Origin of the sequence: Microcoleus sp. CZ3-B2 (genome assembly GCF_036705055.1) — a bacterium.
Lineage (GTDB): Bacteria > Cyanobacteriota > Cyanobacteriia > Cyanobacteriales > Microcoleaceae > Microcoleus.
This window is the reverse complement of record NZ_JAUBTN010000008.1, coordinates 24,325-65,134: the sequence shown is the minus strand read 5'-3', so window position 1 is coordinate 65,134 and position 40,810 is coordinate 24,325. Positions and strand designations below refer to the sequence as shown.

Annotated in this window: 36 protein-coding genes; 13 read left to right on the top strand and 23 right to left on the bottom strand. The window is 46.8% G+C overall.

Features of this window, described 5'->3' with window-relative positions:
• Positions 1-56 precede the first annotated feature (56 nt).
• The 14 genes from QUA97_RS05355 to QUA97_RS05290 form a co-directional block, all read right to left on the bottom strand.
• Positions 57-5,375, bottom strand: a complete 5,319-nt coding sequence (locus tag QUA97_RS05355) for a PAS domain S-box protein (protein WP_333193689.1) — start codon at positions 5,373-5,375, stop codon at positions 57-59.
• Positions 5,376-5,933: 558 nt separating this feature from the next.
• Positions 5,934-7,913: an ABC transporter ATP-binding protein gene (locus tag QUA97_RS05350; protein ID WP_194066698.1), complete on the bottom strand. Its 1,980-nt coding sequence runs from the start codon at positions 7,911-7,913 to the stop codon at positions 5,934-5,936.
• Between the two features lie 266 nt (positions 7,914-8,179).
• Positions 8,180-8,689, bottom strand: a complete 510-nt coding sequence (locus QUA97_RS05345; protein WP_194066699.1) for a hypothetical protein — start codon at positions 8,687-8,689, stop codon at positions 8,180-8,182.
• 436 nt (positions 8,690-9,125) lie between these two features.
• Positions 9,126-9,341: a hypothetical protein gene (locus QUA97_RS05340; protein WP_194066700.1), complete on the bottom strand. Its 216-nt coding sequence runs from the start codon at positions 9,339-9,341 to the stop codon at positions 9,126-9,128.
• Between the two features lie 163 nt (positions 9,342-9,504).
• Entirely contained in the window at positions 9,505-9,729 is a 225-nt protein-coding gene (locus QUA97_RS05335; protein WP_333193796.1) for a DUF3574 domain-containing protein, read from the bottom strand.
• A 59-nt stretch (positions 9,730-9,788) separates the two neighbouring features.
• On the bottom strand, positions 9,789-9,938 hold the full coding sequence (locus tag QUA97_RS05330) for a hypothetical protein (RefSeq protein WP_333193682.1): 150 nt from the start codon (positions 9,936-9,938) through the stop codon (positions 9,789-9,791).
• A 210-nt stretch (positions 9,939-10,148) separates the two neighbouring features.
• Positions 10,149-10,496 (bottom strand): hypothetical protein, encoded by a 348-nt coding sequence (locus tag QUA97_RS05325; protein ID WP_194066701.1) that lies wholly within the window; start codon positions 10,494-10,496, stop codon positions 10,149-10,151.
• 379 nt (positions 10,497-10,875) lie between these two features.
• Positions 10,876-11,958, bottom strand: a complete 1,083-nt coding sequence (locus QUA97_RS05320) for an ABC transporter ATP-binding protein (protein ID WP_194066702.1) — start codon at positions 11,956-11,958, stop codon at positions 10,876-10,878.
• 262 nt (positions 11,959-12,220) lie between these two features.
• Entirely contained in the window at positions 12,221-13,084 is an 864-nt protein-coding gene (locus tag QUA97_RS05315) for a carbohydrate ABC transporter permease (RefSeq protein ID WP_333193794.1), read from the bottom strand.
• Between the two features lie 73 nt (positions 13,085-13,157).
• Positions 13,158-14,066 carry a carbohydrate ABC transporter permease gene (locus tag QUA97_RS05310; RefSeq protein ID WP_333193677.1) on the bottom strand — a complete coding sequence of 303 codons (909 nt, stop codon included), beginning with the start codon at positions 14,064-14,066 and terminating at the stop codon, positions 13,158-13,160.
• 311 nt (positions 14,067-14,377) lie between these two features.
• Positions 14,378-15,694: an ABC transporter substrate-binding protein gene (locus QUA97_RS05305; RefSeq protein WP_333193674.1), complete on the bottom strand. Its 1,317-nt coding sequence runs from the start codon at positions 15,692-15,694 to the stop codon at positions 14,378-14,380.
• Between the two features lie 659 nt (positions 15,695-16,353).
• Entirely contained in the window at positions 16,354-16,500 is a 147-nt protein-coding gene (locus tag QUA97_RS05300) for a hypothetical protein (protein ID WP_194066705.1), read from the bottom strand.
• Positions 16,475-17,872, bottom strand: coding sequence for a DUF4912 domain-containing protein (locus QUA97_RS05295; RefSeq protein WP_333193672.1), 1,398 nt, complete (start codon positions 17,870-17,872; stop codon positions 16,475-16,477). Before QUA97_RS05295 ends, QUA97_RS05300 begins: the two co-directional genes overlap by 26 nt.
• Positions 17,873-18,022: 150 nt before the next feature.
• Complete coding sequence (locus QUA97_RS05290; protein ID WP_194066707.1) at positions 18,023-18,241, bottom strand: hypothetical protein; 219 nt, start codon at positions 18,239-18,241, stop codon at positions 18,023-18,025.
• A gap of 427 nt (positions 18,242-18,668) precedes the next feature.
• Here QUA97_RS05290 and cysS point away from each other — a divergent pair, with 427 nt between their 5' ends.
• Entirely contained in the window at positions 18,669-20,198 is a 1,530-nt protein-coding gene (cysS, locus tag QUA97_RS05285; protein ID WP_333193669.1) for a cysteine--tRNA ligase, read from the top strand.
• A 71-nt stretch (positions 20,199-20,269) separates the two neighbouring features.
• Here cysS and QUA97_RS05280 read toward each other — a convergent pair whose 3' ends face one another.
• Together QUA97_RS05280 and QUA97_RS05275 are read right to left on the bottom strand one after the other, a co-directional pair.
• On the bottom strand, positions 20,270-21,223 hold the full coding sequence (locus QUA97_RS05280; protein ID WP_194071255.1) for an alpha/beta fold hydrolase: 954 nt from the start codon (positions 21,221-21,223) through the stop codon (positions 20,270-20,272).
• Between the two features lie 24 nt (positions 21,224-21,247).
• A complete protein-coding gene (locus QUA97_RS05275) occupies positions 21,248-21,559 on the bottom strand; it encodes a helix-turn-helix domain-containing protein (protein ID WP_228042329.1) in 312 nt (103 codons plus the stop codon).
• An 80-nt stretch (positions 21,560-21,639) separates the two neighbouring features.
• Between QUA97_RS05275 and QUA97_RS05270 the strand changes: the two genes are divergently transcribed.
• The gene (locus QUA97_RS05270; protein ID WP_194071256.1) at positions 21,640-22,752 is read left to right on the top strand and encodes an AI-2E family transporter; all 1,113 of its coding nucleotides are present in this window, start codon (positions 21,640-21,642) and stop codon (positions 22,750-22,752) included.
• 467 nt (positions 22,753-23,219) lie between these two features.
• Here QUA97_RS05270 and QUA97_RS05265 read toward each other — a convergent pair whose 3' ends face one another.
• Entirely contained in the window at positions 23,220-24,131 is a 912-nt protein-coding gene (locus QUA97_RS05265; RefSeq protein ID WP_333193661.1) for an OmpA family protein, read from the bottom strand.
• Positions 24,132-24,501: 370 nt separating this feature from the next.
• Between QUA97_RS05265 and QUA97_RS05260 the strand changes: the two genes are divergently transcribed.
• Positions 24,502-25,173, top strand: coding sequence for a hypothetical protein (locus QUA97_RS05260; RefSeq protein ID WP_194070402.1), 672 nt, complete (start codon positions 24,502-24,504; stop codon positions 25,171-25,173).
• 5 nt (positions 25,174-25,178) lie between these two features.
• Positions 25,179-27,248 carry an abortive infection protein gene (locus QUA97_RS05255; RefSeq protein WP_194070401.1) on the top strand — a complete coding sequence of 690 codons (2,070 nt, stop codon included), beginning with the start codon at positions 25,179-25,181 and terminating at the stop codon, positions 27,246-27,248.
• Positions 27,249-27,443: 195 nt separating this feature from the next.
• Here the strand turns inward: QUA97_RS05255 and QUA97_RS05250 are convergent, their stop codons facing one another.
• The 5 genes from QUA97_RS05250 to QUA97_RS05230 form a co-directional block, all read right to left on the bottom strand.
• Positions 27,444-28,673 carry a DUF4335 domain-containing protein gene (locus QUA97_RS05250; protein ID WP_333193659.1) on the bottom strand — a complete coding sequence of 410 codons (1,230 nt, stop codon included), beginning with the start codon at positions 28,671-28,673 and terminating at the stop codon, positions 27,444-27,446.
• A 2-nt stretch (positions 28,674-28,675) separates the two neighbouring features.
• On the bottom strand, positions 28,676-29,302 hold the full coding sequence (locus tag QUA97_RS05245; protein ID WP_194070399.1) for a DUF3038 domain-containing protein: 627 nt from the start codon (positions 29,300-29,302) through the stop codon (positions 28,676-28,678).
• 109 nt (positions 29,303-29,411) lie between these two features.
• A complete protein-coding gene (locus QUA97_RS05240) occupies positions 29,412-29,576 on the bottom strand; it encodes a hypothetical protein (RefSeq protein ID WP_194070398.1) in 165 nt (54 codons plus the stop codon).
• Between the two features lie 9 nt (positions 29,577-29,585).
• On the bottom strand, positions 29,586-30,089 hold the full coding sequence (locus QUA97_RS05235) for a hypothetical protein (protein WP_194070397.1): 504 nt from the start codon (positions 30,087-30,089) through the stop codon (positions 29,586-29,588).
• 268 nt (positions 30,090-30,357) lie between these two features.
• Positions 30,358-32,562, bottom strand: a complete 2,205-nt coding sequence (locus tag QUA97_RS05230; RefSeq protein WP_194070396.1) for a cation:proton antiporter — start codon at positions 32,560-32,562, stop codon at positions 30,358-30,360.
• Here QUA97_RS05230 and QUA97_RS05225 point away from each other — a divergent pair.
• From QUA97_RS05225 to QUA97_RS05185, 9 genes are all read left to right on the top strand, one after another.
• Complete coding sequence (locus tag QUA97_RS05225; RefSeq protein ID WP_194070395.1) at positions 32,561-32,770, top strand: hypothetical protein; 210 nt, start codon at positions 32,561-32,563, stop codon at positions 32,768-32,770. The genes QUA97_RS05230 and QUA97_RS05225 overlap by 2 nt on opposite strands.
• A gap of 242 nt (positions 32,771-33,012) precedes the next feature.
• Positions 33,013-33,843 (top strand): 30S ribosomal protein S2, encoded by an 831-nt coding sequence (gene rpsB / locus QUA97_RS05220; protein WP_194011783.1) that lies wholly within the window; start codon positions 33,013-33,015, stop codon positions 33,841-33,843.
• Positions 33,844-34,227: 384 nt separating this feature from the next.
• On the top strand, positions 34,228-34,887 hold the full coding sequence (gene tsf / locus QUA97_RS05215; RefSeq protein WP_194011782.1) for a translation elongation factor Ts: 660 nt from the start codon (positions 34,228-34,230) through the stop codon (positions 34,885-34,887).
• Positions 34,888-35,213: 326 nt separating this feature from the next.
• Entirely contained in the window at positions 35,214-36,164 is a 951-nt protein-coding gene (locus QUA97_RS05210) for a hypothetical protein (protein WP_333193651.1), read from the top strand.
• 8 nt (positions 36,165-36,172) lie between these two features.
• Positions 36,173-36,325 carry a hypothetical protein gene (locus QUA97_RS05205; protein WP_333193648.1) on the top strand — a complete coding sequence of 51 codons (153 nt, stop codon included), beginning with the start codon at positions 36,173-36,175 and terminating at the stop codon, positions 36,323-36,325.
• A gap of 101 nt (positions 36,326-36,426) precedes the next feature.
• Positions 36,427-38,922 (top strand): ATP-dependent DNA helicase RecG, encoded by a 2,496-nt coding sequence (recG, locus tag QUA97_RS05200; RefSeq protein WP_333193645.1) that lies wholly within the window; start codon positions 36,427-36,429, stop codon positions 38,920-38,922.
• An 18-nt stretch (positions 38,923-38,940) separates the two neighbouring features.
• Positions 38,941-39,066 carry a hypothetical protein gene (locus QUA97_RS05195; RefSeq protein WP_333193643.1) on the top strand — a complete coding sequence of 42 codons (126 nt, stop codon included), beginning with the start codon at positions 38,941-38,943 and terminating at the stop codon, positions 39,064-39,066.
• Positions 39,067-39,149: 83 nt separating this feature from the next.
• Positions 39,150-39,425 carry a hypothetical protein gene (locus QUA97_RS05190; protein ID WP_194070391.1) on the top strand — a complete coding sequence of 92 codons (276 nt, stop codon included), beginning with the start codon at positions 39,150-39,152 and terminating at the stop codon, positions 39,423-39,425.
• A gap of 2 nt (positions 39,426-39,427) precedes the next feature.
• On the top strand, positions 39,428-39,709 hold the full coding sequence (locus QUA97_RS05185; protein ID WP_228050275.1) for a hypothetical protein: 282 nt from the start codon (positions 39,428-39,430) through the stop codon (positions 39,707-39,709).
• A 283-nt stretch (positions 39,710-39,992) separates the two neighbouring features.
• Here QUA97_RS05185 and QUA97_RS05180 read toward each other — a convergent pair.
• The coding region (locus tag QUA97_RS05180) for a WD40 repeat domain-containing protein (RefSeq protein WP_333193639.1) at positions 39,993-40,810 on the bottom strand (818 nt) is incomplete at its 5' end.

Sequence of the window (40,810 nt, the reverse complement as noted above, 5' to 3'; positions counted from 1 at the left end):
AACTACTAAATTTGCCTACTGGCGCTGTACCACTTAAGTGGTCAGCGTCTGGTAGTTCACTGTTCTATTCTTTTAATCGGAATCTCGATCGCAAATTCAGTACCTTTCCCGTTCGCCGAAAAACAGTTGATTTTACCTTTGTGTTTTTCGACAATAATTGAATGGGAAATTGCTAAACCCATTCCCGTACCCGAACCGATCGGTTTTGTAGTATAGAAAGGGTCGAATATCCGCTGCTTGACTTTATCGGTGATACCTGCACCGTTATCAGCAATTACGATCCTAGCGAAATTACCTTCTACCTCTGTACGAATGCGGATAATTCCCGGATTTTCGGGCGGATATTGTAAAGCGTCGATCGCGTTAGCGATAATATTCATAAACACCTGATTCAACAGTCCGGCGTAGCATTCCACCAGCGGCAATTCTCCGTATTCTTTAATGACTTGAATTGCAGCGCGGTCTGGCTGAGGTTTCAGACGGTGTTCTAAAATCATTAATGTGCTGTCGATGCCTTCGTGAATATTAACATCTTTCATCTCCGCTTCATCGAGACGAGAGAAATTCCGCAAACTCCGCACAATATCCCGGATGCGAGTTGCTCCCACCTGCATCGAAGATAGCATTTTTGGCAAGTCGTCGAGCAAGAAATCCAGTTCTAACCGCTCTATTTCTTCCTGAAGATTTGGAGAAGGTTCTGGGTGTTCTTCTCGATACATTTGCAGCAGTTTTATTAGGTTTCCGGTGTATTCTTCAGTGTAGGTTAGATTGCCGAAAATAAAGCTGACTGGGTTATTAATTTCGTGGGCAATTCCTGCTACCATCTGACCGAGACTGGACATTTTTTCGGCTTGGACGAGTTGAGTTTGAGCAAGCTTAAGTTCGCACAGAGTTGTTTCGAGTTGGGCAGTTTGTTCTTGCGCGCTCCGGGCTGAATCGACGCTTTGAGTGTAGAGTTCCGCTTGATTAATGGCGATCGCCAATTGATTGCCCACCGCCAGTAACAGTTCCACTTCCTCATCGCTCCAACACCGCACTCCGCTAGATGAACTGCAGCCAATCATTCCAATTTTACCCGCAGATGTTTGAACCGGAATGTTAAGCAGAGAGTGGAATCCTATATAACTGAAAAACTCCCGCTCGACTGGATCGGTAACAGTCTCAAAATCATCGATCCGAATTATTTCCAAATTAGCAATTTGCTCCGCCTGAGAACCTGTTGCAGTAACAGGAAATACACCTAAAAGCGAAGAAGAAGAATCAGCATTTCTTGCTTCGTACTGCACGTCCCAAACTGGCGGCGATGCGTCGGGCGAATACCAAACAAACACGCAGCTATCGAGTCGTAGCAAGTCGCGAATCTGCTGCACTGTTGTTGCCAAAATAGTATCTAAATCCAACGATTTGCGGATATTGCTAGCTAGTTGGTTCAGCAATATTTCCTGCTCTGCTAATTTGCGAAATCTTGCTTCCGACTCTTGCAACTGTCTTTGAGATTCTTTTTGTTGTGTAACGTCCAAACCTAAACCTATCAACCCGATCGCCCTGCCATAATCATCTTTTACCTGAGTTTTAATTGTCTCCAAGTGGTGATACTCGCCGTCAGCCAACTGGAGCAATTCTTCAGAATAACAGGGAGTATCTTGGCTCCAGGCTTGCGCGTCCGATGCCATGCAGTTAGCAGATGCTTCTAATCCCAAAACTTCGGAATAGTGAGAGGCTGCCAAAAATTGATCTTCGGATACAGCCACATCTTCGCAGAAAGTTTTATTGACTAATAACATCCGCCCGCTAGGATTTGCCATCCACACCCAGATCGGAGCGTTGTCAATAATTGTCCTCATAGTTTGCTTTTGGGCGGCGAGAGCCATTTCTGTTTGTTTGCGCTTGATGCCCAAGGCGATCGAATCAACACTTGATGCTAAAGCAATTAGTATTGATTCCTGCAACTCATGGCGAGCAAACATCACGATTACTCCCAGCAACTGATTGTCAACAATTAGCGGATATCCAGCAAAAGCTACCATTCCTTCTCGCGAGGCCCATTCTTTGTCACTGACTAGGGGATCTGTTTCCACAGAATTAGTGATGTGAGGTTTTCGATCTCTGGCGATTAAACCAATCTTGAATTCACCGACAGCAATGCGGCTGTGAGCGCCGTCAATGTGAGTATAGATCCCCCCACTTGCTTGCAATTCCAAGACATCTCCCTGTTCGTTCAGCGTCCAAATCCGAGCCAACGCAGCATCCAAATGGCGCACAACTGCATCGGTACATTTTTGCAAAGTTGCAGGTAAACTCTGGTTTTGAGTTAGAGCAATTCCAATATCTGCTGTGAATAAAGAAATTTTCAATTGTTCTGCTAAACTTTGTTCTGCTTGTTTGCGCTCTGTAACATCCGTAGCAGCACCGAGACGCTGCTTGATTTTTCCAGACTCGGTTCTGCTAAATACAATTTCGCGGCTGACGAACCAGTGCCAATTATTTTGTTTGTCGCGCACCCGATATTCGTATTCAACAACCTCGTCGTCGGGAGTATTTTTTAATTGCTGCAAATATTCGGGAAATTGAGCTAAATCTTCAGGGTGGACAATGGTCGGCAACAGATTGCGGCCCATGGTGGCAATTTCTTCGAGGCTATAGCCTAGAGTTTCAGCGAGTTCGCGGTTGCTGTAGACATTTCGATGCTCGATATCATCGTAAACATAGAGAATATTTGGAGTTGCATTAGCAATGCGCTCGACAAAATGCTGGCTCTCTTGCAGGGCTGCTTCTGCTTGTTTGCGATCCGTAATGTCGATCGAATTACCAATTATGCGGTAGATGTTGTCAGAGACATCGCGCAGCGGTGTCAGAGTGACGATATACCAGCGTTCTGCGCCTTCCAACTCGGCGCTGGTTTCGTAAGCAATCGAGCTGCCGGCTGTCAAACAATCTACGTAACTTTGTCGAAAAATTGCTGCTATTGGCGGGGGAAAAATTTCTTCTGGGGTTTTGCCTTTGAAATCGGCACTCAAAATACCTGTAGACGCTTCTGCAGCAGCATTCCAGCCAGCGTAGCTAAACTCTCTTTCTGCGCCGACATCTATTACGAAAATAGGTTGATTAGAGCCGTTATAGATGCTGTTTAAAAATTCTTCTTGTTCGCGCAATTGGATTTCGGCTTTTTTTCGTTCTGTAATGTCGGTGGAACTGCCGACAATGCGATAAATTTTGCCCGAGGCATCCCGCAGGGGAGTCAGATTTGTCATAAACCAGACTTCTATACCGTCAAAACTAGCGGGATATTCGCGGACAATCGAGCTGCCTTTTTCCAGACACTCGATGAAATTCTGCCGGAACATTCCTGCGGTAATTGGATCGAAAAGCTCTTGGGGAGTTTTGCCGCGCCCGAATTCGCTGCTGATGCCGCCGAGTAAGTCGGCTGCTAGGTTCCAGCCAACGTAGCGAAATTCTCCGTCTTCGCTGACATCTACTACGAAAATGCTGTAGTCTACGCCGTCATAAATGCTGCCCAAAAATTCTTTTTGCTGCTGTATTTCTTGTTCTATGATTTTGCTCTCTGTAATATCCGAGTGTATGCCCACCCACTGGCGAACGCTGCCGTCTGCGTTCAATAGGGGCACACCGCGCACGCTCATGTACCTGTACTCGCCGTCGTGCCGCAGCAAGCGGTGTTCTATTTGGTATAAGGTGCTGTTGGCAAGTGCATCAGACCACATCCTGGCAGTATATTCTCTGTCGTCTGGATGGACATGATTGAGCCACCCCCATCCTTTAATTTCGTCGTAAGTCGCTCCGGTGAATGCACTCCATCCTGTTTGTTCGGTGACAAATTCGCCTGCTGCTTGAGTATCCCAAACAATTTGGGATGTGGCTGCAATTAAGCAGCGGTAGCGTTCCTCGCTTTCTTCCAGGGCTTTTTCTGCTTGTTTGCGATCGCCAATATCGCGAGCAACTCCGACTACACCGATGATGTTTCCGAGTCGATCGCGCAAAGGACTTTTGGTAGAGAGAAATGTTCGGATGTTACCCTCGCTATCTTTTCCTGCTTCCTCGATCGTTTCCTCAATCCCAGATTGCCACACCCGGCGGTCATTTTCCACCAGCATATCTGCAATCTCCGGCGAAAATAATTCTGCATCTTTTTTGCCAATAATTTCCGATTTTGGCAAGCCAATAATGGCTGCAGCCTGAGAATTTACCAATAGGTGGCGGCCCTGAATATCTTTGACAAAAATGCTGTCACCTGTACTTTCGATGACGCTTTCCAAGAGGATGTTTTTTTCTAGTAGCGCGGCTTCTATTTCTTTGCGATCGCTGATGTCGCGAGATATGGCAACTATGCCGATAATATTTTCTTGAGAGTCGCGCCAAGGATATTTCGCTGTGAGCAACGTTCGCACCGCCCCGTTTTTTGGTATATATTCTTCATAAGTCAAACATTCTCCGGCTGCGGTGACTTTGCGGTCAGCTTCGATAACTTGAGCGGCTATTTCAGGGGGAAATAATGCTGAATCGTCTTTGCCTATAATGGCCTCGACTGGTTTTTCAAAAAATTGAGCTAGGGCAGAATTAGCGATCGCGTACCGGCCTTCAATATCCTTGACAAAAATCAGATCCGGCGTGCTTTCTATCACGGAACGCAAGATAGAATTGCTGTGTTGGAGCGAATCTTGGGCTTGTTTGCGATCGGTAACGTCGCGACCGACACCATACATCAATTCTTCCTCGCATACAGGGCTAGCAGTCCAGGCTATCCACTTGTAAGACCCATTTTGACACAGCCAGCGGTTTTCAAAACCAACGGTATTATTCCCCGCAGCAATACTTTCAGTTTGTTTTAGGGTACCTTGGCGATCGTCTGGATGCACGAATTCAATGAAGAGTTTGCCAACCATTTCGGCTGGGGAATAGCCGAGGATTTTTTCTGCTGCTGGGTTGATCCGTTTGAGATAACCGTCAAAACCAATGACGCACAAAATATCTGGCGAGAGACTAAAAAAGCGATCGCCCTCGTCGGTTTTACCCGATTGGCGATCGTTTTTCTTAGCAGCAGAGGCGTGCGATCGCGCTGCTGCGGCCAGCAGAACAATATTTGCTATTACCAAAAATGCCAGGGCGATCGGGCGATCGTACAAACCACTGGCACCGCTTGCTACCAGCCACCAGTTTAGTACCAGCAGTACGACTATCAAAACTGAGAATTGGCTGCTGCGGGCGATCGTCCCTAAGCTGATGTTTTTTTTATACAGCATTCTGGATTTAGTTTTTTGTTTTCTGTTGACTTCTGCCGCCGTGATTTCTCTCAACCGTATTTGCAGAAAGTGCAACAATTTATTATTTCTTTTTTTGATATGAACTGAATCTGTCATTTTTTCACTCCAAAATCAAGAGGAATATTGGCTGTTGAGAACTTACAATAAAAATGTTTAAATAGTGTAAAATATTTTAAATTTACGAATTTTAGTATTGTAAGTCCTACCTAAATCTCAGCATTCCCACAAGCAAATTAAGTATATCTACGCAATTAGCAGTTATTTTTAAGAGCTAACGCACCTATTTTATAATTGTTTTTTCAACAGGCTTAGAGGGTCTATTTCTCATCATGCACTAAACATTGCTGTGAGTCATTGGACATTTGGCCTAATCTAGCTAGTCCCGACACAAAAATTAATTATCTACAGTAAATTAGAAGCGCATTGTTAAATGATATCATGTCCGGTCGATTGCCAAAACAAAAAGGGTTTGTAGTGCGTCCTGGTATCCGCAGAACGAAAGCGGACACTAGGACGCACTACAAACCAAATCTTATCGAGGTACGCGGGCGAGCAATTCCCGATAAAATTGCCAATCGCGGACAGATATTGAAATAATCTGCGTCCATCAGTGTAAATGCGTCTTAATCTGCAGTCAGCCTCGCGATCGAAGATTTAGGCACTCTTGTCTGCTGCTTCGCGGCCTAATTGCTGTTGGCGAATGCGTTCCAAATTGCCCGCCGGAATAGCAGCTATAAGTTGCTTGGTGTAAGCTTGTTGCGGTTGGCGGTAAATGCGCTCGGCTGTGCCCATTTCCTCGATTTTACCTTTGTTCATGACGATCGCCCGATCGCTCATAAACTTAACCACGCTCAAATCGTGAGAAATAAAAATATAAGTCAGTCCAAACTCTGTTTGCAACTCCTTGAGCAAATTTAAAACTTGCGCCTGTACCGACACATCTAAGGCAGAAACCGACTCATCGCAAATAATAAACTTTGGATTCAAAGCCAAAGCTCTAGCAATACAAATTCGCTGCCGCTGTCCGCCAGAAAACTCGTGGGGGTAGCGCCGCATAATATCGGGATTCAAACCCACTCTATCCAACAAATAAGCCGCGCGATCGCGCTGTTCTTTCTGGTTCTTGCCAAAGCGGTGAATCACCATCGGTTCCATCACCGCCGCCCCAACACTCAGGCGCGGATCGAGAGAACTAAAAGGGTCTTGAAAAATAATTTGCAAATCGCGCCGCAGCCACCGCAATTTGCGATCGTACTCTTTTTGCCTTTGATAATTAGCGATCCACTGCCCTCTCGCACTACTTTTCGCAGGAGGAGTAATTTCTTGACCTTCAAAAAATACTTGACCGCTGGCGATCGGAATTAATTGCAATAAAGCTCTCGCTAAAGTTGATTTTCCGCAGCCGGATTCGCCCACCAAACCCAAAGTTTCCCCAGGATAAACCTCAAAAGAAATATCGTTTACCGCCATAAACAAGCGTTTAGTTTCGCCAAACATTCCCTGCACGGGAAAACCGACTCGCAAATTATTAACAGCTAACAAAGGCTGGGAAATATTCGGCAGTCTGGGCGGTTTTCCGGTGGTAAAAGCGGACAGTCCACCGCTGCTGTCGCCGTCTAAATCGATATTTTTCTCGACAATTACTAATTCGCCGCTGGCATTTGTGCTGACATCCATAAAATCGGAAACCGTCGGTAAGCGGCGCCTTTGCCGATCGAGAGTTGGGCGGCAAGCTAACAGACCTTTTGTGTAAGGATGTTGGGGATTGCTGAAAATTTGTTCGATCGCAGCGCACTCAACAATCTTGCCTCGGTACATCACCGCCACCGTATCGGCAATTTCAGCAATGACGCTTAAATCGTGGGTAATAAAAATCATTGCCATGCCTCTAGAGTCCCGCAACTCGCGCAGCAAAGCTAAGATTGTGGCTTGGACGGTTACGTCTAAAGCCGTGGTCGGTTCGTCAGCAATTAATAATGTTGGATTGCAGGAAATGGCCATTGCAATCATCACGCGCTGGATTTGACCGCCGGAGAGTTCGTGGGGGTAGCGATCGAGCATAGCTTGTTTTTGGCCGTTGATGAGCTGCATCAAATCGCGATCGGCCTCCCGACCAGCTTCTTGCTGTCCCAAACACCGCTGCCGGAGTTCCTCGTCTCCCGGTAGCAGCTTCACCTCTTGCAGTAGAGAAGCAGCTTTGCGCCGCGCTTCTGTCTGCGACACCTTTTGGTGCAAACAAATGGCTTCTGTGAGTTGAAATCCGATCGTGTAAACAGGATTTAGCGAACTCATCGGCTCTTGAAAAATCGTCGCAATCTGGCTGCCCCGGTAGGTTTGTTTTTCCCTGTCCGGCATGGCCAACAGATTCACACGCCCGTGGCTAGCGCCGTTTTTGCTCGGAGAAAACCAAATTTCGCCTTCTATCTTCGTTGACGAACTCGACAGCAAATTCATCACCGCCAGGGATGTTACCGATTTTCCTGACCCCGATTCTCCCACGATGCCCAGAGTTTGCCCTCGCTTGACCTCAAACGAAACGCCGTCAACAGCTTTGACTGTTGCAGACGCATCACCGGCGTCCGCAGATGGAAATTCAACCCGCAGGTTGCGAACTTCGAGGACGGTTTCACTCATGGATATCTACGGCAAAAGTTAAATACAGATTAGGTGGATTGTAGCAGGGCTCGCTCAAGGCAGAAGGCAGGAGGAAAGTCTTAATTTTTAAATTAGAAATTTTTTAACTAATGGCGATTTTCGCGCTGATGAGTGAAATATGGTCGGGTAGTAGGGACAGGGCACTGCTGTGTCCCTACTATATTTCATAGAATGGAAAACTGCGATCGAACTCAAAACTGACAAGTCGGAACTACTTAAGTGCCTTCTTACAGAGAGGAATTTTCTCAAAAACCTATGACTTGAGTGTCAGCAGGCAATGCAGTGGCCTCGGAGACCTTTTTAAACACGGTTGCTTGCTCGTTTAAGGAATTAGGTCTCGCCTGTCCGGGATTGGTGCCTTGCAACTGAAGGCGCATTTGACCTTCGGGAGTCAACTCAAAAACAGTTTCAACGGTTTCTGTGCTGCTGAGGCCAACATCCAGGTGCATCGGTTTTTCACCGAGATTCACTTTGTATCTCATTTCTTTGGCGCGGGCTGGTCCGTCGGGGCCTTTAGCCATGAGAAACAATTTGCCTTCTGGGGCGAAGACGAAGGTGAAAGACTGACCGGATGGGACTGTACCTTGCCATTGACCTAGGAGTTGCTGGTCGATGTTGCTAGCGGCCGGGGCGGCTGCTTCGGCAATTGTTGGTTCTGCTGCGGATGCCGGGCCCGGTGAAGCGTTGAAGCTGGCGAGGATGCCGAAGCAAATGCCACTTGCGATCGCTTTGCCAATCATTTTTGAATTAGACATGAGACCGATCTAAAAATTGGTTATTCTTTTGTACACTCTAGCGGTAAAAGCGTAAATTGTTTAGTTTTAATTGCTTTTAGACATAGATATATAGCCTTTCTGTGCTCTGGTATGAGGTACTATGCGGCATAAACCTCCGTGGGCATAGGCCTGCGCCGGCCCGCGCCGGCCATACCTCACCACGCGATCGAACCGCTATAGGTGGATATTCAAACCTGCAACGCGGTTCTCATCCCTAGATTAAAGCTTGTCTTGAGCTTGTTGAAGAATCACGGGCTGTCAGTTTTTTTTTGTGGTAAAATCCAATACAAATCCGGCTTTAAAGGCACAGCTCGCTGTCCTAAGTCGATCGTTCTCAACCCAGAACAGCTAACTGACTGTTGCTTTCAGGAGCGGCACCAGAGAATTTTGTCCTTCTGCTATTAATGCTATTTCATTAATTGCGTTCAGGAGCGCGATCGACTTGTTCTGTTTCAGATTCTGTCTGAGATTGTTGCGCTGCTTTCTGTTGATTTTCCGAGCGTTTAGTTCGCTCCAAAGCCTCTGCGTAAGACCAAGCTACGCTCACAATAAAAGCTTTGGCAATGCCGTCAAAATTTTTGGAATCATCGCTTTCGGGCGCTGGTGCTTTTGGGTTGCCGTCGTCCGTCATATTTTTATTTTCTCCGGGGCTGGTTTTTCTAGCGATTGGAAGGCAATGTGCGATCGATACCCACAAACTTTGATTTTTCTTGCACCCGCACCCTACTGATCTTTGAGGATATGACCTCGCTCACCATAAATAATATCATAAATACGCTAATTGCCCGATCGCATCAGAAAGAAATCTTAACTTCGCTGATTGTCCGCAGCACTGACTCCTGCTGAAAACTGCGCTTGTAACTGCCAATAATTTCATGAATAGATTTAGTTTTTTGGGGGCTATTTTCATAAATTAAAATCACTATGTTTGATTTTTCTATAATCAGAATTTCCGAACTGTTAAAAAGCTGCCCGGAGCCGTCTAATACAGTTAGTTTTTTCCGAAAACGAGGGGTGATAGCTGTCTTGACAAACTGCTGCCATTCTGATTCCTAAACAATCTCGCCTCCCGGTTTAGTTAAACCAAAACACAGTTCATCTTTGAGGAAATTTGTTTGCTGTTAGGATCGGAAGTTTCTGGCAGTTTAGCGCGGGCCATTGTCGCCGGAAACACAGGCAGGACTAAGAGCAGACAGGTCAAACCAAGACTGTGAAGATGTTTGTTCATATATTATTTTTAACGCTTCGTTGCTTAAACTACTGGCAAACATACAGGCACCAAAACTGTCAATACCAATAAAATTTGTATCTTACATCGTTTAAAATAATTTAAAACTTAAATTTAGCTAAAAATATAGTGCGAGATGTGAGGTTAAATGCACATCTTGCACTATATTAGGAACGGGATTTTCGGCCCTTGCCACCAAAAAAACTATTCCTAATTCTTTAATTCGCGGATACTTCTCTTAGCGGTGTCTTGGTACATTTCCCCAAATTCTTTCACAGCAGCTCCTGCCTCTTGCCCGATCTTCTGAGCTCTCTCGCCCGGATCGTTTTTAGTTTCGCGAGCTTCTTGTCTCCATTCCCGAGTTGTTTGAGGTCTGTCAGGATTGTTGAGATCCCCATTTGAACCGACTTGTGCGTTATAAGCTTTGTTGCTGTTTCCCGCATCAACATTCGTTGTCATCAGCATGAAACCGACTAAGACAACACTCAAAAAACTCTTGATTTGAAAGCCCTTCAGCAGGGAATTGATGCGAGCGATCGCTGTAGAAATCAAATTCATCTGGGTAATACTCCGTCAGTTAATTGGCGATAATTTTCAACATTTTTTCATCTAATTGACTCGCTCCAAAATCCGCAGCTAACGCCAGCTTAAGCCGAACTTAGCTTTTAGATCCTGTCCGTTCGATTTACCGCAATCGACCGGAAATGATGTTACTTGTAATTAGGCACATCAATAGAGTCATAGGTGAGGGATAAAATCTCTTCAAAACCAAACCCATGTGTGAGTCAACTAGCTTTTTCAAACACAAATATCACGTTAACAGCATCAAAATGCTTGTACCTCTTACTAAAGTCATAAGTTAGTTAGAAGCCGAAAAACCAAAATTCAGCACATAGTTAGACAAATTTAGCTCGATCGCGCTATACAAGAGCGATTTTTATTGCAGCCGATCGCCCGTTCTGACATCAAACCAGTGCAGGAACTGAGCCGGCAAAACCAGCTCGACAATTTCAGAGTTCCACTGGCGGTCATTTGGCACCAAAAGCCGCACTGTTACTGACTCCACACCTTTAACTCGGACGCTAACCAAATTTTGCATTCCCAAGTTTTCCACTAAATAAACCTCACCTTTAATTGCCTCTGGGGCCGCTATCTTGCCGGCCTCTGCATCTGGAAAACCGACGTGTTCCGGGCGAATTCCTAACACAATTTCTGGTGGCACAGTTGGCATATTGGGGAGTGGAATTCCAAAATTACCTAACATCGCAAAATTTCCCTGGCATTTAAGCTCAAACAAATTCATTTGCGGGCTGCCCACAAAACCCGCGACAAATTGATTGGCAGGACGGTTATAAATTAAGTGTGGGGGATCTAGTTGCTGGACAGTGCCACTGTGGAGAACTGCGACTTTTGTAGAAAGCGTCATTGCTTCGGTTTGGTCGTGAGTGACGTACACTACAGGAGCTTTTTGTGATGCAAATAATTGTTTGAGTTCTGCCCTCACTTTTTCCCGCAATAATGCGTCGAGATTGCTCAAAGGTTCGTCGAGCAAAAATACTTCTGGTTGGCGCACTAAGGCGCGACCGAGGGCGACTCGCTGCCGCTGTCCGCCTGATAGTTTACCGGGTTTGCGATCGATTAATTCCGTCAATCCGAGGGATGTTGCAACTTCCGTCACTAACCGGTTGATTTCGCCGGAGGAGATTTTGCGAAGTTTGAGGCTGGATGCCATATTTTCGTATACTGTCATGTGCGGATAAAGCGCGTAACTTTGAAACACCATTGCAATATCCCGATCGCCCGGTCTGAGATTAGTCACATTGCGATCGCCAATTCTAATCTCGCCGCGAGTTGGCTGTTCCAATCCTGCAATCAACCGCAGCGTGGTAGATTTGCCACACCCCGACGGCCCCAGCAAGGTAAGAAATTCGCCTTCGCTGACTTCTAAGCTAATATCTTTTACCGGTACAACTTTGGGGCTGTAGGTTTTATTGAGGTTTTTTAGTTGTAGTTTTGCCATGATTTTTATAAGGAAGAAGGAAGTTCGGCAACGAGCAATGTACGGGATGTAACGGATGTAACGGATGTAACGGATGTAACGGATGTAAGTCCGTCGGAAGAAGGAAGAGGGAAGAGGGAAGAAAGAATTACTAACCGCGAAGGCGCGAAGGGCGCGAAGGAAGAGGGAAGAATCTAACTAAGAGGGCTCGCACGCACGATCCACCGCCCGTACCTACTGACTACTGACTACTGACTACTGACTACTGACTACTGACTACTGACTATCCTTTGACTGCTCCGGCTGTTAAACCTTGAACGATGCGCCGCTGGAACACCAAAACTAGCAACACCAAGGGTAAGGTTCCCAAAACGGTGGCTGCTGCGATCGGGCCGTAAGGAATTTCAAAGACTGACACCCCGCTGAGTTGAGCGGTAGCAACGGGAATTGTTTTCATAGATTCGCGAGTTATAAATGTCAAAGCAAATATAAACTCGTTCCAAGCTGAAATAAATGTCAAAATTCCGGTTGTAACTAAGGCGGGAAATGTCATCGGTAGCACGATTTGCCACAGCATTTGAAAAGTGTTGTATCCGTCAACTTTTGCCGCATCTTCTAAATCTTTTGGCAGTTGTTGAAAGAAACTCCGCATTACCAAAATTGTCAAGGGCAAGTTGATAGCTGTGTAAGGAATAATTAAGGCTAAATAATTATTTCCTAAACTCAAAGCTTTGACTATTTCTAACAAACCCAAGAATAGCAGCACCGCCGGAAATAGCGTCACAATCGTTACAATTGCCAAAATGATTCTCTCGCCCCACAGTCGCAACCGAGCCAAAGCGTAAGCTGCGGGCGCGCCTACGGCTAAACATAGCAATGTGGAAGTAATGGAAACAAAAGTGCTATTTAAAATGTAAAGTGCAAAGGGGCGGCGTTGGAACAAGGAGATGTAATGCTCGAAGGTGATTTGTTTGGGTATGTAGACGTTGGGAATTGCTGAAATATCTGCATTTACTTTGAAAGATGTCAGTACCTGCCAGATGATGGGTGCGAGGAAATATGTGGCGATCAATATCGCTGAGATTGGCAAGATTAGTTGCCGGATGTTAAAGGTTTTTTTGTTAGATTGTTTGCGGGCGATCGACATAATTTTTTGTACCAATGAAAGGAAATTGCTACTGTTGGTTATCTAAAATCCAAAATCCCAAATATAAATCGTCTTAGTTTCCTCCGGCTGCATTGATGCGGGCTCTCGATAACAGATAAGCGGCGATCGCCACTGCTGCAACCAAGAGCAAAAAAGTACACACCACCAAAGCTGCCCCGTACCCAAAGTCTAAATACCTCATTACCGTGCTGTAAATGTAGATAGAAACCGTCTCCGTTGCCCCCGCCGGTCCCCCTCCCGTCATCACCTGAATCAAGTCAAAAATGCCGAAAGCTTGGGCAAATCGAAACAGCACAGCAATCACAATTTGGGGCATCAGCAGCGGCAAGGTAATTTGACGGAAACTCTGCCAACTACTCGCGCCGTCAATGGCGTGGGCTTCATACAAATCACCGGAAATCGATTGCAATCCCGCTAACAAAAGCAGGCTGACAAATGGCGTAGTTTTCCACACATCTGCTGTAATCACTGCCATCATTGCCAAAGTCGGATCTCCCAACCAGCTAATACTATTTTTGATCAATCCCAAGCGGATCAAAATATCATTAATTACGCCGTATTGGTCGTTAAAAATCCACGCCCAAGCTACACCCATCAATGCAGTCGGCAGCGCCCAAGGCAGTAAGGAAATTGTCCGCACGATCGCGCGCCCTCTGAAAGATTGATTTAAGACTAAGGCAATGCCCATGCCGATAATTAATTCCAGCACAACAGAGGCGAGTGTAAATATTGCGGTATTGCTTAAAGTTTGCCAGAAACGCCCGTCGCCTAACATTCGACTGTAGTTAGCCAAACCGGAAAAAACCAGTTTTAATTCAGTACCGAGGTTTTGGGTGAATACACTCAGCCAAAAAGCGCGCAATATTGGGTAAGCAAATACTAGCAGCAGAATTATCAATGCTGGTGCTACTAATATCCATCCTGTTTTTTGTTCGCGCTGTCGCATTTTGTCTAATTGCATATTTGATATCAAATCCGTAAGTATCGGAATAGTAAATTTACTGTTAATTGTTGGCTGTTAATTGTTGGCTGTTAATTGTTGACTGTTGACTGTTGACTGTTGACTTTTAACATCATGTATGAGTGCTACCAGAATTGATATGAATCTCTAATTTCTTCCTCATTTCCCAGTTCATGGTTCTTCCAGTCTGCAGAGGCGGACATTGTTTGTATAGCCCCGAATTCCATTCGGCGGGTTCCATTCGGCGGGTTCCATTCTGGTTGTATTCGGCGAATTCTCTTCGGCGAATTCCCTTCGGTAGGTTCCTTGTTTTACGAAGCTTTCGATTGTTTCAAACTGCTTAATAAATTGCGAGTTTCGCTAGCTGCTGCTTTCATTGCTTCTTCTGCAGTCATTCTTCCGGTAAAAGCTGAACTCAAATAGCGCTGCAAAATATCAGAAGCTTGAGCGTATTGTGCTATGGGCGGGCGCAAAACTGGCTGTTCTACTACTTTTAGCAGTTGCGGGTAGTGAGGATATTTGGCGACTATTTCTTTGTTAGTAAATAGGGATTTGTAGCTAGGAATTAAACCAGTTTCTAAAATAAATTTACGCTGGGTTGCTTCGCTTGTAAGGTATTTAATTGCTTTCCACGCTTGTTCTGGATGTTTTGAGGTTTTGGCAATTCCCCAGCCCCAGCCGCCCAAGCAGGAACCGCCTGTTTTACCCGTACTGCTGAGCATTGGCTCGATCGCAATTTTGCCTCTCACCTTGGATCCCTCGGCATTTGCTAGCTTCCAAACATAGGGCCAATTTCGCAAAAACAGCGCTTTGCCGTTTTGAAACAACAGCCGGGTTTCTTCTTCGCCGTAGGTAGTGACACCGGGTGGAGAAATGCCAGAGGCGATCGTATTTTTGAGAAATTCTACTGCTTGAATTGCCTCCGGTTTGTCTAACCCAACTTCAAAAGTTTGAGGGTTAGCCCAGAAGCCGCCGAAACCGGAGAGCACTTCGACAAACATCGCAGATACTCCTTCGTATTGTTTACCTTGCCACAAATAACCCCAAGTTGCTTTTCCCTGTTTTTGCAAGTTTTGAGAGATTTTTGCCATCTCTTCAAAGGTTTTCGGCGCTGGAATTCCCGCTTGTTCTAAAATGTCTTTGCGGTAGTAAAGCATTCCGGCATCGGAAGCGTGGGGAATTCGGTAAAGTTTGCCTCGATATCGGCCGCCTTCGACGTTACCTTGAATGAACTTTGATAGTTGTTTGGGGGGAATTCTGTCTGTCAAATCCATCACCCAACCTGCGGCGGCAAATTTGGGAACCCAAACAATATCCATGTTGATGATATCGTAGGGCGAGTCGCCTAACAAAAAGGCAGATGTGTAAAGATTTTCTACGAGGTTTGTGTCAAAGGGCCCTTCTATGAGGTTGATGCGAATGTCGCGGTTTTTCTGTTCAAATTCTTTGACAAAGGGTTTCCAGTTAGCAATGTCTTGGCCTTGCATTAACATGGTGAGGGTTACGGGCTGCTTACTCAGTGCGGGCAGAATAAATAACAGCAAGATGGCGGCTAATGTGACGGCGCTTAAGGCGAAAAGACGGGGATGCTTCTGCCTTCGCTGGGGTGTAAAATTTATTTTTTGCATTTGCTTGGGAGAAGTTCCTGTGCGATCGCCTTATTTCTCTCTTAACTCGCTTTCTGATGTTTCACGGGATTGGGCGAGTTTGTGTAATAAAAATTTAAGTAAACTTTAGCTTACTTAATAATCGTTGAGTGAAGAGTGCTAATTTGGATTGGACGAGTGCGATCGCGAGTTAAGTAAGCATCTATCTACAGGCAGATATTGAGAGTATTGTCAAATATCGTTTCCGCTGGCATTTGGCATTGACATGATTGAGTCGTTTGGCCGGTTCGTGATATCAATTCCGGTTGCACTCCTCATGACTGTTGACTGTTGACTGTTGACTGTTGACTGTTGACTGTTAGCTGTTAACTGTTAGCTGTTAGTTGTTATTTGTTAGTTGTTATTGGGAATTGAGAATGGGAAATTGGGAATTCGTAACGAATAACGAATAACGAATAACCAATAACGAATAACGAATAACCAATAACCAATAACCAATAACGAATAACGAATAACGAATAACCAATAACCAATAACGAATAACGAATAACGAATAACGAATAACCAATAACCGATAACGAATAACGAATAACCAATAACCAATAACCGATAACCAATAACCAATAACCAATAACAAAAAACACCGCTCCTCAAAACAGGAGAACGGTGCATAGGGGGTGTTATGGGTTGTTGTCTGGGATTAACCCTAACAAATCGCGATCGGCTGCGGCGAGACCTTGTGATGGTTGAAAAATTGGCACAAACCTGCGCGCCTGTCCGCGTCGCGATCGACCTTTAGTGTTAGCCCAACCATTCCACAACAGCATCTTGCTTGGTATTGGTGTGCCGTTCTGGGGTTTCGCGGTTGAATGTCATGTGGATGGCGCGGTTTTGTTCGCCGTCTGCTGCTACTGCAAAAATCGGATAGTCGATTAAGCCGTCTTGGAAAGACATCTGGAAGCGGAAAGTGCCGTCAGCATTGAGTTTGATCGGCTGTCCGCCTACGTAAACTGTAGCGTCGGGTTCGGTGGCACCGTAGACGATCAGTTCTGCGTCAGCAACTAACCAGAACTGGCGGGGGCGCATCGGGGCGGCGAAGCCAACTCCCGACATACCGACACCGGACATCCCCATACCCGACATGGTGAGCCCGGACATACCGACACCGGACATGGTGCGTCCCGACATACCGACACCGGACATACCGACACCGGACATGGTGAGCCCGGACATACCGGCACCGGACATACCCGCACCGGACATGGTGAGCCCGGACATGGCGGGGGCTGCCCACATTCCGACACCGGAGGGGAACACGTAGGAACTCAAAGCTTGTTCGTGGATGCCTGCTTGCTGAACCGAACCGGCGACGTGCGGCATGGAACCGAACATGGAACCAGCTACGCGCATCGATTCTGCCGATTCTGCCATGCCGAAGATTTCTTGGTAGATGCCGTTACGGGTGTTGTTGAAACTGTTACCGTTGCTTGCTTGTGCGATTTTTTTGGCAGGCGGAACCAGTTCGGCGAAGGTTTTACCGGACAAGTCTTCTTCCCAGTCGAGGGTGATGAATTGGTCTTCTATCCAGTCGCTGGGATAGATTGGGGGAACGCGGACTTCGGCCGATCGCGCCAACACCAACCAACGGCCGTCTGCACAGCGGTAGCCGATGTCGATCGCATAATCGCGATCGCTAACGGGGATCGGTACGTACCATTCCCGCGCCAGTTCGTCGCAGGGATATTCTTGAATGCTGTGCGGGCTTTGGATTTCGAGGTTAACATCTGTCACGTCGTAGATCCGCAGGGCGAGTTGCTGTCCGCCTTGGCGGCGCAATTCTTGTTTGCGATCGTTGGAGATATCCCAGTAGGTGTAAGCCCATTCTGGATCGCGCGGCATCAACACCACCCGACTTTCGCCGTAGCCGTTGGGTAAATCTGCTAAACCTTCATCGACAGACGACAAGGAACCGCCTGTTCTATCTTCTTGACCAAGTTCAAACTTTGCTGCTTCCACTGCTTCTTGTGCCTCTAGTTTGCGAGATGGACTGTATGAAAATTTGTTGCGCTGAATTTCTTGAATTGATGCCAGGAGTTGCGATTTCCGCATCCGGCTGTAGCGAGACACTCCACATTCGCTAGCGACTCTGCGGAGTTGTCGCAAAGTCATCTCTTCTAATGGTGGGCGTTCTTTTGCCATGAGTTTTTTCTCCTCTAATTTGCGATTGCGGGTTAGATTTTTTGTTTCAACACTTGAATAATGTGTTGATTTTTTGAGTTAGAAACTCTTTATAAGTACAAATTTTATCGAGCTTCCTAATCTCTCCAACCTTTGAAGCCTTGCTTGTGTTTAGCTTGTCTTGTCCCAAATTGCGATCGGGATTTGTGACTTTTTGGCTTCCGCGCGCACCGTCCGGTCTAAATAAAGCTTTATCTGTCGATTCTTGATTGACAAGATCGATTTTGCGAGGGCGATCGGTGCTGCTAGCAACGCTGTGCTGCCAGCACACGCGCTATTTGACTCCCATAGCTGCTTAATTGAAGCATTTCTTTGGGATCGCTTTGTCATGACTCAATGTTGCAGACAATTCGCGATCGGGTCAAGGGGTCTTTTGCCTCAATCATGGGTACTTATACGCATTTTCGTGATTTCGGGGATCAATATGTCAGGAAATCTTGATATTCACAGCCTGACAGGGATCTTTGTCCTTGAATTGTCAGAATTCCCTGACATAAATTCGATGTGAGATTGAGTCTGCAGGGGCGGTACTATGGATAAAGCAGATTGAATACAAAATTTCCTGGGTAAGCTGTTGGGCTTACCGTGCTGCAAGTTTCGCTTGCGGGCGATCGCAATTACAAACCAACAGTTTTGGACGCAAAAATCGTTTGACGCGCTACCCATACAGATAAGGTGCGCGCATCGCGCCGTACAAATAGAAGTTCTGCGTAAATCTTGTAAAATCTCAAATCTCAAATCCCAAATCTCAAATCCCATGCCCCTAACGCTTTACAACAGCTTGACCCGCCGCGAATCACCTTTCGATCCCCTCGAACCCTCAAAGGTGCGGATGTACTGTTGCGGCGTTACGGTGTACGATTACTGCCACGTCGGCCACGCCCGCGCCTACATTGTGTGGGATATGGTGCGCCGATATCTGATGTGGCGGGGATACGATGTCCGCTACGTTCAGAATTTTACAGATATTGATGACAAAATTCTCAACAGAGCGCGAGAAACAAATTCCACAATGGAAGCCGTAGCCGAACGCTTCATCGACGAATATTTTGCCGACATGGACAAGCTAAATATTCTCAGGGCTGATGAATATCCCCGCGCCACACACTCAATGGACGGCATAAAACGGCTGATTCACGAGTTAGAAAACAAAGGCTTTGCCTATGCTTCCAGCGGCGACGTTTACTACAGCGTTAAAAAGTTTTCCGATTACGGAAAGCTTTCCGGTCGCAAGTTGGAAGAAATGGAAGCCGGGGCTAGCGGTAGATTGGAAACCGCAGAAATAGAAGGTCAAAAAAAGCAAGATTCATCAGATTTTGCCCTGTGGAAAAGCGCTAAACCGGGAGAACCTTTTTGGGAGTCATCTTGGGGAAAAGGTCGCCCCGGATGGCACATCGAATGTTCGGCGATGGTGCGCGATTGTTTTGGCGAAACTATTGATATTCACTGCGGCGGTTCCGATTTAATTTTTCCGCACCACGAAAACGAAATTGCTCAATCTGAAGCTGCGACTGGTAAGTCTCTGGCTAATTATTGGATGCACAATGCTTTTGTGACTGTCAATGGCAAAAAGATGTCGAAATCTTTGCACAATTTTATTACAATTCGCGATTTGTTGGAGGGGAACTGGTCGGGTGATTTGGAATCTGACCCCCCCCAGCCCCCCCTTGGTAAGGGGGGGAGTAAGAGTGATAAGTCAAAAGCGGTGGAACCGATGGCGGTGAGGCTGTTTGTGTTGATGGCGCAGTACCGCAGTCAAATTGATTTTACTGAAGAGGCGATCGCATCTGCTAGAAATGGCTGGAATACGATCAACGAAGGCTTGCTTTTTGGGCTCCGATATGCCGATAAACTGAGTTGGGATGTTGAGAAAACCGGACAAGATACCAATGCTGTGCAGCAGTTTCAAGCCGCGATGGATAATGATTTCAATACTCCGGCTGCTTTGGCTGTTTTGTTTGAATTAGCTAAGGAATTGGGTAAGGAAAGCAATATTTTGGTGCATCAAGGCAAAACTGAAACTTCGCCGGAATTGTTGCAGCTTCATTGGCTGACTTTGGTAAGTTTGGCGGGGGTTTTGGGGTTGGAAGTTCAGCCGGAAGCTGACAGCGATGATGCGGTTGGCGGTTTGAGTGATGGGGAGATTGAGGCGATGATTCAGCGGCGGAAGGATGCGCGAATAGCTAGGGATTTCGCTGAGGGCGATCGCCTTCGCAATGAACTTAAGGATAATGGCATTACTTTGATTGACCAAAAGGATGGTACAACTATTTGGCACCGGGGTTAAAAAACTGGTTTGTAGTGAGTAATTCATTCCTCTGGGACGGACTGAATTCCTCACTACGAAGGAATGAATTTTTATTGATTTAACTTATTTGTAAATTCGGCAACCGCGCCGACAAATTCTGGGGTGGATTCGTAGGGTAAAACGTTGCGCCCCGGCATTAATAAACCCTCTGCGTTGGGAAAGTTAGCCAAATATTGCGCTAGTCTTTCCTCTGGTTTTTCTTCTTTACCCGATTGACTAATGCTTGAGGCTGTTTCTCCCATGATAACGAGTACGGGGCGATCGCACTTTTGAATCGTACTGCTGTAATCCTTGCGCCAAAACCCCGCCAAAAACGAGAAAACTGCGTGGCGGCTGTCAGGATTTGCCGCCCCAGCCTGCAAAGCCTCCAACCATTCCCTGTCAACTTTTGCCGCATCGCCAAACAGTTGTTTTGCAGAAAAAGATCGCAAGAATTCAGCGCGTCTGGCGTAGCGGTAAAAAGCGTTTCCCAAGGGAGAATCTAACAAATTCCAGACGATTCTTTGCTGTCTCTCTGTCGAATGTTTGTTCATCACCGCCCAAGCTGGAGGCCCGGCGAGGATTAATCCGCCAATTAAATTTGAGCCGCTTTCCTGCTGGATTTTGGCTAATTCCAAGGCTACACACAGTAAAGCACCTTGCACGAGTACGATCGCAGGTTTTTTTACTACAGTCTCCAAGAAAAACTGCAACTGGGCCGCCCAATCGTCAGGATAGCAAGCCACAGCAGGCATTTCGCAATCTCCGCACCCCAAAAGATCGGGGTTATAAATCGGATTTGTGTTGCCCGATTTGTACCAATCTTCGCAAAATCTCTGCCAAAATACTCTTGACAATCCAACTCCTATGGGATGAATCAATAACAAAGGGATGCTATTTGTGGCCGCAGTATTTGGGTTGTAAACATCGTAAGCACAGCGATAATTTTGCCATTCGTAAAATAGCGTTGGTGATTTTATAGACGAAGTGGTTGACAAATCTTGATTTGAAGGTGGTGATTGCATATAAGTTTTTTAATTTTTTATGTACTATGCTAGGACAATGCGAGTTTGACCTTGGACATTTGGTTGGGAGTGGGCAATACGAATCTCTACATTGCTGCCGAGTGCGTTGATAAAACGAAATAGGCGTTCTGTAGAGAAGTCGGATAATTTGCCGCGCATCAATGCTGATATCTGGGGGTGAGAGATTTCTAAAATCTTTGCTGCTTCAATCTGAGTTACTTGTTCCGAGATTAACTCACTGATTTGATGAGCTAGTTCTGCCTTAATCAATAGTTCATCAGGATTCGGGAGCCCTAAGTCCGCAAAAACATTCCCACTGCTTGAATGCACTTTCATTGTCTTATTTATAATTTATATCGTATAGTTTATTATAACATCAAGGGTAACAGATTCGGCCACAATATAATTACTCAATCATGTCAGAACAGCGGATTACAATTTCTATACCTAACTTGCTGCTAATTGTAGCATCGTCCTTGCTGCTAGTGCTGCTGTGGCAATTGCGGAGCCTGCTAGTAATTCTGATGATATCAGTCGTGCTGGCCGCATCGATCGTCCCGATCGTCAATTGGGCCGAAACCATGCGCCTTCCCCGCTGGCTGGCGGTGATTCTGGTTTATTTAACTCTGATCGGCGGATTTAGCGGGGCGGTAGTGTTAATCGGCCCGACAATTATCGAGCAAATCCAGTTACTGGTGCGACTGCTACCAGTTTACGTTAAAAGTCTGGAAACCTTAGCCACTAATCTATTGAGTCGCCTCACCGACGATGCCCCGGCGCTGGTGGGTCAGTTGGTGGACACTCAATCGCTGACGAATTGGCTGATTCGATCTAGCCAACAACTAATTTTGCGATCGTACAGTTTAACTAGAGGCATTTTAGGAGGTGTTTTCAGCTTAATTTTAGCATTATTTATTTCAGGTTACATGGTTGCCGATAGCAACACATTAATTAAAAGCTTAGTGCAGTTTTTCCCCAAACCTTGGGATGAAAAATTAGCCGCCCAAGCAACGCCCATCGGTCAAAGAATGGGGAGTTATATTCGCGGGCGAGTGTTAGTTTCGGGGATTTTAGGGATATTTATTACCACAGGTTTGAGCGTTTTAGGAATGCCGGAATTTGCTTTAGGCTTGGGTGCGATCGCAGGTGTTACCAACCTGATTCCCTTCATCGGCCCAGTATTGGGAGCAGTCCCCGCATTAATTGTAGCCTTAGCTAAAGGTGGCTGGCTGGTTTTGTGGGTATTGCTGTTATTTGTAATTATCCAAAACTTGGAAACTTACGTGCTCGATCCTTTGCTGGTTGGTTCCTCGGTTGGCGTGCATCCATTGTATCAATTGCTGTCTGTTTTGGGAGGCGTGCAAGTATTGGGAATTATCGGCGCAATAATTGTGCCGCCTTGGTTTGCGGGAGTGGCGGCTTTGGTGGAAAACTTGTATTTAAAACCGAAGCTTAGAGGCGAACATCGAGAGGCAATAAATCAGGCTAAACATAATTCTGATTTACCGCCTATAACACCTTTGACGTGACAGCAGGTTATGGCTCGATCGCGGAACATACTCGTAAGGTGCGTTGCCTCAAAAAATCTTAATGAAATATCAAAAAGCTCACATATCCGCACCTTATAGAATTCACGATTGCAAGTCTTCTTACCCAAAAATTGCGCTTATTTCCTCAAGGATTGTCCGGTGCGTCGCTAGGGAAGTGTTTGTCAAATTCAGGAATTTTTGATAGCGACGCACCCTACCACTTAAATCTGCGGTTGAACTATCAATCAAATACTGATAAATCAGTGTAGTAAGCTGTTGCTCATATAGATTGTGTATGGCGATTGAGGGGGAGAGGGGGAGAAGGGGAGAGGGGGAGAAGGGGAGAGGATTTGACAATTTTTGAGTGTCATCAAAATATACAATTTAAATGGACAACAGCTTATCTGTAAGTTGCTGACTAAGGACTAAGGACTAAGGACTAATGACTGATGACTAAGGACTAATGACTAAGGACTAATTGCCACTTCAATGCGGCGGTTGCGCTGCCGGTTGATATCAGAACTATTATCTACCAAAGGGCGACTTTCCCCGTAGCCGATCGCCACCCAATGATAATTGCGATCGATCGCGCCAGACAAATACTGCACCACAGCCTGAGCCCGCGCCAACGACACATTGCGATTTTCCACCACTTCCCCCCCGTCGTCAGTGTGGCCGGCAACCCGCACGGTTGCACCCTGGTAAGTGCCTAAATCCGCCACCAAATTGTCCAAAATCGCACTCGTGCCCGCGCGCAAAGAAATACTGCCAGTGTCAAACAAAACATCGCTGGGTAGAGTTACCATCAGCCCATCCCTTCCAAACACCGAATTATTCACAGTTTCAGGGTTCAGACTCTGGCTGCTGCTTGCGGGTAAAACAGGAGTAGGGCCCGCCGCCGATTCCGGCCCAGCCAATTCCCGCGACATCAACTGCAACCGCTTTTCCAAAGTTTCCGTGGGGCGGCTGCTACCCAACTGACTCTCCAAAGCCGCCGTGCGCCCAATCAGCGCGTTGAGCTCGCCCTGCAACTGTCTCAAATCTACCTGTAATTTCTCTCTCAAGGCAGGATTGATTTTTGACTGGGGACTGGGTGTAGCGGTTGGTGCCGGAAGCGCCGGAATTGGCCTTGCTGGTGCGCGTTGCGGGCTGGGGGTCAAATTTTGAGTTAGGCGCAGCAATCTCTCGGCGATCGGCATCTGGACGCTGTTAGAAGGGTAAATTTGGGCGATCGTCATCCCCAAAACCCAGGCAAAACCGCTACCTACCCCCAGCAGCAGCAGTCGAAAAATCAGCGACAGCAAAAACAAACCTTTTCCCCGCGACTTGGAAACGCGAGTCGGGGGGATTGAAGGTTTTTGGTTAAAAGATCGCGTCATATTGCCTCCCTCTCGGTGCAGGTACCAGGTTAATTTCGATACTATCTTACCTATCAGATTTGAGATTTTCCATTTTTAGATTTGAGATTTGACGAAAATTATACTATCCCAAAAAGAAACCCGGTTCCTCCAAACTTGGGGTTTAGCGGCGCAGCATCCTTGCGAAAAACCCGGTTTCTACTTCCCGGCACCGATGGGAAATTGTATATTTTAGATGGGAAGACAAATCTAACACCTAAAACAGAAACCCGGTTTCTCCTAATTTGGGGTTTAGCGGCGCAGCATCCTTGCGAGAAACCGGGTTTCTAGTACCCCGGCGCGTAAGCCTGAATCTGTTGGATAATGCTGTATAACTTTTGGAAAAAAACCGATGACTGACCCTTTAAATAGCGCCTATCCGATTCCTTGGGAATGGATTAACGCCACTCATGCCAAACTGAGCTCTACTGGCGGCACCAGCCTCCGCTACTATCGCAGCCCTTCCCTAGTTTCAACTAACGGCCAATACGCGGCTTACAGTCGAATTGAGTTGCAAGTACAGCCGGAATTAGCCCAGTGTAGGGTTAGCAGCGTTATGTTTGTGGAAAATCTCAAAACCGGGGAATTGCAAACAGTGGCGGCTGCTTCGCCGCTGGCGGAAAGCGGAATGTATGCTAGCGATGACACAGATATGTCCGGGACGATCGCCATTTTAGTACCTGTTGCTTGGAATCAAGAGGGTTCCCGCCTTCTGGCCCGCGAATTTGAAGCGCTGTTCAACTCTTCCGATATGTCCGACTACGCGGTCATTTGGGATAAAAATGATAATTACACTTATACTGTTGCTCCCGCTCGCAGTCTTTACACTCATGCTGTACTGTTGGGTTGGAGTCAAGTTTGCCCCGGACAAGTTCTGTTCCGCGCCGGTCATTTGGGCGATCGACATTGGCCTCTTTGTGCAGTAGATATGACCGGTCAAACAGTAGCTGTCAGCGAAGACAAACCCCTAGTTTTCGGCACTCAAGCCAGCGCCGACTGGATCGAACCTAAAACTCGTTTTTAGATACTATGGCAGCATCTTCTTCGATCTGGCCCACAATTATTTTACTTTCCGGTCAATTTTTAGACCAATTCATTTTGACTCTGGGGCTGATAGCCTTAGCTGTCGTTTTTGGTTTAACCGCTTTTATTTTTATTCGGGTTTTCCTCAATTGGTTCCAGGCGAAATTGGCAAAAAACCGCCATTTCAATCTACCGCTGTTCCCAAAAAAGGCTGAAAAATCAACCGCTAACATTGCAGATCCTGAAAAAGTTTTTTTAGAACCCGTGTTCGTAAAAAATGACAGAAATTTTGTGATTTCCGTAGCAGAAAACGATATCTTAGAAGCGATTGAACCGGAAATAATTTGCAAAAATTCAGCAGCCGTCGCCCGTCTGTACAAGCCAGTCGCTCTTTGGCAAGGGCGCTTAATTTTGCCCTCTCACGAACAGCGCCAGCCCAACGATACAGTGTTTTTTGAAGTGATAAATGCACCCAAAAAATATCAAAAATTTATTGGCAAAACAGCATTTTTGAAGTGGATCGCCAACCGCCAAGTTCAGTTTTTTGTCCACGCAGTCACTCAAGATATTAACTTCACAAAACAAACGAAAAAAAGTCAAAAATCTGGTAACATCCATCCAGATAGGTTGAACGGCTGGCGAAATGTCGGCCCTTTGGAAACTTTGGCGGGTAGCAGACTCGAAGACAGCGTGACTGTGATGCTGCGGAGGCCGGTGATTGCGATCGACCACAGCAGCGGCCAGCAGGAACTAATTATCGATCGCGAACCAGTACAAATTATCGGCCGTTTGTGCGCCTTAGTTTCAATTTTACAGCGCCAAGAACCCGACAACAACAAATTTATTGTCCGGCATTTCAACAAAACATCCCAACAATTTGACGGCGCAGCCGAAATCATTCGGATTCCGCAAGTACAGCCCGACAAAAATGGCATAGCGAGGTCTACCAATCATCTGATCGAACAATCGCCATTGAATCCCGATGGCTGGTACATTTACGGCGAAAGAGACGAAGACAGTATTTTTGTAGTCCAAGCAATTGAACCGCGCAAAATTGCTCAGTTAATACCAGATGAAACATATTTTGGACTGAACAAATCTCTCGCTTATTTAAAAGACGAAAACTGGTCAAATACAGCGGCTCAAAAAGGACAAGCAAAAAGAGTATTGTTAATGCCAAATGAGGCAGCCGAAAACACTTTAGTCTCCCCTTGGGAAGAAGGAGATATCGGCATCGTGATTCACAGCTTTGGCGGTATTGGCGGCAAAAAAGGCGAATCTGTACCGCTGGGAATTGTCACCGGACATTTTGCTTTCGGAATCGCAAAAGTAGTGCGCGATGGATTTACCAACGAACTGCGTTTTGACATAGAATACAAACAAGTATACGCCCACAATCCCGATGGAATTGTCGCCGGTTCTAGTAAGTGGCAAAGTTACATGGGAGACTTGCAGCGCGGCTGGTTGGGCGATCGCCCGGTTTGCGATATCATTTGTAAATTAGACTGCGTGTGTTACGACTACGATTTTGACGGCATCATTTTGTCGCCTTTAACCGAATTAAACCAGCAACTAGATATCATGATGGCGCGCTACCGCAGCGGAGACGGCACCGGCGCAACTTTAGTCACGCCAGCAACTTCTTGCGTCCAAGATTCCAGTCAAGCAATTTACGCTACTATTAAAAAAATTACTGGCGAAGTCGAGTCAAATCCTCAAATTCAAGACTGGCTAAAAACAAATCCTACCCACGCACAAACCGAAAGATTTCATCAGTTAGTAGTTTTGGGAGAGAGTTTAGAAAAAGTATTAATTCCCCTCGGTATTGTCCGTCTAGATTGGCGCAAAAATACGAGATTGGTAGGGATTGATTCGGAACAGAAAAAAAGCTTTTTTTCTGGCATCACGAACCTGCTAAAAGCTGTTATTAGTTACCGAACAATGCTTCCCAGACGCACTCAAGATGAAATCGCCAAAATTCTCTTAAAACAAGGATCGTTTTTGTGGATAATTCGCACCAATCAAGTCGGGGGATTCGATCGAGATATTGAGCCCGTAGCGCCTACAGGATTTTGAGTCAGCAATCGGTTTGTAGATGATTCGGCGATTGAAATCGCTACTAGAAAACCAAGTCTGCCTCCGCAGACTAAGAGATTGAGGGAGCATTTAAGCGGGATTTGGTATCAGTCAACAGTCAACAGTCAACCGTTAACAGTCAACCGTTAACAGTCAACCGTTAACAGTCAACCGTTAACAGTCAACAATCAACCATTACCAAGGAGTGACTGCAACAGTGCCGCCCGGTGCAATAACTACTCGGAAATCAGCCAGGGGTTCCGCTGGTGGCCTGCTGCCAATCGGTTTGTAAAGCAACTCCGACAACGGCGCTTCGGATCGATCGACTGCTGCGGGATTCTCCGACTTATAACCGACAATCGCCCCATCCTTAGCCACACTCACCCGATAAACCAACTCCGCATCAACCGCAGGCTTAGTTTTCAAAACTCCGTCAATTTGCTGGGAAAGTTGGCCCTTCAACAGCTCGATTTCTGCCGGATCGGTAATCGGCCCGGCTGCTGCATCAGGACTGGGCAAAGCTTCAGAAACAGGACTGGGCGTGCTTTCTGGCGAAGCCTCCGATTGCGGGGTGGTACTAGGTGAAGCCTCCGATTGCGGGGTGGTACTAGGCGAAGCCTCCGACTGCGGGGCGGTACTAGGTGAAGCCTCCGATTGCGGGGTGGTACTCGGAGTCGGCGAACTCGGTTCAGCATTCGGAGTCCTCTCCCCAGGTAGCAAACCGTCAGCAGGCCTGGGAGTGGGATTTGGCGAAGGCGATCCGCCCGGATTCGGCGTTCCCTGATTCTGTCCTGCAGGATTTGGCTGTCGCACCGGATCTCTCGGGCGCTGGAGTTGCGGCACCGGCACCAAGAAAAAGGCCATCGCCGCCAAAGCCAAACTCGATATCCCCACCACCGCAGGCAAGCTCCGCTTCGCCAAAGGTTCGGCGGACTTGATATAACGCTTGGAAATTGGGGTTAATTGCAGAGACAATTCCGGCAGCGTCTGGGTGTCGGCAAAAAATTGATCGATCGCCTCCACTAAGTCAAATAGCTGTACCGTCGTCAAATCTAATTTTGCCGACAGTTCTGTTTTTCGATCGATTTGGGTAGCGCTGCCTGTTTCGGCAGGTAGAACGGTCAAACGGTGCGAATTCTCGTCTATTCTGTGCAACTGCACCGTACTCAAATTCGGGCCGTAGCGATCGGGATAATGCACTCCACTCATAAATTCTTGGGCGTAGGTGCTGACAGCCCTCACCAAGCTTTCAAAAAACTCCCGTCCCCCGCTGAGGGGTTCGCCGATGCCTGTCACATAACATTCAGCGCTCATTAGTATAGAAAGCACTGGCCGTGTATCTAACTGGCTAGATACCGATCCGTCGCTCAACCCTTCCAGAACCAGGGTGCAATTCGGCAGACTGTACTGACGCCTAATAGTCATTTTTATTCCACTTCTCCATCAAACAAGCTAACCCAGAAGCGCTGCATTCCGGCCGTCCCCGTACAAAATAGCAGTTTGCTCAACAAGTTTAAAGCGAGTTCGTTGAGCTTGTCGTCGGAATTGTAAGCTGCAACTAGCGATCGCTTCGGGTTCATGCGCGATCGAAAATGAGCTCGAAAGCGTTCTAAATAATCGGCAAGCTGCAAGTTCTCGCTGAGGGGGAGATTTCTCGATCGCAACTGCTGCGAATCTAGCAGCAACTGGCGAATTGTCGCGGTTAACTTGCGCGCCATATTACAGGCGATCGCCACCAGCGCTTTTGCCTCCACCACCGTCAGGGAGCGGCGCTGGGTATAGCGTCTCAGCGGGTTAGTATTCCGCATCATCCAAAAGGCAACCCGATTTTTGATAATTGACTCCAATTCCAGGTCTTTTGACACTGCCAGCATTTCTTCCGCCCCTCCGAGATACAAGGCTTCGATCGCCAGCAACATCAAATCAATTTGCAATCTAGCCCGACGGGGACATCCGCCATCGTTCGGCGACAAGTCTGGCAAACTGTCTAAAATCAACGGGTTTGACTCGGTAAGCAAAGTTTCTGACGGCATTAAGATCACGGGAACATCCATTCCAAACAAACTATACGGTTATCCGGGGTCTCTGGCATGACAAATTCTCAATCAAAGACTCCTCTGGGATACTTTATTTTTATCAATCACTTTTATGTGTCTTTTAAATCTAGCAGCAACCGACCGTCACGGGGGAGATCCGGTGGCAGGAGTTCGATCGTCCACCGCCGGTTTCCCCAGCCGATCCCTTAAAGCTTTGTGATTTCCCGCCGAAGCCGGGGAGAAACCGACCAGGACGATCGAACTTGACCATTCCCAATTCTCGATTCCCCATTGCGATCGATCAATGTTCCTGCTTCTGCGATTTCGCCACCGCTTCTCTTTGAGCCGTAAAATCAGTAGCCGTCGCCCCATCCCTCAGACTAATTTTTCCCTTAAGGGTGTCTCCCTCCAAAATTCCTCGCAGTTTAACAGAACTGTTTTGAGCGATCGCACTGGAGTCCCTGCAACCTTCTAAATTAGGAACCACACCCGACAAGCTCAATCCTTGAGTTTCCCACTTACCAACTAAAGAAGGTTTCTCCTCTGCTGTTTTTTTGCGATCGGCCTCGCTGCTACCTCGCAAATTACCGTTCAAATAAACACCAGATTGCTCGATTGTCAATACCAAAGTATCAGATTTCAGACATTCGGGCAAACTGTTAGCATCGAAGCGATAACTTCCCGCAAGTGCCGGAGGAGCCTTTAAATTTGTTTCGCCGTAAGCAGTTACTACCTTAAAAAGTACCGCAACAATGGCGATGGAAATACCATAAAATGTTAACATTTTGACATTAAAATGAGGCATAAGTTTGGTAGTTGGTTGTTGGCAGTTGGCAGTTGGCAGTTGGCAGTTGGTTGTTGGCAGTTAACAGTTAACAGTTGGCTGTTGGCTGTTAGCTGTTAGTTGTTAGTTGTTAGTTGTTATTAGGAATTGAGAATTGGGCGGAGCGAAGCGGAGGGATTGGGAATTCGTAGCAAGTAACCAATAACCAATAACTAATAACCAATTCCCCACAACTAATGACTAATGACTAATGACTAATGACTAATGACTAATGACTAATGACTAATGACTACCTTCGAGGAAGTACCGAAGCCAAGTGCGATCGCGCTTTAACGTAGCACCGCGCAATCAGCAGCGAAGAATGACACTGTACCGCCAATTCATCAGTATACTGTCCCAAGGTTTGGCGCTCAATTCCCCACTCCCGACTCGTACCTGCAATAGTCAAATCAGCATTAGCAGAAGCAGCAATCACGGCTTGAATTGGATCGGCAGCCTCTACAATCGGAGTTTCAATGCGCGATCGCACCTCAATAGGCAACTGTTCCATCACTCGCTGAAACTCGTAACTCAGCTCGTTTCCCTCGAACCCGTTTACCCCCACCCGCAGCACCGTCAAACGGCGTTCCTCGCTATTAACTAACAGTCTCAGCGCCAATTCTAAGCCCAAATCATCGTGAATATTTGCAGCGTAAGGCACTAACAAATTATTCAACCGTTCCCGGCCTCTGTCAACAAAAATTGCTACATCCACCTTAGCGCTGCTGAGAATTTGACCGACACGCCCTCCCAAACGGTTGCTGCTAAAAGTGGGCCTGTGCCATCCTACCAAAATCAAATCCGCGCGATCGAGTTCCGCAATTTGCGCCGTTTCCCGCGCCACATCCTTAGTAACCCGAATGATCGGATGCACGAATTTTCTCGCATCCGGCAATTCCAAACTATCAATTAATTCTGATAATTTTGAGCGGCGCTCTTGAATAATGCGATCGGCTTCCGCAGGCGTACTTTGAAAAGCATAATCCTCATTGAATTCGATCAAACTCAGAGGATGAACTGCCGCCGACTGCAAATCGTTACCGCCCGTACCCGCCACCGGCAGCGCCAGCCCTACCGCTAGTTGCAGCAAACCTTTCTGCGTGCTAGGATTAGCAACAGGCACTAAAATTCGATAAGTTTTCAGCAAGTTGTTAACTGTTTCTTCGCTGCTAGTAGCAATTGGTAAATCTTCTAATTCTGAATCCTCAGAGCTAACTTCTGAAATATCTAACCGAATTAACCGTTTGGGATAAGTCCACTCCAGCAGCGGCGAAGTCATGAAAGTTGTGACTAATGCCATAATAACTAACATTGTAAATAGCACAGGCGAAATCACACCCAGAGAAAGACCGATATTCAACACAATTAGTTCAGTCAAACCGCGAGTATTCATCATCCAACCAAGCGCAGAAGCTTCGCGGTTGCTAATACCGCAGACTCTAGCAGCCGTGTAAGTACCGACATATTTTCCAATAATTGCTACTCCCAAAACTGCGGCGCACAGCAGCCACAATTCGGGACTGTTGAGCAGACCGATTTGAGTACGCAAACCGCTGTAAGCAAAAAAGATTGGCAGCAGAAATATTAGGACAAAATCTTCGGTTTTCTCAGCTAATTCTCTGGTGAGTCCGGCATTTTTTGGCATTGCAGCACCAAGCAAAAATGCACCGAAGATTAAATGAATGCCGATCAATTCAGTAATTAAGGCAGAAGCTACAACTCCCATGTAAATTCCCGCCAGCACTAACTGCGTTAATCTGCCCGTGCGGTTGTAGTGCTTGGAAAGCCGCTGCAAGAACCAGCGGACTACAGTCATCATGAAACCAATGTAAATTAAAGATTCAATAATGGTCGGCAAAGCGCCCAGCATCGAATTAGTTCGAGTAACTGCGATCGCCACGGCTAACAAACACCACGCCGTCACGTCATCTACAGCAGCGCAAGTTAAAGCCAGCGTCCCCAATTTAGTATTCTGCAAGTTGTGTTCTGTAATAATTCTTGCCAGCACCGGAAAGGCAGTAATTGACATCGCAGCGCCCAAAAACAGGGCAAAGGCTGTAAATGAAACGGTATTATTTGAAACAATCGGATACAGCAGCATTGCTAGGATGCTTCCCAGGGAAAACGGCACTAAAATGCTGACGTGGGAAGTTAAGATCGCTACATCTAAATTGTTTTTGAGATACTTAGGGTTCAGTTCTAAACCAATCAAGAACATGAAAAATATCAGCCCCACCTCAGACAGCACGTTGAGGAAAGGAACGGCTTCGGCTGGAAAAAGTGCTGTTGCTAAACCTGGTGCAACTAAGCCCAACAGAGAAGGCCCGAGCATAATTCCGGCTACAATTTCTCCAATGACTTGAGGTTGTTTGATCGATCGAAATGCTAAACCGACAAGTCTCGAAAGTGCGATCACAATTAGAACTTCAAGCAAGACGAGAATGGGGATGGGCATGGCGTTTTTAGCTTTGGGATTTTTGCGGTGCCAGAGGGAACTCGTAAAGCCGGTAGAATTGCCGATCGAACAAAATGGCTCAAAGCTCGATCGAACTAAAGAAGGCGCAAGACACGCACCAACAAAGCCATTGTCTCACAACCTAACTAAGGCTTTGACAACCTTGTTATATGGATTTTTTGTTTTTGTAAGAAGCGCTGGCGAGTAACTCGCAACCGTAGGGTACGCCCCACGCACCAAGCCAGCCCGCATCTGGCTCCCTCGGGCGCGCACCCTACGGATAACCCAACCAAATGGCGATCGGATTGTCAGCAAAACTGGTGTGTCCTGTGATAAACTAGACAAGTTGTTTAAGTTCGCACATCCGGGTTTTCGGGTGTTTCCAAGGTGCAAATCTTGAGAAATACTACCGGGTGGAGGATTAACCCGAATACAGGAGTTTAAAATACAATGCCAGTAGTCAGTTTGGCTCAAATGCTAGAGTCAGGAGTTCACTTCGGACACCAAACCCGCCGGTGGAACCCGAAAATGTCTCCCTACATTTTTACAGAGCGCAACGGGGTTCACATCATCGACCTCGTGCAAACCGCTCAGCTCATGGAAGATGCCTACGAGTACATGAGAGTGGCCTCAGAAAAAGGCAAAAAGTTTTTGTTCGTGGGTACAAAGCGCCAAGCTGCCGGGATTGTAGCGCAAGAAGCTCAACGCTGCGGCGCTTACTACGTCAACCAGCGCTGGCTGGGGGGAATGCTCACCAACTGGACGACGATTAAGTCCCGCGTGGAGCGCCTCAAGGATTTGGAGCGCCGCGAGGAAATCGGTGCCCTAGATTTGTTGCCGAAAAAAGAAGCTTCGGTGCTGCGCCGAGAACTGGCAAAACTCCAGAAGTATCTGGGCGGAATCAAAACTATGCGTAAGATTCCCGACGGAGTGGTGCTGGTAGACCAACGCCGCGAATATAATGCTGTGTTGGAATGCCAAAAGTTGGGAATTCCCATCGTCTCTCTGTTGGACACCAATTGCGACCCGGATTTGGTTGACATTGCGATTCCAGCAAATGACGATGCTATTCGATCGATCAAGCTGATTGTCGGTAAGTTGGCTGATGCCATTTACGAAGGTCGTCACGGTCAGCCCGGTGGCGACGGTGACTACGACGACGACTACGAAGGTGGCTACGAAGGCGCTGAATATGATGGCGAAATCGAAGAATTGGATGACCCCAATTATGTAGACCCCGACGAAGCCGCTGAGGCCGAGGGCGAAGAGACCGAAAGCTAATATTGCGATCGGAATTTGACACCAGGCAATTAAAAATTAAAGATTGAAAATTAAAAATAATTATTATTTTTAGTTGGATATTTTTAATTTTTAATTGTACCTGGCACGAGTCTAAGTCATTAGTAGAGTTCTGGCAAAAGCATTCATTGTGTTAGTGTTAGCACCAAAATTAATTTTGGTGCTACAGGTACAAAGTCCGCCCTAAGGCCGACTAGGTATTTCTTCACTCCTGTCCAATCATTAACATTAAGATTAGTAACTAATGACTAATGACTAATGACTAATGACAACGTATAGGGCCCGCACGCACCATCCACCGCCCCTACTGACTAATGACTAATGACTAATGACTAATAACTAATTTTGATTGGGAACTTAAGGAAGATGGCGGATATATCTGCAAAACTTGTTAAAGAATTGCGCGACAAGACTGGCGCTGGCATGATGGACTGTAAAAAAGCCCTCATTGCAAACGAAGGCGATATCGAAACATCCATTGAGTGGCTGCGGAAAAAAGGTCTGGCTGGCGCTGACAAAAAAGCCGGACGGGTTGCCTCAGAAGGACTCGTAGGCAGCTACATTCACACGGGCGGCCGCGTGGGAGTGCTGGTGGAAGTTAACTGCGAAACTGATTTTGTGGCACGCCGCGAAGAATTCCAAAGTTTAGTACGCAATATTGCGATGCAAATTGCAGCTTGCCCGAATGTGGAATACGTGAACCTTGAAGATATTCCTGCCGAAATTGTCGAAAGAGAAAAGGCAATAGAAATGGGCAAGGATGACTTGGGCAACAAGCCGGACAATATCAAAGAAAAGATTGTTCAAGGGCGGATTGACAAGCGCATGAAAGAGTTATGTTTGATGGATCAGCCTTTTATTCGAGATCAAAATATCTCGGTGGAAGAGTTGGTGAAACAAACCATCTCCCAAATCGGAGAAAATGTCCAAGTGCGCCGCTTCGTGCGCTTTGTGTTGGGCGAAGGCATTGAGAAGGTAGAAGCTAACTTTGCCGATGAAGTAGCAGCCCAAATGGGTGTTCAGTAATTCACAATTAAGATTGGGAATTGAAATTAAAAATGTGAAAAGCTAATTTTCACATTTTTAATTTTTAATAACAAAATGGGTTTAAAGTAGTCGTAGAGTGCGTCGCCCTCAAAAAATACCACACAAATATCGACAATCTTACAGTGACGCACCTAAGATAATTTATCGAAAATTGTACTAGAAAACAATTGTTGGCTTTGTTTCCACGGATCGGAAGTGTCAGGTAGTCGCCTTCAGATTGTCGATTGAATTTAGAGATTGTTTACGGCGACACACCCTAGGAATTTTTAGTTTTATACGTCCTATTTTAATTTTATACGGGAGATATGGTGGGAGCAAGAGAACGCATAGAGCAAGATTTGGCAGGACTAGAAGAGAGTTTAGCAGCCTTGAATGTGGAGTTTCGCAGTACATACGACAGTTATTTAACTTCCTTGGGACAAGCGGTGCGGCAGCAGTTAATTTTGGCTTGCTATCACCTTTGCACTCAATCCGCGCCGGAGTCGTTTCTCAAGTTGTCCTTCGATGGGCGGCAAAAAATGCAGCAGTCTGTAAGGCTTTTGGCTGCTGCGTCGGAGGAAAAATTGCGATCGCTAGTGACTGAATCAGAAGCAGAGGAAGAGGAAGAGGAAGAGGAAGAGGAAGAGGAAGAGGAAGAGGAAGAGGAAGAAGACAAAAACGAAGCAGAGGAAGAGGAAGAGGAAGAAGAGGAAGAGGAAGAAGAGGAAGAGGAAGAGGAAGAAGAGGAAAAGAAACAACTTTCCGCCATTAACTATCTATTTTCAGTGGCAAATTATCACGTGCCAAATGCTAATTCTCCCGAAAGTTTGGCGCGCTGGCAAAATAGTATTGAAAAGTCGATCGTCCTGATTCTCAAACTGCTTTCTCGTGACACCAACCGCTTGCTGCAACAGTCGGGAATCTTGCCCAATCAATTGCCAGAACCTATTCTAGAAGCTGCTTATGCTGCTGAAGCTTCCGGCGACAGCGTTGCTGGGCCGCCTAACTTATTAAACTTAATCGTTCAAGCCGATAGCTCTTCGGCACCGCCAAACTTAGCACAAGCACAGGTTACTATGGCCGTGCACATTACAGCAATTAAACTGCGGTTGTCAGAAATAGAGTTTGCTGATGCGGGAACCTCGGCTTGGCGCCAGCAAATTCGCAACCTCTCTGTGAAGTTAAACTCCCTAGGCCGCGATTACCAGAAAAAGCAGCGGGAACTTGCTGTGGTGGAGGCTGAGTCGGCTTGGCGATCGAGTTGGTTTGAAGATTAGTCAGTTGGTTGTTGGCAGTTGAGAGTTGGCAGTTGGCAGTTGGTTGTTGGTTGTTGGCAGTTGGCAGTTGGTTGTTGGCAGTTGGCAGTTGGCAGTTGGTTGTTGGCAGTTGGTTGTTGGCAGTTGGCAGTTGGTTGTTGGTTGTTGTCTGGGATTCTTGAGCTATGATTAATGACTAATGACTAATGACTAACAACTAATGACTAACAACTAATGACTAATGACTAATGACTAACAACTAATGACTAATAACTAATGACTGATGACTAACAACCAACCAGAATGGCAGCGATTGCAAAAAGCTCTTTCAGTAGAAGCCGATCGCGGATTTAACGACATCCAGGGCAGTCAATACCGCTTCAGCGAGTTTCTCGGCTTGAGTTTGAGACAGTTGGCCGGTGCTGTGGCGGCTTCTGCAGCGTGCGATCGCGCCCGAGCTAGACAATTAGCTGCTGAATTTGACATCTACCCTCAGAAGGATCTTGAAGCGCGCCAGCATTCGATCGCCATTACGGTGAGTTTCCTCAGACAAATGGAACAAGTTTGGGAAACAGCAGCCCGCAGCCCGATCGAACAAAGCGATTCTGAACAAAGCGCCCCGGCAGTTTCCGTTCCCCGAACTGCACCGCTGAGTGCGGCACCGCCACCGCCCAGCTTGACTCTAGACCAACCCTTAACCCGCGTCACCGGCATCGGCCCCGCCAACGGCAACCGCTTGCTAAAACTCGGTTTAAACACTGTATACGACTTGCTTTACTACTATCCCCGCCATCACATCGACTATGCAAAGCAAGTACAAATTCGCGAGTTGGTAGCAGGGGAAACTGTCACTTTAATCGCCGAAGTAAAGCGGTGCAATTGCTTTTCTAGCCCGAAGAATAAGAAATTAACGATATTAGAAGTAATCTTAAAAGACCGCACGGGAGAAATAAAAATCAGTCGCTTTTTTGCCGGGCCTCGCTACAGCAATCGCGGCTGGCAAGAATTCAAAAAGCGCGAGTATTGTACTGGTGCGGTGCTGGCTGCTTCGGGGTTGGTGAAGCAGGGTAAATATGGCATTACTTTAGAAAATCCTGAGTTAGAAGTATTAGATGACTCCGGCGGTGCGATCGAATCTATGAAAGTCGGCCGCCTGATACCTGTTTATCCGCTGACGGAAGGGGTAGATGCGGGTTCGGTGAGGCGATCGATTTTGGCTGCGATGCCGGCGACGAAACTGTTGCCGGAATCGCTACCGGATGATTTGCGCGATCGTTACAGTTTAATGGGTTTAGCGGATGCTGTGACTAATATTCACTTTCCGCTCGATCGCGATTGCTTGTCCGCCGCCCGCCGTCGCTTAGTTTTTGACGAATTTTTCTACCTGCAATTAGGACTTTTGAAGCGTCGCCAAACCCAAAGAAAAGCTCAAGCTAGTGCAGTCATTCTTCCTAGCGGCAAATTGATCGAACATTTCTATGAAATCTTGCCTTTTGCGTTGACTAATGCTCAAGCCAGAGTAATTAACGACATCCTCAACGATTTGGCTTCGCCGCAACCGATGAACCGATTAGTACAAGGCGATGTCGGCGCTGGCAAAACTGTAGTCGCCGTAGTCGCAATGCTGGCAGCAATTCAATCGGGCTATCAAGCGGCTTTAATGGCACCGACAGAAGTTTTAGCAGAACAGCATTACCGCAAATTGGTAGGTTGGTTTAATTTGATGCACTTGTCTGTGGAACTGTTAACTGGTTCGACAAAGGTAGCCAAGCGCCGGGAAATTCACAGCCAGTTAGAAACCGGAGAATTGCCTGTTTTAGTGGGAACTCACGCACTGATTCAAGATACGGTGAATTTCCACAAATTGGGTTTGGCGGTAATTGACGAACAGCACAGATTTGGGGTGCAGCAGCGCGCTAAATTGCAGCAGAAAGGCGAATCTCCGCACGTTTTGACGATGACGGCAACTCCCATTCCCCGGACTCTGGCGCTGACGCTGCACGGCGATTTAGACGTGAGTCAAATTGATGAACTTCCCCCCGGTAGGCAGGCGATTCAAACGACGGTTCTGTCGGCAAAAGAACGCCTCCAAGCTTACGATTTGATTCGGCGGGAAGTGGCGAGCGGCCGTCAAGTTTATGTGGTGCTGCCGCTGGTGGAGGAGTCGGAAAAGTTGGATGTGCGATCGGCAATTGAAGAAAAAGAAAAACTTCAAAGCAGTGTATTTCCTGAGTTTAAGGTGGGTTTGCTCCACGGCAGGATGAGCAGTGCGGACAAAGATGAGGCAATTACGAAGTTTCGGGACAAAGAAACTGATATTTTGGTATCTACAACTGTGGTGGAAGTGGGAGTAGATGTGCCGAATGCTACGGTAATGCTGATTGAAAATTCGGAGCGTTTTGGACTGTCGCAATTGCACCAGTTGCGGGGTCGAGTTGGTCGGGGCAGCAACCGTTCTTATTGTTTGTTAATGCCGGGTTCTAAGACGGCGGAAGCTATGCAGAGAATGAAGGTTTTAGAACAATCTCAGGATGGTTTTTTTATTGCGGAAATGGATATGAGATTGCGGGGGCCGGGTCAGGTTTTGGGAACTCGGCAGTCGGGTTTGCCGGATTTTGCTTTGGCGAGTTTGGTGGAGGATCAGGAGGTTTTGGAGTTGGCGAGGGCGGCTGCTCAAATGGTAATTGAGAATGATGAAACTTTGAATCAGTGGCCTGTGGTGCGGGATGAGTTGGAGAGGAGATATCAGCGGATGATGAGTGGGTCGATTTTGACTTAAGAAACCCAAAAAACCCGGTTGAAACCGCCGGGATTCCAACCGCCGGGATTTCAGGTACATCACAAATTCGATCGCACATTTGTCTCAAATGCGATCGCCCATAAAACCAAAAACCGGCGGTTGAAGCCCAAAAATCCCGGCTAACAGCGTATTTGATTTTGACAACATTTAATATTTATGCTACAATTGCGCGAGACATATCACAATTAAAGCTCAACTATAAATGTATGGAAGCTGTAATTGAAAGCATTGTAAGTAAGCTGCGTTATTTAGCTAAACCGCAGCTAGAAGTTGTGCTTAATTTTGTTGATTTCCTAAATTGGCAGTCAGGGTCTGGCTTGTCATCAAAGGCCAGCGATTCTGACGCAGAAATGGGCGATCGCGAGTTTGAAATACTTTTAGATGAATTTGCTGATGTTTTTATTAAAAACAAGGGAGTAAATGTCCCTAGGCTATCGGATTTTGCGGTGAGTCGTGCTGGTATCTATGAGGATCGTCCATAGCAATGTTATGTCTTGTGGATACGAATATTTTACTGCGGTTTGCCGATCGCTCTCATCCTTTATACCCTGTAATCCGAACTGCCGTAAAAAAATTGCGACAAGATGGATATAAACTTCAAGTAGCATCACAAAACTGCGTTGAGTTTTGGAATGTTGTGACTCGCCCGATCGAGAAAAATGGCTTTGGGTTGACTCCTGAGAAGTGCCGATCGCCAGTTACGCCGGATCGAGCGTCTTTTTCCGCTGTTTCCCGACACGCATTTAACATACTCCGAGTGGCGTAGGTTAGTTGTTACTTACAGAGTTTCGGGAGTTCAGGTACATGATGCTCGTCTTGTGGCTATTATGAAAGCAAACGGTGCAGCACATATTTTGACGCTAAATATTAAGGATTTTACTCGCTACGCCAGTGAAGGAATTGTGCCGATCGATCCGAACACTATCTCTGAATCATAAAACCCGATCGCCCATCCACAAAAAATGCGATCGCGGGGTCTCAGAAACCGGGTTTTTTCCGAAATACTTCCCTACAACCCACAGATTCGGGCAAAAACCCGGTTTCTTGGATTATCGATCGCCCCTAACTCCCTCCAAACGCAGGAAATGCACCCGGCCCGATCGATCGCCCGCTACAACTGTCACTCCATCATGGGCGATCGCACAGCCATTAAACTCACCCTCTCCGCTGAAACTAGCAACCTCTTTACGTGTGAGTAAATCCCAGATTTTCAGGGTTTTATCCGAAGATGCGGAAATCGCTGTTTTTCCGTCGCGTGCTATCGCGACTGCCCTTACCTCGCTAGTATGACCGGTGAGGGTTCTCAGTTCCGTGCCACTTTCTGTGTCCCAGATTTTCAGGGTGTGATCCCCTGAAGCGGAAATCGCCGTGAGGCCGTCTGGTGCGATCGCCACTGCTGTTACATCGCGAGTATGACCCGTGAGAGTTTTCAGTTCCCGGCCTGTCTCGGTGTCCCAGATTTTCAGCGTATTATCGTATGAAGCGGAAATCGCGGTTTTACGGTCTGGTGCGATCGCGACTGCATTTACCCTGGAACTATGACCCCTGAGAGTTTTTAGTTCCCGGCCTGTCTCGGTGTCCCAGATTTTCAGGGTACCATCCCATGAAGCGGAAATCGCTGTTTTACCGTCGGGTGCGATCGCCACTGCATTTACCCAGTAACGATGACCGGTGAGAGTTTTCAGTTCCCGCCCTGTCTCGGTGTCCCAGATTTTCAGGGTTTCATCCTCTGAAGCGGAAATCGCCGTGAGGCCGTCTGGTGCGATCGCCACTGCTTTTACCCATTTACTATGACCGGTGAGAGTTTTCAGTTCCCGCCCTGTCTCGGTGTCCCAGATTTTCAGGGTTTCATCCTCTGAAGCGGAAA

Excerpts from the sequence above, each read along its gene's own strand:
- QUA97_RS05355 (WP_333193689.1), bottom strand. The coding sequence starts at position 5,375 with ATGACAGATTCAGTTCATATCAAAAAAAGAAATAATAAATTGTTGCAC.
- QUA97_RS05350 (WP_194066698.1), bottom strand. The coding sequence starts at position 7,913 with ATGAGTGAAACCGTCCTCGAAGTTCGCAACCTGCGGGTTGAATTTCCA.
- QUA97_RS05345 (WP_194066699.1), bottom strand. The coding sequence starts at position 8,689 with ATGTCTAATTCAAAAATGATTGGCAAAGCGATCGCAAGTGGCATTTGC.
- QUA97_RS05340 (WP_194066700.1), bottom strand. The coding sequence starts at position 9,341 with ATGACGGACGACGGCAACCCAAAAGCACCAGCGCCCGAAAGCGATGAT.
- QUA97_RS05330 (WP_333193682.1), bottom strand. The coding sequence starts at position 9,938 with ATGAACAAACATCTTCACAGTCTTGGTTTGACCTGTCTGCTCTTAGTC.
- QUA97_RS05325 (WP_194066701.1), bottom strand. The coding sequence starts at position 10,496 with ATGAATTTGATTTCTACAGCGATCGCTCGCATCAATTCCCTGCTGAAG.
- QUA97_RS05320 (WP_194066702.1), bottom strand. The coding sequence starts at position 11,958 with ATGGCAAAACTACAACTAAAAAACCTCAATAAAACCTACAGCCCCAAA.
- QUA97_RS05315 (WP_333193794.1), bottom strand. The coding sequence starts at position 13,084 with ATGTCGATCGCCCGCAAACAATCTAACAAAAAAACCTTTAACATCCGG.
- QUA97_RS05310 (WP_333193677.1), bottom strand. The coding sequence starts at position 14,066 with ATGCAATTAGACAAAATGCGACAGCGCGAACAAAAAACAGGATGGATA.
- QUA97_RS05305 (WP_333193674.1), bottom strand. The coding sequence starts at position 15,694 with ATGCAAAAAATAAATTTTACACCCCAGCGAAGGCAGAAGCATCCCCGT.
- QUA97_RS05300 (WP_194066705.1), bottom strand. The coding sequence starts at position 16,500 with ATGCTGTTGTGGAATGGTTGGGCTAACACTAAAGGTCGATCGCGACGC.
- QUA97_RS05295 (WP_333193672.1), bottom strand. The coding sequence starts at position 17,872 with ATGGCAAAAGAACGCCCACCATTAGAAGAGATGACTTTGCGACAACTC.
- QUA97_RS05290 (WP_194066707.1), bottom strand. The coding sequence starts at position 18,241 with ATGACAAAGCGATCCCAAAGAAATGCTTCAATTAAGCAGCTATGGGAG.
- cysS (WP_333193669.1), top strand. The coding sequence starts at position 18,669 with ATGCCCCTAACGCTTTACAACAGCTTGACCCGCCGCGAATCACCTTTC.
- QUA97_RS05280 (WP_194071255.1), bottom strand. The coding sequence starts at position 21,223 with ATGCAATCACCACCTTCAAATCAAGATTTGTCAACCACTTCGTCTATA.
- QUA97_RS05275 (WP_228042329.1), bottom strand. The coding sequence starts at position 21,559 with ATGAAAGTGCATTCAAGCAGTGGGAATGTTTTTGCGGACTTAGGGCTC.
- QUA97_RS05270 (WP_194071256.1), top strand. The coding sequence starts at position 21,640 with ATGTCAGAACAGCGGATTACAATTTCTATACCTAACTTGCTGCTAATT.
- QUA97_RS05265 (WP_333193661.1), bottom strand. The coding sequence starts at position 24,131 with ATGACGCGATCTTTTAACCAAAAACCTTCAATCCCCCCGACTCGCGTT.
- QUA97_RS05260 (WP_194070402.1), top strand. The coding sequence starts at position 24,502 with ATGACTGACCCTTTAAATAGCGCCTATCCGATTCCTTGGGAATGGATT.
- QUA97_RS05255 (WP_194070401.1), top strand. The coding sequence starts at position 25,179 with ATGGCAGCATCTTCTTCGATCTGGCCCACAATTATTTTACTTTCCGGT.
- QUA97_RS05250 (WP_333193659.1), bottom strand. The coding sequence starts at position 28,673 with ATGACTATTAGGCGTCAGTACAGTCTGCCGAATTGCACCCTGGTTCTG.
- QUA97_RS05245 (WP_194070399.1), bottom strand. The coding sequence starts at position 29,302 with ATGGATGTTCCCGTGATCTTAATGCCGTCAGAAACTTTGCTTACCGAG.
- QUA97_RS05240 (WP_194070398.1), bottom strand. The coding sequence starts at position 29,576 with ATGGGGAATCGAGAATTGGGAATGGTCAAGTTCGATCGTCCTGGTCGG.
- QUA97_RS05235 (WP_194070397.1), bottom strand. The coding sequence starts at position 30,089 with ATGCCTCATTTTAATGTCAAAATGTTAACATTTTATGGTATTTCCATC.
- QUA97_RS05225 (WP_194070395.1), top strand. The coding sequence starts at position 32,561 with ATGGCGTTTTTAGCTTTGGGATTTTTGCGGTGCCAGAGGGAACTCGTA.
- QUA97_RS05230 (WP_194070396.1), bottom strand. The coding sequence starts at position 32,562 with ATGCCCATCCCCATTCTCGTCTTGCTTGAAGTTCTAATTGTGATCGCA.
- rpsB (WP_194011783.1), top strand. The coding sequence starts at position 33,013 with ATGCCAGTAGTCAGTTTGGCTCAAATGCTAGAGTCAGGAGTTCACTTC.
- tsf (WP_194011782.1), top strand. The coding sequence starts at position 34,228 with ATGGCGGATATATCTGCAAAACTTGTTAAAGAATTGCGCGACAAGACT.
- QUA97_RS05210 (WP_333193651.1), top strand. The coding sequence starts at position 35,214 with ATGGTGGGAGCAAGAGAACGCATAGAGCAAGATTTGGCAGGACTAGAA.
- recG (WP_333193645.1), top strand. The coding sequence starts at position 36,427 with ATGACTAACAACCAACCAGAATGGCAGCGATTGCAAAAAGCTCTTTCA.
- QUA97_RS05190 (WP_194070391.1), top strand. The coding sequence starts at position 39,150 with ATGGAAGCTGTAATTGAAAGCATTGTAAGTAAGCTGCGTTATTTAGCT.
- QUA97_RS05185 (WP_228050275.1), top strand. The coding sequence starts at position 39,428 with ATGTTATGTCTTGTGGATACGAATATTTTACTGCGGTTTGCCGATCGC.